Annotated in this window: 70 protein-coding genes and 1 other annotated feature; all 70 genes read left to right on the forward strand. The window is 50.9% G+C overall.

Translation table 11 applies throughout. From position 1 onward, the window contains the following. The first annotated feature begins 169 nt into the window (after window positions 1-169). Window positions 170-574, forward strand: a complete 405-nt coding sequence (locus PEL01S_RS25140; RefSeq protein ID WP_108534892.1) for a lectin — start codon at window positions 170-172, stop codon at window positions 572-574. A 393-nt stretch (window positions 575-967) separates the two neighbouring features. Continuing rightward, window positions 968-1,429, forward strand: a complete 462-nt coding sequence (locus tag PEL01S_RS25145; RefSeq protein ID WP_063187707.1) for a CtsR family transcriptional regulator — start codon at window positions 968-970, stop codon at window positions 1,427-1,429. A gap of 46 nt (window positions 1,430-1,475) precedes the next feature. After that, on the forward strand, window positions 1,476-1,994 hold the full coding sequence (gene mcsA / locus PEL01S_RS25150; protein ID WP_127462203.1) for a protein-arginine kinase activator protein McsA: 519 nt from the start codon (window positions 1,476-1,478) through the stop codon (window positions 1,992-1,994). Window positions 1,995-2,019: 25 nt separating this feature from the next. Beyond that, window positions 2,020-3,087, forward strand: coding sequence for a protein-arginine kinase McsB (gene mcsB, locus PEL01S_RS25155; RefSeq protein ID WP_063187710.1), 1,068 nt, complete (start codon window positions 2,020-2,022; stop codon window positions 3,085-3,087). A 61-nt stretch (window positions 3,088-3,148) separates the two neighbouring features. Continuing rightward, the gene (clpC, locus tag PEL01S_RS25160; protein ID WP_127462204.1) at window positions 3,149-5,593 is read left to right on the forward strand and encodes an ATP-dependent protease ATP-binding subunit ClpC; all 2,445 of its coding nucleotides are present in this window, start codon (window positions 3,149-3,151) and stop codon (window positions 5,591-5,593) included. Window positions 5,594-5,773: 180 nt separating this feature from the next. Beyond that, window positions 5,774-7,141: a DNA repair protein RadA gene (gene radA / locus PEL01S_RS25165; protein ID WP_063187713.1), complete on the forward strand. Its 1,368-nt coding sequence runs from the start codon at window positions 5,774-5,776 to the stop codon at window positions 7,139-7,141. Window positions 7,142-7,333: 192 nt separating this feature from the next. Continuing rightward, window positions 7,334-8,413, forward strand: a complete 1,080-nt coding sequence (disA, locus tag PEL01S_RS25170; RefSeq protein WP_255320160.1) for a DNA integrity scanning diadenylate cyclase DisA — start codon at window positions 7,334-7,336, stop codon at window positions 8,411-8,413. A 74-nt stretch (window positions 8,414-8,487) separates the two neighbouring features. After that, window positions 8,488-9,222 (forward strand): CDP-diacylglycerol--serine O-phosphatidyltransferase, encoded by a 735-nt coding sequence (gene pssA / locus PEL01S_RS25175; RefSeq protein WP_010498914.1) that lies wholly within the window; start codon window positions 8,488-8,490, stop codon window positions 9,220-9,222. A 165-nt stretch (window positions 9,223-9,387) separates the two neighbouring features. Further along, window positions 9,388-10,485: a PIN/TRAM domain-containing protein gene (locus PEL01S_RS25180; protein ID WP_010498913.1), complete on the forward strand. Its 1,098-nt coding sequence runs from the start codon at window positions 9,388-9,390 to the stop codon at window positions 10,483-10,485. A gap of 85 nt (window positions 10,486-10,570) precedes the next feature. Next, complete coding sequence (gene ispD, locus PEL01S_RS25185; RefSeq protein ID WP_082867237.1) at window positions 10,571-11,278, forward strand: 2-C-methyl-D-erythritol 4-phosphate cytidylyltransferase; 708 nt, start codon at window positions 10,571-10,573, stop codon at window positions 11,276-11,278. Further along, window positions 11,275-11,760 (forward strand): 2-C-methyl-D-erythritol 2,4-cyclodiphosphate synthase, encoded by a 486-nt coding sequence (gene ispF / locus PEL01S_RS25190; protein ID WP_063187715.1) that lies wholly within the window; start codon window positions 11,275-11,277, stop codon window positions 11,758-11,760. Before ispD ends, ispF begins: the two co-directional genes overlap by 4 nt. 73 nt (window positions 11,761-11,833) lie before the next feature. Continuing rightward, the gene (gene gltX, locus PEL01S_RS25195; protein ID WP_063187717.1) at window positions 11,834-13,285 is read left to right on the forward strand and encodes a glutamate--tRNA ligase; all 1,452 of its coding nucleotides are present in this window, start codon (window positions 11,834-11,836) and stop codon (window positions 13,283-13,285) included. 433 nt (window positions 13,286-13,718) lie between these two features. After that, a complete protein-coding gene (cysE, locus tag PEL01S_RS25200; RefSeq protein ID WP_063187770.1) occupies window positions 13,719-14,369 on the forward strand; it encodes a serine O-acetyltransferase in 651 nt (216 codons plus the stop codon). After that, window positions 14,359-15,756 (forward strand): cysteine--tRNA ligase, encoded by a 1,398-nt coding sequence (cysS, locus tag PEL01S_RS25205; RefSeq protein ID WP_063187718.1) that lies wholly within the window; start codon window positions 14,359-14,361, stop codon window positions 15,754-15,756. Before cysE ends, cysS begins: the two co-directional genes overlap by 11 nt. Window positions 15,757-15,760: 4 nt before the next feature. After that, the gene (locus PEL01S_RS25210; RefSeq protein ID WP_063187720.1) at window positions 15,761-16,228 is read left to right on the forward strand and encodes a Mini-ribonuclease 3; all 468 of its coding nucleotides are present in this window, start codon (window positions 15,761-15,763) and stop codon (window positions 16,226-16,228) included. Between the two features lies 1 nt (window position 16,229). Next, the gene (rlmB, locus tag PEL01S_RS25215) at window positions 16,230-16,970 is read left to right on the forward strand and encodes a 23S rRNA (guanosine(2251)-2'-O)-methyltransferase RlmB (protein ID WP_063187722.1); all 741 of its coding nucleotides are present in this window, start codon (window positions 16,230-16,232) and stop codon (window positions 16,968-16,970) included. A 24-nt stretch (window positions 16,971-16,994) separates the two neighbouring features. Further along, complete coding sequence (locus tag PEL01S_RS25220) at window positions 16,995-17,510, forward strand: NYN domain-containing protein (protein WP_063187723.1); 516 nt, start codon at window positions 16,995-16,997, stop codon at window positions 17,508-17,510. Window positions 17,511-17,639: 129 nt separating this feature from the next. Then, the gene (sigH, locus tag PEL01S_RS25225) at window positions 17,640-18,284 is read left to right on the forward strand and encodes an RNA polymerase sporulation sigma factor SigH (protein WP_025851016.1); all 645 of its coding nucleotides are present in this window, start codon (window positions 17,640-17,642) and stop codon (window positions 18,282-18,284) included. A gap of 315 nt (window positions 18,285-18,599) precedes the next feature. Beyond that, complete coding sequence (rpmG, locus tag PEL01S_RS25230; protein WP_025851018.1) at window positions 18,600-18,749, forward strand: 50S ribosomal protein L33; 150 nt, start codon at window positions 18,600-18,602, stop codon at window positions 18,747-18,749. A 17-nt stretch (window positions 18,750-18,766) separates the two neighbouring features. Continuing rightward, window positions 18,767-18,979: a preprotein translocase subunit SecE gene (gene secE / locus PEL01S_RS25235; RefSeq protein WP_010498901.1), complete on the forward strand. Its 213-nt coding sequence runs from the start codon at window positions 18,767-18,769 to the stop codon at window positions 18,977-18,979. 23 nt (window positions 18,980-19,002) lie between these two features. Further along, window positions 19,003-19,536, forward strand: coding sequence for a transcription termination/antitermination protein NusG (gene nusG, locus PEL01S_RS25240; protein ID WP_010498900.1), 534 nt, complete (start codon window positions 19,003-19,005; stop codon window positions 19,534-19,536). 41 nt (window positions 19,537-19,577) lie between these two features. After that, window positions 19,578-20,003, forward strand: a complete 426-nt coding sequence (rplK, locus tag PEL01S_RS25245) for a 50S ribosomal protein L11 (RefSeq protein ID WP_010498899.1) — start codon at window positions 19,578-19,580, stop codon at window positions 20,001-20,003. A gap of 57 nt (window positions 20,004-20,060) precedes the next feature. After that, complete coding sequence (gene rplA, locus PEL01S_RS25250) at window positions 20,061-20,753, forward strand: 50S ribosomal protein L1 (protein WP_063187725.1); 693 nt, start codon at window positions 20,061-20,063, stop codon at window positions 20,751-20,753. A 54-nt stretch (window positions 20,754-20,807) separates the two neighbouring features. Next, window positions 20,808-20,955 (forward strand) — a sequence feature (ribosomal protein L10 leader region). A gap of 151 nt (window positions 20,956-21,106) precedes the next feature. Then, window positions 21,107-21,616 carry a 50S ribosomal protein L10 gene (gene rplJ, locus PEL01S_RS25255; protein ID WP_063187727.1) on the forward strand — a complete coding sequence of 170 codons (510 nt, stop codon included), beginning with the start codon at window positions 21,107-21,109 and terminating at the stop codon, window positions 21,614-21,616. A gap of 58 nt (window positions 21,617-21,674) precedes the next feature. Further along, window positions 21,675-22,037 carry a 50S ribosomal protein L7/L12 gene (gene rplL / locus PEL01S_RS25260; RefSeq protein ID WP_063187728.1) on the forward strand — a complete coding sequence of 121 codons (363 nt, stop codon included), beginning with the start codon at window positions 21,675-21,677 and terminating at the stop codon, window positions 22,035-22,037. A gap of 81 nt (window positions 22,038-22,118) precedes the next feature. Further along, complete coding sequence (locus PEL01S_RS25265) at window positions 22,119-22,715, forward strand: class I SAM-dependent methyltransferase (RefSeq protein ID WP_063187729.1); 597 nt, start codon at window positions 22,119-22,121, stop codon at window positions 22,713-22,715. A 519-nt stretch (window positions 22,716-23,234) separates the two neighbouring features. After that, window positions 23,235-26,789, forward strand: coding sequence for a DNA-directed RNA polymerase subunit beta (rpoB, locus tag PEL01S_RS25270; RefSeq protein ID WP_054975992.1), 3,555 nt, complete (start codon window positions 23,235-23,237; stop codon window positions 26,787-26,789). Between the two features lie 89 nt (window positions 26,790-26,878). Next, window positions 26,879-30,499: a DNA-directed RNA polymerase subunit beta' gene (rpoC, locus tag PEL01S_RS25275; protein ID WP_063187731.1), complete on the forward strand. Its 3,621-nt coding sequence runs from the start codon at window positions 26,879-26,881 to the stop codon at window positions 30,497-30,499. Window positions 30,500-30,648: 149 nt separating this feature from the next. Continuing rightward, the gene (locus PEL01S_RS25280; RefSeq protein WP_063187733.1) at window positions 30,649-30,900 is read left to right on the forward strand and encodes a ribosomal L7Ae/L30e/S12e/Gadd45 family protein; all 252 of its coding nucleotides are present in this window, start codon (window positions 30,649-30,651) and stop codon (window positions 30,898-30,900) included. 124 nt (window positions 30,901-31,024) lie between these two features. Continuing rightward, window positions 31,025-31,444: a 30S ribosomal protein S12 gene (gene rpsL / locus PEL01S_RS25285; protein WP_010498884.1), complete on the forward strand. Its 420-nt coding sequence runs from the start codon at window positions 31,025-31,027 to the stop codon at window positions 31,442-31,444. Between the two features lie 42 nt (window positions 31,445-31,486). Next, a complete protein-coding gene (gene rpsG, locus PEL01S_RS25290; protein ID WP_010498883.1) occupies window positions 31,487-31,957 on the forward strand; it encodes a 30S ribosomal protein S7 in 471 nt (156 codons plus the stop codon). A gap of 35 nt (window positions 31,958-31,992) precedes the next feature. Then, entirely contained in the window at window positions 31,993-34,068 is a 2,076-nt protein-coding gene (gene fusA / locus PEL01S_RS25295; protein ID WP_063187735.1) for an elongation factor G, read from the forward strand. A 33-nt stretch (window positions 34,069-34,101) separates the two neighbouring features. After that, window positions 34,102-35,292 (forward strand): elongation factor Tu, encoded by a 1,191-nt coding sequence (tuf, locus tag PEL01S_RS25300; protein ID WP_054975995.1) that lies wholly within the window; start codon window positions 34,102-34,104, stop codon window positions 35,290-35,292. Between the two features lie 243 nt (window positions 35,293-35,535). Continuing rightward, window positions 35,536-35,844 carry a 30S ribosomal protein S10 gene (gene rpsJ / locus PEL01S_RS25305; protein ID WP_006212922.1) on the forward strand — a complete coding sequence of 103 codons (309 nt, stop codon included), beginning with the start codon at window positions 35,536-35,538 and terminating at the stop codon, window positions 35,842-35,844. Window positions 35,845-35,898: 54 nt separating this feature from the next. Then, window positions 35,899-36,525 (forward strand): 50S ribosomal protein L3, encoded by a 627-nt coding sequence (gene rplC, locus PEL01S_RS25310; protein ID WP_036691417.1) that lies wholly within the window; start codon window positions 35,899-35,901, stop codon window positions 36,523-36,525. Between the two features lie 24 nt (window positions 36,526-36,549). Beyond that, complete coding sequence (gene rplD / locus PEL01S_RS25315; RefSeq protein ID WP_036691415.1) at window positions 36,550-37,173, forward strand: 50S ribosomal protein L4; 624 nt, start codon at window positions 36,550-36,552, stop codon at window positions 37,171-37,173. Continuing rightward, the gene (gene rplW / locus PEL01S_RS25320) at window positions 37,173-37,469 is read left to right on the forward strand and encodes a 50S ribosomal protein L23 (protein WP_010498877.1); all 297 of its coding nucleotides are present in this window, start codon (window positions 37,173-37,175) and stop codon (window positions 37,467-37,469) included. The genes rplD and rplW overlap by 1 nt, the downstream gene beginning before the upstream one ends. A gap of 26 nt (window positions 37,470-37,495) precedes the next feature. Then, window positions 37,496-38,326, forward strand: coding sequence for a 50S ribosomal protein L2 (rplB, locus tag PEL01S_RS25325; RefSeq protein WP_010498874.1), 831 nt, complete (start codon window positions 37,496-37,498; stop codon window positions 38,324-38,326). A gap of 39 nt (window positions 38,327-38,365) precedes the next feature. After that, the gene (gene rpsS, locus PEL01S_RS25330) at window positions 38,366-38,647 is read left to right on the forward strand and encodes a 30S ribosomal protein S19 (protein WP_010498873.1); all 282 of its coding nucleotides are present in this window, start codon (window positions 38,366-38,368) and stop codon (window positions 38,645-38,647) included. 45 nt (window positions 38,648-38,692) lie between these two features. Next, entirely contained in the window at window positions 38,693-39,028 is a 336-nt protein-coding gene (rplV, locus tag PEL01S_RS25335; protein WP_010498872.1) for a 50S ribosomal protein L22, read from the forward strand. 13 nt (window positions 39,029-39,041) lie between these two features. Then, on the forward strand, window positions 39,042-39,707 hold the full coding sequence (gene rpsC, locus PEL01S_RS25340; RefSeq protein WP_010498871.1) for a 30S ribosomal protein S3: 666 nt from the start codon (window positions 39,042-39,044) through the stop codon (window positions 39,705-39,707). Between the two features lie 2 nt (window positions 39,708-39,709). Continuing rightward, window positions 39,710-40,144, forward strand: coding sequence for a 50S ribosomal protein L16 (gene rplP, locus PEL01S_RS25345; RefSeq protein ID WP_054976000.1), 435 nt, complete (start codon window positions 39,710-39,712; stop codon window positions 40,142-40,144). Next, window positions 40,134-40,334, forward strand: coding sequence for a 50S ribosomal protein L29 (gene rpmC / locus PEL01S_RS25350; protein ID WP_010498869.1), 201 nt, complete (start codon window positions 40,134-40,136; stop codon window positions 40,332-40,334). The genes rplP and rpmC overlap by 11 nt, the downstream gene beginning before the upstream one ends. Before the next feature lie 24 nt (window positions 40,335-40,358). After that, the gene (gene rpsQ / locus PEL01S_RS25355) at window positions 40,359-40,622 is read left to right on the forward strand and encodes a 30S ribosomal protein S17 (protein WP_013921152.1); all 264 of its coding nucleotides are present in this window, start codon (window positions 40,359-40,361) and stop codon (window positions 40,620-40,622) included. Between the two features lie 41 nt (window positions 40,623-40,663). Further along, window positions 40,664-41,032 (forward strand): 50S ribosomal protein L14, encoded by a 369-nt coding sequence (rplN, locus tag PEL01S_RS25360; RefSeq protein WP_010498867.1) that lies wholly within the window; start codon window positions 40,664-40,666, stop codon window positions 41,030-41,032. A gap of 57 nt (window positions 41,033-41,089) precedes the next feature. Continuing rightward, window positions 41,090-41,443: a 50S ribosomal protein L24 gene (gene rplX / locus PEL01S_RS25365; protein ID WP_081481723.1), complete on the forward strand. Its 354-nt coding sequence runs from the start codon at window positions 41,090-41,092 to the stop codon at window positions 41,441-41,443. A gap of 32 nt (window positions 41,444-41,475) precedes the next feature. Continuing rightward, entirely contained in the window at window positions 41,476-42,018 is a 543-nt protein-coding gene (gene rplE / locus PEL01S_RS25370; protein ID WP_063187736.1) for a 50S ribosomal protein L5, read from the forward strand. Window positions 42,019-42,072: 54 nt separating this feature from the next. Beyond that, window positions 42,073-42,258, forward strand: a complete 186-nt coding sequence (locus PEL01S_RS25375; RefSeq protein ID WP_010498863.1) for a type Z 30S ribosomal protein S14 — start codon at window positions 42,073-42,075, stop codon at window positions 42,256-42,258. A gap of 34 nt (window positions 42,259-42,292) precedes the next feature. Next, window positions 42,293-42,691, forward strand: a complete 399-nt coding sequence (gene rpsH / locus PEL01S_RS25380) for a 30S ribosomal protein S8 (RefSeq protein ID WP_010498862.1) — start codon at window positions 42,293-42,295, stop codon at window positions 42,689-42,691. A gap of 31 nt (window positions 42,692-42,722) precedes the next feature. Continuing rightward, window positions 42,723-43,265 carry a 50S ribosomal protein L6 gene (rplF, locus tag PEL01S_RS25385; protein WP_010498859.1) on the forward strand — a complete coding sequence of 181 codons (543 nt, stop codon included), beginning with the start codon at window positions 42,723-42,725 and terminating at the stop codon, window positions 43,263-43,265. A 65-nt stretch (window positions 43,266-43,330) separates the two neighbouring features. Further along, window positions 43,331-43,699 carry a 50S ribosomal protein L18 gene (gene rplR / locus PEL01S_RS25390; RefSeq protein ID WP_063187738.1) on the forward strand — a complete coding sequence of 123 codons (369 nt, stop codon included), beginning with the start codon at window positions 43,331-43,333 and terminating at the stop codon, window positions 43,697-43,699. Between the two features lie 29 nt (window positions 43,700-43,728). Next, window positions 43,729-44,226, forward strand: a complete 498-nt coding sequence (rpsE, locus tag PEL01S_RS25395; RefSeq protein ID WP_010498854.1) for a 30S ribosomal protein S5 — start codon at window positions 43,729-43,731, stop codon at window positions 44,224-44,226. A 10-nt stretch (window positions 44,227-44,236) separates the two neighbouring features. Next, on the forward strand, window positions 44,237-44,425 hold the full coding sequence (gene rpmD / locus PEL01S_RS25400) for a 50S ribosomal protein L30 (RefSeq protein ID WP_010498853.1): 189 nt from the start codon (window positions 44,237-44,239) through the stop codon (window positions 44,423-44,425). Between the two features lie 33 nt (window positions 44,426-44,458). Beyond that, window positions 44,459-44,899 carry a 50S ribosomal protein L15 gene (gene rplO / locus PEL01S_RS25405; protein ID WP_010498851.1) on the forward strand — a complete coding sequence of 147 codons (441 nt, stop codon included), beginning with the start codon at window positions 44,459-44,461 and terminating at the stop codon, window positions 44,897-44,899. Further along, window positions 44,899-46,200, forward strand: a complete 1,302-nt coding sequence (secY, locus tag PEL01S_RS25410; RefSeq protein WP_063187739.1) for a preprotein translocase subunit SecY — start codon at window positions 44,899-44,901, stop codon at window positions 46,198-46,200. The genes rplO and secY overlap by 1 nt, the downstream gene beginning before the upstream one ends. An 84-nt stretch (window positions 46,201-46,284) precedes the next feature. Further along, window positions 46,285-46,935: an adenylate kinase gene (locus PEL01S_RS25415; RefSeq protein ID WP_127462205.1), complete on the forward strand. Its 651-nt coding sequence runs from the start codon at window positions 46,285-46,287 to the stop codon at window positions 46,933-46,935. Next, complete coding sequence (gene map, locus PEL01S_RS25420; RefSeq protein WP_010498845.1) at window positions 46,935-47,687, forward strand: type I methionyl aminopeptidase; 753 nt, start codon at window positions 46,935-46,937, stop codon at window positions 47,685-47,687. The genes PEL01S_RS25415 and map overlap by 1 nt, the downstream gene beginning before the upstream one ends. 6 nt (window positions 47,688-47,693) lie before the next feature. Further along, on the forward strand, window positions 47,694-48,002 hold the full coding sequence (locus tag PEL01S_RS25425) for a KOW domain-containing RNA-binding protein (protein WP_025851050.1): 309 nt from the start codon (window positions 47,694-47,696) through the stop codon (window positions 48,000-48,002). A gap of 2 nt (window positions 48,003-48,004) precedes the next feature. Further along, complete coding sequence (gene infA / locus PEL01S_RS25430) at window positions 48,005-48,223, forward strand: translation initiation factor IF-1 (RefSeq protein ID WP_009676800.1); 219 nt, start codon at window positions 48,005-48,007, stop codon at window positions 48,221-48,223. Between the two features lie 122 nt (window positions 48,224-48,345). Beyond that, the gene (gene rpmJ, locus PEL01S_RS25435; RefSeq protein ID WP_003333770.1) at window positions 48,346-48,459 is read left to right on the forward strand and encodes a 50S ribosomal protein L36; all 114 of its coding nucleotides are present in this window, start codon (window positions 48,346-48,348) and stop codon (window positions 48,457-48,459) included. Window positions 48,460-48,475: 16 nt separating this feature from the next. Then, window positions 48,476-48,844, forward strand: a complete 369-nt coding sequence (gene rpsM / locus PEL01S_RS25440) for a 30S ribosomal protein S13 (RefSeq protein WP_054976007.1) — start codon at window positions 48,476-48,478, stop codon at window positions 48,842-48,844. A gap of 20 nt (window positions 48,845-48,864) precedes the next feature. Next, on the forward strand, window positions 48,865-49,260 hold the full coding sequence (gene rpsK, locus PEL01S_RS25445) for a 30S ribosomal protein S11 (protein WP_010498836.1): 396 nt from the start codon (window positions 48,865-48,867) through the stop codon (window positions 49,258-49,260). Between the two features lie 127 nt (window positions 49,261-49,387). Further along, window positions 49,388-50,332, forward strand: coding sequence for a DNA-directed RNA polymerase subunit alpha (locus PEL01S_RS25450; RefSeq protein WP_063187743.1), 945 nt, complete (start codon window positions 49,388-49,390; stop codon window positions 50,330-50,332). 49 nt (window positions 50,333-50,381) lie between these two features. Next, window positions 50,382-50,747: a 50S ribosomal protein L17 gene (rplQ, locus tag PEL01S_RS25455; RefSeq protein ID WP_010498832.1), complete on the forward strand. Its 366-nt coding sequence runs from the start codon at window positions 50,382-50,384 to the stop codon at window positions 50,745-50,747. A gap of 101 nt (window positions 50,748-50,848) precedes the next feature. After that, the gene (gene truA / locus PEL01S_RS25460; protein ID WP_063187750.1) at window positions 50,849-51,625 is read left to right on the forward strand and encodes a tRNA pseudouridine(38-40) synthase TruA; all 777 of its coding nucleotides are present in this window, start codon (window positions 50,849-50,851) and stop codon (window positions 51,623-51,625) included. A gap of 157 nt (window positions 51,626-51,782) precedes the next feature. After that, complete coding sequence (gene rplM / locus PEL01S_RS25465; protein ID WP_025851074.1) at window positions 51,783-52,220, forward strand: 50S ribosomal protein L13; 438 nt, start codon at window positions 51,783-51,785, stop codon at window positions 52,218-52,220. Between the two features lie 18 nt (window positions 52,221-52,238). After that, a complete protein-coding gene (gene rpsI / locus PEL01S_RS25470; RefSeq protein WP_010498826.1) occupies window positions 52,239-52,631 on the forward strand; it encodes a 30S ribosomal protein S9 in 393 nt (130 codons plus the stop codon). A 199-nt stretch (window positions 52,632-52,830) separates the two neighbouring features. Further along, window positions 52,831-53,523 (forward strand): phosphoadenylyl-sulfate reductase, encoded by a 693-nt coding sequence (locus PEL01S_RS25475; protein ID WP_127462207.1) that lies wholly within the window; start codon window positions 52,831-52,833, stop codon window positions 53,521-53,523. Window positions 53,524-53,553: 30 nt separating this feature from the next. Next, entirely contained in the window at window positions 53,554-54,729 is a 1,176-nt protein-coding gene (sat, locus tag PEL01S_RS25480) for a sulfate adenylyltransferase (RefSeq protein WP_127462209.1), read from the forward strand. 69 nt (window positions 54,730-54,798) lie between these two features. Further along, complete coding sequence (cwlD, locus tag PEL01S_RS25485) at window positions 54,799-55,554, forward strand: N-acetylmuramoyl-L-alanine amidase CwlD (protein ID WP_127462211.1); 756 nt, start codon at window positions 54,799-54,801, stop codon at window positions 55,552-55,554. Window positions 55,555-55,601 lie beyond the last annotated feature (47 nt).

Genomic DNA, 55,601 nt, shown 5'->3' on the forward strand with positions numbered 1-55,601 from the left:
TGTATTGACTCCTGGAGCGATCCTAGATGATCTGCACGGTCCTTTTCTCTCAAAAGAAGGATGTTTATCCATGTGAAGAAAAAAGCTAAGCATCATATTTACAATAAAGTATATTAATGGTATTATTTGATTGTTATTACTATATTTTAGGAAAAGAGGTTGATAGTTTATGAGAAAGATGTTTGTCTTGTTGTCGGTTGTGTGCATGCTGTTTTTGTTTAGTGTCCCCAGTTTTGCTGCTGCCGGTCAGAACTTTCTTTCAGAAGGTCAATCCTTAGCAAAGGGACAGTGGCTTCAATCAAACAATGGACAGTATACGTTAATTTTGCAAGATGACGGAAATCTGGTGCTGTATGGTCGTGGAAAAGCGCTTTGGGATTCTAAGACGAATGGACTTGCTGCAAAGGAGCTTGTTATGCAATCTGACGGAAACCTGGTGCTATACGGGTATTCAGGTGTTTTATGGAGTTCGAACACGCACGGCTACCCGGGCTCTTCTTTGTTTGTTCAAGACGATGGGAATGTGGTGATCTACATTGGGCGTCTAGCTATCTGGAGTACAGGAACAAACTAACATCTCCGCGCTATACATATTTTTGCATAATATACTATCTTTATGATTTGATTCCGGAGAGCTGCGTAAGCGGCTCTTTTTGTGTAAGAGGTGATTTACACAGCGCCAATATTCTCACCCTCTCGTTTTGAGCGAAGTTAAAATCCTGCACTCATAATAAGCGGATGGTTTTATGTTAATACTTAAAAAAAGGACTGTAAATCAGCTGAATAATTCAACATAAGTTGTAATACGCAAAAAGGTCCGGGTGTTGCAATCTTACGCAAATCTGCTATAATGTAGTTAAAGTCAAAGAAAGTCAAAGTCAATGATTTGCAGCAAGACTTGAATTGGATAGTCTTGGCTTTCTTCACTTTAAGTATGGTTTAACTTCTGTCGCGGGAGGTCGAATAGATGCGCAATGTTTCAGAAATTATTGAGCAATATCTGAAGCAGACTTTGCAGCAGAGCCCCGACGGTGTGATCGAGATCCAACGTAATGAGCTGGCCGATCAATTCAACTGCGTTCCCTCGCAAATCAATTACGTCATTAGTACCCGTTTTACATTGGAAAAAGGGTACATTGTCGAGAGCAAGCGGGGCGGCGGCGGTTACATTCGAATTCAAAGAATCGAGCTGCAATCGCATGGCGCGGTGATGGACCATATTTTCCAAACTATCGGTACGCACATGGATCAGCTTGCATCCGAGGGACTGCTGTATCAGCTGGAAGAAGGGGGCTTCATCACTTCGCGGGAAGCGGCATTGATGAAAGGAGCCATTACCCGGGAGGTTCTGATCTTGAAGCTGCCTCTAAGGGATGAAATCAGGGCAAGAATATTGAAAGCGATGTTGATTTCTTTGCTAAGCAAATGATATTCGTATCCTGCCGTCCCAGGGCAAGATTAAAGGAGGGACCCAGATGATTTGTCAGGAATGTGGCAAGAAGCAAGCAACGCTTCATTTTACGAAAATTTTGAATGGCGAGAAGACGGAGTTTCACATTTGCGAATCGTGCGCCAGAGAAAAAGGGGAGCTTATCCCGGGGACGGCCAATGGGTTCTCCATTCATAATCTGCTCAGCGGACTGCTTGATTTCGAACCGTCGGCGCACAGTACGCTCGCGAACAAAGTACAGCCCAGCCGCTGCGAGCATTGCGGACTAACGTATACGCAGTTCAGCAAAATCGGCCGTTTCGGCTGCAGCGAGTGCTATAAGCATTTTGGGGAGAAGCTGGACCCGCTGTTCAAACGCGTCCATGGCAATATTGTTCATACCGGCAAGGTTCCCAAGCGATCCGGCGGGTTAATTAAACATAAGCGTGAAATTGATCAGTTGAAAAAAGAATTGCTGATCCGTATCGATAACGAGGAATTCGAAGAAGCAGCCCGTCTGCGGGATCAAATCCGCGAGCTTGAAAAAAAGGTTGCCGAAGGCTAAACGGGTGAGGTAAGGAGGAGTGCTTATGACGGAAGCAAGCCGTTTTACAGAGAATGCGCTTAGCGATTGGATGAAGGGGGAAGGGCCGGATTCGGATATCGTCATCAGCAGCCGCATACGCATCGCGCGAAATATGCAGGCGTACCCCTTCCCTATGTTGGCCACGAACCAGCAATCGAAGGAAGTGCTGGAGCAGGTAGCCCAAGTCGTTCATAACGAAGATCTGGAGACGATCAGCCGGTTTTCGATGGTGCCGCTTTCCGAATTGAATGAACTGGAGAGACGGGTGCTGGTCGAAAAGCATCTGATTAGCCCGGCACTGGCTAACGAATCGCGCAACGGAGCCGTCATTCTCAGTGACAACGAGTCCGTTAGCATTATGGTCAATGAAGAAGACCATCTTCGGATTCAGTGCTTGTGTCCTGGTTTTCAGATTAAAGAAGCTTGGGATCTGGCCAACCAGATCGACGATATTTTCGAAACGCATTTGAATTATGCTTTTGATGAAAAACACGGGTACATGACGAGCTGTCCTACGAACGTGGGCACGGGGATTCGCGCTTCGGTGATGATCCATCTTCCTGCGCTAGTTCTGACGCAGCAGATTAACCGCATATTATCGGCTATTACCCAAGTTGGGCTGGCCGTGCGGGGGTTGTATGGCGAAGGCAGCGAAGCGCTCGGCAACCTGTTTCAGATTTCGAACCAGATTACGCTGGGACAATCCGAAGAGGAAATTATCGATAACCTGTACAGCGTCGTACGGCAAATTATCGAGCACGAACGAGCGGCCAGACAGAAGCTAATCTATGAGACAAGAGCTAAAATTTTGGACCGGGTCAGCCGCTCTTACGGCGTTTTGTCGTATGCGGCGATTATGGATTCCAAAGAAGCGGCGCAGCGGCTGTCGGACGTGAGGCTCGGGATTGATCTCGGGTTCATCAAAAACGTCTCTCCGCAAGTGCTCAACGAGCTTTTGGTGATGACCCAGCCCGGTTTTTTACAGCAGACGGCAGGAGAAAAGCTGACACCTGAAGAAAGAGACATTAGACGGGCACAGCTCATCCGGGAAAAAATTGCGGAAACGGGCTAGCCGTCAACATACGAAACCGCATAATAAGCATACGCTATACCAATCTTTGGAGGTGTTACACATGATGTTTGGCAGATTTACGGAACGCGCGCAAAAGGTATTGTCCTTGGCGCAGGAGGAAGCAGTTCGTTTGGGACACAACAATATCGGAACAGAGCACATTCTGCTCGGTCTGATTCGTGAAGGCGAAGGCATTGCCGCGAAGGCGCTCATTGCGCTCGGACTCGGTCTTGAGAAAATTCAAGACGAAGTCGAATCGCTGATCGGACGGGGACAAGAGCAGCCATCGAATATCGCATACACGCCTCGGGCGAAAAAAGTAATCGAGCTGTCGATGGACGAAGCCCGCAAGCTGGGACACACGTACGTCGGAACGGAGCACATTCTGCTCGGCTTGATTCGTGAAGGCGAGGGCGTTGCTGCACGCGTATTGAACAATTTGGGCGTGAGCCTGAACAAGGCCCGTCAGCAAGTACTTCAACTGCTTGGCAGCAGCGAGGTGGTCTCGCCTAACCATGGTAACCCGACGAATGTGAATACACCGACGTTGGACGGTCTGGCTCGCGACCTGACGGCTTATGCCAAGGAAGGCAACCTGGACCCGGTCATCGGCCGCAGCAAAGAGATTGAGCGCGTGATTCAAGTGCTCAGCCGCCGTACGAAAAACAATCCGGTTCTCATTGGGGAGCCCGGCGTAGGTAAGACGGCGATTGCCGAAGGGTTGGCGCAAAAAATCGTCGCAAACGAAATTCCGGAAACGTTGCGCGATAAGCGCGTCATGACCTTGGATATGGGCTCGGTCGTCGCCGGTACGAAATACCGCGGCGAATTCGAAGACCGCTTGAAAAAAATTATGGATGAAATCCGGCAAGCCGGAAATATCGTCCTGTTCATTGACGAGCTGCATACGCTGATCGGTGCTGGCGGGGCGGAAGGCGCGATCGACGCTTCGAATATTTTGAAGCCGGCTCTGGCTCGCGGGGAGCTCCAGTGCATCGGGGCTACGACGCTTGACGAGTACCGCAAATATATCGAAAAGGACGCAGCGCTGGAAAGACGCTTCCAGCCGATTACGGTCGACCAACCGTCGCCGGAAGAAGCGATTCAGATTTTGCATGGACTGCGTGACCGCTATGAAGCGCATCACCGCGTGAAAATTACGGACGAAGCTATCGAGCAAGCCGTGAAGCTGTCCGACCGTTATATTACAGACCGGTTCCTTCCGGATAAAGCGATCGACTTGATCGACGAAGCTAGCTCCAAAGTAAGGCTCCGTTCGTATACGGTACCGCCGGATCTGAAAAAGCTGGAAAGCCATCTTGAAGACATCCGCAAGGAAAAAGACGCTGCCGTGCAAAGTCAGGAATTCGAGAAAGCGGCATCGCTGCGTGATACGGAGCAGAAGCTGCGCGAAGAGCTCGATTCGACGAAAAACGAATGGAAAGAGAAGCAAGGACGCACCGATTCCGAAGTGACGCCGGACGATATTGCTCAGGTCGTAGCAAGCTGGACCGGGATTCCTGTCGTGAAGCTGGCCGAGGAAGAAACTCAGCGCCTTCTGAAAATGGAATCCATCCTGCATAACCGGGTTATCGGCCAAGACGAAGCGGTCAAGGCGGTCAGCCGCGCAATTCGCCGGGCGAGAGCGGGTCTGAAAGATCCGAAACGACCGATGGGCTCGTTCATCTTCCTTGGTCCGACCGGTGTCGGGAAAACCGAGCTGGCCCGTGCGCTTGCCGAGTCTCTCTTCGGTGACGAAAATGCCGTCATTCGGATCGATATGTCGGAGTACATGGAGAAGCATTCTACGTCTCGTTTGGTCGGAGCGCCTCCGGGATACGTCGGATACGAAGAAGGCGGTCAATTGACCGAAAAAGTACGCCGCAAGCCGTATTCCGTTGTCCTGCTGGACGAAATCGAAAAAGCGCATCCTGAAGTATTCAACATTTTGCTGCAGGTACTTGAAGACGGCCGCCTGACGGATTCCAAAGGCCGTACGGTCGATTTCCGAAATACGCTGATCATCATGACATCGAACGTCGGGGCCGACACGATCAAGAGAAACTCGACGCTCGGCTTCACCGCCGCGCATGATGCAGGCAAAGACTATAACAATATGAAAGAAAAAGTAATGGGCGAGCTGAAGAAAAGCTTCCGTCCGGAGTTCTTGAACCGGATCGACGAGATTATCGTGTTCCACTCCTTGGAAGAGCAGCATATCGCCGAAATCGTGACGTTGATGGCCGAAGAGCTTCGCAAACGGTTGAAAGAGCAGGAAGTCGAATTCTTCCTGACCGATTCGGCCAAAGCGTTCCTGGCCAAAGAAGGCTACGATCCGACCTTCGGTGCGAGACCGCTGCGCAGAGCGATTCAGAAGCACATCGAAGACCGGTTGTCCGAAGAATTGCTGCGCGGCAACATTTCCAAAGGCGACTCGCTTACGATCGATGAGAAGGACGGCGAACTGATCGTTCACCGTAACCAAGGCGTCGGTACGCAGGCTTAAGTCAAAAAGGTTTAGGAGCGCAGGCTCCTTCAATAAGCATTCCACGGCTGCAAGTTGGGCCGGAGGGATGCTTTTTTTTCTTTACTGTTAAAGCTTTTTTTCTTTTCAGCGGCGGCAAGGGTTTTCAAGACAGGGTCAAAATGGTAAACTTTGAGTTGGGATCAGAAAGCAGGTTAAATGATGGCGAAAACAAAAACAAAGTTTTTCTGCCAGTCATGCGGCTACGAATCGCCGAAATGGCTCGGCAAATGTCCGGGCTGCGAAGCCTGGAATACATTTGTGGAAGAAGTGGAGACCGTTGTTAAGAGCAAAGGGCTGCACACAAATTTTTTGAACAAGAAAGAAAAAGCGGTTTCTATCATAAACATAGAAAGCAGTCAAGAAGAGCGGATCGTGACGGATAATCGGGAGTTGAACCGCGTGCTTGGTGGCGGCATCGTGCCTGGCTCCTTGATTCTGGTCGGCGGGGACCCGGGAATCGGGAAGTCGACGCTGCTTCTGCAAACGTCGCATTTGCTGACGCAGCTGGACTTGAAGGTGCTGTACATTTCCGGAGAGGAATCCGTCCGCCAGACGAAGCTGAGGGCAGACCGGCTGCAAGCCGTTTCCCCACAGTTGTTCGTGCTGTGCGAAACGAATGTGGAGCATATCGAGGCGGCGATTGACGAGATCGAACCGGATTTCATCGTCATCGACTCGATCCAAACGGTATACCACGGCGCCGTAGCTTCCGCTCCCGGTTCGGTTTCTCAGGTGCGGGAATGCACGGGGCATTTTATGCGGATTGCCAAAATGAAAGGAATCGCAACCGTCCTCGTTGGTCATGTTACTAAAGAGGGCGCCATTGCAGGACCGCGATTACTCGAACATATGGTCGATTGCGTACTTTATTTCGAAGGGGAGCGGCATCATTCGTACCGGGTGCTTCGCGCCGTTAAAAATCGGTTCGGTTCGACCAACGAAATCGGGATTTTCGAGATGCGGGAAAGCGGCCTGGTCGAGGTCAACAACCCATCGGAGCTGTTTTTGTCCGAGCGCCCGCTGGGTGTCGCCGGCTCGACTGTCGTCGCCAGCATGGAGGGAACACGTCCGGTCCTCGTAGAGCTTCAAGCTCTCGTCTCGTCCACGAACTTTCCATCTCCTCGGCGGATGGCGACCGGTTTCGACCATAATCGACTATCCCTCATTATCGCGGTGCTGGAGAAGCGGATGGGCATGTTTTTGCAAAACCAGGACGCTTACCTTAACGTTGCGGGCGGCGTGAAGCTGGATGAGCCAGCCGTCGATCTTGCGGTTGCAGTCAGCATCGCCTCAAGCTTCCGCGAACAGCCGACGCAGCCGTTCGACGTCGTCTTCGGTGAAGTCGGCTTAACGGGCGAGGTGCGCGGCGTCTCGCGTGTCGACCAGCGGGTGCGGGAAGCGGAGAAGCTCGGCTTTCGCCGCGTCATTCTCCCGCAAAAAAGCCTGAAAGGCTGGACGCCCCCGGCAGGCATTCAAATTATCGGCGTCAACACCGTAGCCGAGGCGCTATCGGCTGCTTTAGTATAATATATTTTTTGAATCAAAGGTTTTGATGGAGCGCAGGGGAACTGCCGGAGAGTTTACGTGCCGCCTTTGAACTCGGAAAGCTACCTTAAATTATAATTCGAACTTTCCGAGTTCAAGAGCGGCCGGAGGCAGTTCTCCCTGCTGCGCAATCAACCTCCCTTTGCTTCAAAAAATTCGTCAGGAGGGACACCATTGAGCAAGGAAGAAGCAAAACGCGACGTCATGAGCCAGCTGCTGCAGCTCGTTGCGCCAGGCACGCCGTTCCGGGAAGGGCTGGAGAACGTGCTGCGCGCCAAAACGGGCGGCTTAATCGTCGTCGGCTACAGCCCGGAAGTGATGGAGATTGTAGACGGCGGCTTTTCGATCAACTGCGACTTTTCCCCGAACTACTTATATGAGCTGGCCAAAATGGACGGCGCGATCATCCTCAGTGAGGATTTGAAGCGTATCCTGTATGCGAATACGCAGCTGATTCCGGACTCTTCGATTACGTCTACCGAAACGGGCATTCGGCACCGGACGGCGGAACGCGTCGCGAAGCAGACCTCCAAGCTTGTGGTGTCCATCTCGCAGCGGCGCAATGTCATTACCTTGTATCAAGGCAGCTTGCGCTATTCGTTGAAAGATATCGGCGTCATTTTGACGAAAGCGAATCAGGCGATTCAAACGCTGGAGAAATACAAGTCTGTATTGGACCAGGATATGACCAATCTGGGTGCTTCCGAATTTGAGGAGCTGGTCACTTTGCACGATGTGACCGGTGTCATGCAACGTATTGAGATGGTTTTACGTATTAAAGCAGAGATCAAGCGTTACATTAACGAGCTCGGCAACGAAGGCCGGTTGATCAGCATGCAGTTGGAGGAATTGGTTGGCAACACCGAGAATGAGGCTTACCTGCTGATTAAGGATTACGTCAAAGAACTGTCCGAAGAGAAGGTAAAAGAAGTCCAAGCGACGCTCAAGAAGCATTCGACCGACGAGATGCTCGATCATTCGCACATTGCACGGGCGCTTGGCTACCCGCCTACGCCTGGCAGCGCGGAGGAGACGATCTCGCCGAGAGGTTACCGGGTACTGAACAAAATACCGCGTCTTCCTTCCGTCATTATACATAATTTGGTGGAACGGTTTTGTCAGCTCCCGCATCTAATGATGGCGACGATTGAAGAATTGGATGAAGTGGACGGCATCGGGGAAGTGCGCGCACGTACGATTAAAGAAGGATTAAAGAGGATCCAAGATCAGGTGCTCATTGACAGACATATTTAAGTTGCATACAATCAGAGGATAGCCAAATATTATTACGATATTAGGGCACAGTAAAACCAGAGGTGGACTAAACAATGATAACAAAATCCCTTCCGAACTTGTTTACGATTGGGAACTTGTTCTTAGGTATTATTGCAATTATTTCCGTGTTTAATAGTAAGCCCGAGCTTGCCGCGATCATGGTCATCGTCGCAATGCTTCTGGATGGATTGGACGGGCGCGTTGCCCGTGCGCTCAATGCGCAGAGCGAATTCGGCAAAGAGCTGGACTCGCTGTCCGATGTCATCTCGTTCGGTGTAGCACCGGCGTTCATCATGTACGTGGTGGCTTTCACCGAGATGAATGCAGCGGCAGCCTGGATCGTCACAGCGATCTTCCCGATCTGCGGCGCGCTTCGTCTGGCCCGCTTCAATGTCGTTGCCGGGACACCGGGATATTTTATCGGCTTGCCGATTCCTGCAGCCGGCGGCGTATTGTGTACGCTCGCGCTGTTCCATAAAGAATTGAACACCGTCGTACTCGTCTTGTCGACGCTTCTGTTGTCCTACTTGATGGTCAGCACCGTCAAATACCCGAACTTCAAAAAGGTCGGCATCCCGAAAGCCGCCATCTGGATTACGCCCGTTGTCGTCGTGGCTGCCGTTGTACTGGCTGTCATGTATCCGGGGCTGTTGTCCAAGCTCATCTTCGTACCGCTGCTTCTTTACGCGCTGTACGGCTTAAAAAAAAACGTTGATCGGCTGTTCTTCTGGAAACGAAGAAAACGTCCGTCCGTAGAAGAGCCGGAGTCCAAAACAACGAGCCTCTAAAACCGCATAACTGCACTAGGCTATGAAAATGAAAAGCATTTGTTTTCCGCAAGGAAAATGAATGCTTTTTTTCATTTTCTTCAACTGATACGATTAGGCTGGAGTAATTTGGTTCATAATTGTAACGGAAGGCAGAATTTGTTATTTTTATGGAGGTGAAAGTCTATGATGAAAAAATGGTTCCAGCTTCTGTTTGCAGTTATCGGCGGTGCGCTTGGTGTACGGTGGACTGATACGGTAGGGAAACCATGTTTTGAATTCATAGCATCGGTTTTGGGACGGGAAGAAATTCAAGGACAAGCCCTCTGGATGCTGGGGGCCGGCGCGCTGCTCTTCTACTCGATCAGTTCTTGGGCATTAACGTATTTGCTGAAAGTGGTGCAGCGGGGAGAGGAACGCATTGCCAACGTACCGGTGACCGATCTGCTCGCGGGCTCGATCGGAATGGTCGTCGGCTTGCTCTTTTCGTCGGTGCTGCTCCATCCGTTCAGCCAGGCAGGCGTATTCAGCCCCCTGCTGCATATGCTGCTGATCGCGGCATTTTCGTACGCGGGCTATCGGCTTGGCGCAGTGAAGCAGGAGGAGCTGTTCACCGTGCTGGATGCACGACGTTCGGATCGCGGGAAGGGAGCGTCCGGGGAGCCCAAAGGGTTCGAGGAGCATAAAATTCTCGATACGAGCGTAATTATCGACGGGCGGATTGCGGATATTTGCAAAACCGGATTTATTGAGGGAACCCTCGTCATTCCCGAATTTGTGCTGGAGGAGCTGCAGCATATTGCCGATTCGTCGGACTTGCTCAAGCGCAACCGCGGCCGTCGGGGGCTGGATATTTTGAACAAAATCCAGAAGGAGCTTGATGTCAAAGTGCTGATCTACGAAGGGGATTTTGAAGAAATTTCCGAGGTAGACAGCAAGCTGGTGCGTCTGGCCAAAGCTTTGCAGGGGAAAGTAATTACGAACGATTTCAATCTCAACAAAGTATGCGAGCTGCAGGGCGTATCGGTGCTGAACATCAACGATCTGGCGAATGCGGTGAAGCCGGTCGTACTGCCCGGAGAGGAAATCTTGGTGCAAGTCATCAAGGACGGCAAGGAGCACGGGCAGGGCGTCGCCTATTTGGATGACGGCACGATGATTGTCGTGGAAGGCGGCCGGGACTTTATCGGCATGACGCTCGATGTGCTGGTGACGAGCGTTCTTCAAACGTCAGCCGGTCGAATGATATTTGCCAAGCCGAAGCTATTGGAAAAAGCGCTCTAACACGGTATGATAAGAGAGATGCGCTTAGAATAAGGCAAACGGGTTTGCTTCATTCGGTGCCGAACCATAGTGGCAGGTGGACAAGTTGACGGATAAACTGGGGGTCGTAATCGTAGCGGCGGGCCGAGGCTCACGTATGCGGACGCAAGAAAGCAAGCAATATTTGCTGCTGGACGGCAAACCGATTCTGGTACATACGCTGGAACTGTTTGATCGGCTCGAAGCCGTGAGCGACGTGGTGTTGGTTACGGGGGCGGACGATGTAGAGCGGTGTCAGGGCTATATCGAGGCTTACGGGCTAAGAAAGGTGAAGCGAGTCATTCCCGGGGGGAAGGAACGTCAAGACTCCGTGTACCAAGGGCTGTTGGCCTTAGATGGCACCGTCCGTTGGGTGATGGTACACGACGGCGTCCGGCCGTTTGCCGCCCGGGAGCATATCGCGGCATGCCTGGATAAAGCGATAGAGACAGAAGCGGCTGTTCTGGCCGTACCCGTAAAAGATACGATTAAAATCGTGGACGGCGAAGGGTTGATCCAAGCGACTCCGGACCGACGCAGCTTGTGGGCGATTCAGACCCCGCAGGCTTTTCGTTTTTCTTTGCTGCGCGAAGCGCACGAGCGGGCACGGGAGGAAGGCTTCGTCGGGACGGACGACGCCATGCTGGTCGAGCGGCTCGGCGTACGGGTCGCCGTCGTCGAAGCCGACTATTACAATATCAAAATCACGACGCCCGAGGACTTGCCTTGGGCCGAGTGGATCATTCGACATGTCAGGGGAGAGCGAGAGTCATGATACGAGTGGGGCAAGGGTTCGACGTGCATCAACTGGTGGAAGGACGCAAGTGCATTATCGGCGGCGTGGACATTCCTTTTGAAAAAGGGCTGCTCGGGCATTCCGACGCGGACGTGCTGCTGCACGCGCTGACCGATGCGATTCTTGGCGCACTGGGGCTTGGGGATATCGGAAAGCATTTTCCCGACACGGATGCCGCGTATAAGGATGCGGACAGCTATAAGCTGCTTGTGCAGGTATGGGAGAGCGCCAAGCAAGCGGGATACCGTCTGGGCAATGCGGACTGCACGATCATCGCGCAGAAGCCGAAGATGGCGCCGTACATTCCCGCAATGATCGAGCGGATCGCAACCGCGCTTGAAGCGGAGCCGTCGCAGATTAATGTGAAAGCGACGACGACAGAGCAGCTCGGCTTCACCGGGCGGGGCGAAGGAATTGCCGCACAGGCGGTTGTTTGTCTTGTGAAAGATGTGCTATCATAACAAATAATCTTTTTACGGATCGAAATGGCTTCCGGCGAGCGGTTGGCCCGGGAGTACGGGAGGAGAGGGCATTATGGCAGAGTTTCGCGTAAGATACGCGCCGAGTCCGACGGGACATTTGCACATCGGCGGAGCACGGACGGCATTGTTCGATTATTTGATTGCCCGCAAGCAGAGCGGGAAATTCGTTGTCCGTTTCGAGGATACGGATCAGACGAGACATGTGGAATCGGGCGTCGACAGCCAGCTTAACGGTCTCAAGTGGCTCGGCGTGGATTGGGACGAGAGCGTGGACATCGGCGGACCGTACGGGCCGTACCGGCAAACGGAGCGGCTGCACTTGTATCAGCCGTTTGTCGATCAGCTGCTGGAGAGCGGCGCTGCGTACCGTTGCTACTGCTCGGAGGCGGATCTGGAGAAGGAACGCGGAGAGCAGGAAGCGGCAGGACAGATGCCGATGTACTCCGGCAGATGCCGTCATTTGACGCCGGAGCAAGTCGAAGCGTTTGTGGCCGAGGGCCGCAAGCCGTCGATTCGTTTTCGCGTACCGGAGAACCGGGTAATCGCCTTCGAGGACCGCATCCGCGAGCATGTCGAATTTGAGAGCAATGGGATCGGCGACTTTATCATCGTGCGTCCGGACGGGATTCCGACGTATAATTTTGCCGTTATTTTGGACGACCATCTGATGAAAATTTCGTTGGTTATCCGTGGCGAAGAGCATCTGACCAATACGCCGCGGCAAATTATGATGTACGAGGCGCTTGGGCTGCCTGTGCCGGAGTTTGCTCACTTGGCGCTTATTTTGAACCCGGACCGCAAGAAGATGAGCAAGCGGGACGAGTCCATCATCCAATTCATCGAGCAGTACAAAGAGCTCGGGTATTTGCCGGAAGCGGTCATGAACTTTATCGCTCTGCTCGGCTGGTCGCCTAAAGGCGAGGAAGAAATTTTCACCAGAGAAGAGCTGATCGAGCAGTTCGATCTGGACCGGGTGTCCAAAAGTCCGGCCGTATTCGACATGGATAAGCTCAATTGGATGAATAATGTATATATTAAAAAAGCCGATACCGCGCGGATTACAAAGCTGGCGCTGCCTCATTTGCAGAAAGCAGGGAAGCTGCCGGAGACGCTCAGTCCCGAGCAGGAGCAGTGGGCTCACGAGCTCGTCGGGCTCTATCAGGAGCAGCTGCGCTACGCCGCGGAAATCGTGACGTTGTCCGAGTTGTTCTTCCGTGAGGACGTCAACTACGACGACGAGGCCAAAGCGATGCTTGCCGAAGAGCATGCGCCGGTCGTCCTTGGCAGCTTCTTGAAGCAGGTTGAGGCCGCAGCCGAGTTTACCGTGGATGCGCTGAAAGCGATGATCAAGGCGGTGCAGACGGAGACCGGCTATAAAGGAAAGCAGCTGTTCATGACGATCCGCGTAGCCCTGACGGGACAAATGCACGGGCCCGACCTGAACATGGCGCTGCATTTGCTGGGAAAAGAAACGGTATCCGCACGCATTAAGAAGTTATTGTAATACCTACGGTTTTCTTATATACTTAGAAAAAAATAAGATCAACCATCGATAACATACATCTACGGCGACGAACGGGAAAGTACGGAAAAGTGTCGGGATTCCCAGAGAGGACGATCGGTTCGGCAACGAACCGGCTGCGAGTCGTCCAATTCCCCTTTTGCGGAAGTGCACCCGGGAGCCGTAAAGACGATCTGACGCGAGCGCTCCGGTGCAGCGGCAGGGTAGTCTTTACCGTGACGTTCACGATACGAACGATTGAGACGGATAGACGTCGGGCCATGTGCTGCCCCTTGTACGTTTATCCAAGCAGAGTGGAACCGCGAAAGAAGACGCCTCTGCAGCCGGAACGGCTGTGGAAGGCGTTTTTTTGCGTGATGCGTAGAGTAGACGAAGGCGTCGCACAGGAACGGGGGGATGATACGTGTTTGCCAGAATGAAAGAAGACATCGAAACGATCTTTGAGAACGATCCGGCGGCGAGAAGCTGGTTTGAGGTCGTGTTCACCTATTCCGGTCTGCACGCCCTCTGGGCGCATCGCGTGGCGCACTGGTTTTATAAAAAAAGCTGGTTCACCGTCGCGCGCATCATTTCGCAAGCGAGCCGCTTTATGACCGGGATCGAAATTCATCCCGGCGCTGAGATCGGGAGGCGTTTCTTCATCGACCATGGCATGGGCGTCGTCATTGGAGAAACGTGCGAGATCGGCGACGACGTGCTGCTCTATCACGGCGTAACGCTCGGGGGCACCGGCAAGGAGCGGGGGAAGCGGCATCCGACCATCGGTAACAACGTGGTCATCTCGGCCGGGGCGAAGGTGCTCGGGTCCTTCACGGTCGGGGCTAACTCGCGGATCGGGTCGAACTCTGTCGTATTAAGCGAAGTTCCGGCCAACAGCACCGTCGTCGGAATCCCGGGAAAAATCGTCAAGCGGGACGGCGTGCGCGTCGGACGGCTGGAGCATGATAAGCTTTCGGACCCTGTTCTCGATATGATTCGCCAAATGCAGCAGCAAATCGACGAGCTGAAGGTTGAGGCTCATAAAGAAAAGACCAGAATTGGAGGAGCCGTGAAACATGAGTCTTAAGATTTATAATACGTTGACTCGGACAAAAGAAGAGTTCAAGCCTCTGGAGCCGGGTAAAGTGAAAATGTACGTCTGCGGTCCCACCGTGTACGGCTACATTCACATTGGAAACGCGCGTCCGGTCATCTTTTTCGACGTCGTGCGACGTTATTTGGAATCGGTCGGCTACGAAGTGACGTATGCCGTCAACTTTACGGATGTGGACGACAAGCTGATTAAAAAAGCGGCCGAAATGGGCGTAACCGTGCCGGAGGTTGCCGACCTGTTCGTGCAAAAATATTACGAAGATACCAAAGGGCTGGGGGTGCGGGAAGCAACGCTTCATCCGCGCGTCACCCAGAACATGACCGAGATCATCGATTTCATCTCCGGACTGGTGGAGAAGGATTATGCCTACGAGGCGGGCGGGGACGTCTTCTTCCGGACGGCCAAATTTCCGGAGTACGGTAAGTTGTCCCACCAAAACTTGGAAGAGCTGCAATACGGCATTCGCGTAGATGTCGATGAGCGGAAGGAAAGCCCGCAAGATTTCGTGCTCTGGAAGGCGGCGAAGCCGGGCGAAATCAGCTGGTCAAGTCCGTGGGGCGAAGGCCGTCCGGGCTGGCACATCGAATGCTCGGCGATGATCCGCAAATATTTGGGCGATTCCATCGACATTCACGGAGGCGGACTGGACCTGACCTTCCCGCACCATGAATGCGAAATTGCCCAATCCGAAGGCTTGACGGGACAGCGGATGACGAACTACTGGATGCATAACGGATTCGTGAACGTCAATGATGAGAAGATGTCGAAATCGCTCGGCAATGGAATCAATGTACATGAGCTGCTGAAGTCGATTCCGGGCGAGGTGATCCGGTATTTCATGTTGTCAGGTCACTACCGCAATCCGCTCAATTTCAGCGACGAAGCTGTGGAGCAGGCGAGAGGAAGCTTGGCCCGGATTGAGAACTGCCTTTCCGCGCTGAAGCACCGTCTCAAGACGGCGGAAGCAGGGGAAGTCGATCCTGAAATCGCGGCGGCGGTGCGTAACGCTCAGCAGCAGTTCGAAAGCAAGATGAACGATGATTTCAATACGCCGGACGCAATCACGGCAGTATTCGAGCTTGTCAATGCGGCGAATCCGTACATCAACCGCGAGCAAGTGACGGCACCCACCTTGGAGCTGCTGCTGAAGCAGTTTGAAGCGATGGATCAAGTGCTGGGCATACTAGCACCTGAAGCCGAGGACCTGCTGGATGAAGAAATCGAACAATTGATCGTCGAGCGGACGGAAGCCCGCAAAGCGAAAAATTGGGCGCGTGCCGACGAAATCCGTAATCTGTTGACCGAGCGCGGCATCGTGCTTGAGGATACGGCCCAAGGCATTCGTTGGCGGCGGAGCTAGAGCGATGGAACGAGATGAACAGGCACTGCCTTATTTGCAAGCGAATTTGTTTTCTTTTCCGCCTTCGCGCGAGCCGAGGCTGTTGAACCCCCTCGTGCTGGCCTATGTGGGCGATGCCGTCTATGAGGTCTTTATCCGGCAATATGTCGTCTCACAGACGAATCATAGGCCGAACCATCTTCACCGGCTGTCTACCCGGTACGTCTCGGCCAAGGCACAGGCGAAGGCGCTGCAGCGCTGGCTGCCGATCCTGACCGAAGAGGAGACGGATATCGTCAAGCGGGGAAGAAACGCCAAATCGGGCACAACGGCCAAAAATGCCGATGTGCTCGAATACCGCCACAGCACGGCGTTCGAGTGCCTGATCGGCTACTTGTATTATACGCAGCGATGGGAGAGGCTTCAGCAGCTGCTGATGCTCTCCTTGGAGCGGGACGAAACATCAACGACAACAGGAAAGGGGGACGCCTGACGTGGAAGAATTTATCGGAGGCAAGCATTCCGTACTCGAAGCGCTGCGTTCCGGGCGGACCATTAATAAGATTTGGATCGCCGAGCAGGCTCAAAAACAACTTACTCAACCCATCCTCGCGGAAGCGAAGCAGAACGGCGTCATCGTGCAATTTGCGGACAAGCGCAAGCTGGATCAAATGGCTGGGGGCGTGCAGCATCAAGGCGTCGTTGCCCAAGTAGCGGCGTATGCGTATGTCGAAGTGGAGGATCTGCTGGCTCTAGCCGCGGAACGCAACGAAATGCCGTTCCTGCTCATTCTCGACGAAATCGAGGACCCGCATAACTTGGGATCCATCCTGCGGACGGCGGACTGTACCGGCGTCCACGGGGTCATCATTCCGAAGCGGCGTTCCGTAGGACTGACCGCAACGGTATCCAAAACTTCCGCAGGCGCGGTTGAATACGTGCCCGTGGCCCGCGTCACCAACCTCGCCCAGACGATCGAACAGCTTAAGGAGCAGGGCGTTTGGATCGCCGGAGCTGATGTCGGGGCGCAGCAGCCGGTCTATCAGACGAACCTGAATCTGCCTCTGGCTATCGTGATCGGCAATGAGAACAAAGGCATCGGACGGCTCATTCGCGAAAAATGCGACTTTTTGTTGAAGCTGCCGATGTTCGGTCAAATCAACTCGCTTAATGCCTCGGTCGCGGCGTCGGTATTCATGTATGAAGTCGTCCGGCAGCGAATGGCTGCGGAATAACGTCATGCTGCGGGGCGATGCGGCATGATTCAGGAGATCCTCATCGTAGACGGTTACAACATCATCGGATCATGGCCGGAATTGCAAAGGCTGAAGGAGATCCGGCTGGAGGAAGCACGCGACCGGCTGATCGAAACGATGGCCGAGTACCAGTCGTTCTCCGGGATGAAGGTTATCGTGGTGTTTGACGCTTACTACGTTCCGGGGCTTGGCGGCAAATATTTGCAAAGCAAGCTCCCGGTTTATTACACCAAGGAAAAGGAAACGGCGGACGAGCTGATCGAAAGGCTCGTCACCACCCATATCGGACGGCGCAAGCAGGTATACGTCGCGACCTCCGATATGACGGAGCAGCATGTAATTTTCGGCAAAGGGGCTTTCCGGATTCCGGCAAGCGAGCTTTTGGTTAAAGTGAGGCAGGTCCGCCAGGAAATCCGCCGGACGATCGACACTGAAGCATCGCCGAAGCGCAATTCGTTTGACAGCAGACTTAGCGGAGATATACGGGATCAGCTGGAGAAATGGCGCAGGGGGAATTAGGGGCTGTGAAGGTAAAGCCTGCGAATCCGGCAACAATCTAGCTTTTTGTAGCGGGAATCCGGTTGACGGCGCTAGATTACATAATGTATACTAGTCCTATCTTTCAAGCGTTGGGCCGGAGGGATTGTAGTGAGTGTCGACCTCAAAGAGTTGAGAATGTACGAATACGACCTCAAGGCAGACGAAGATGTGGTCGAAGCCGTCCGTGAAGGGGACAGCGACGCCTTGGAGTACTTGATCAACAAGTACAAGAACTTCGTTCGCGCCAAAGCGCGCTCTTATTTTCTTATCGGCGCTGATAGAGAGGATATCGTACAAGAGGGAATGATCGGCCTGTATAAATCGATCCGCGACTTCCGCGGCGATAAGCTAGCCTCCTTCAAAGCGTTTGCCGAGCTTTGCATTACCCGCCAAATCATTACGGCCATCAAAACCGCCACTCGCCAGAAGCATATCCCCCTAAATTCCTACGTTTCGTTGGACAAGCCCATCTATGATGAAGATTCCGACAGGACGCTGCTTGATGTCATTTGTGGCTCCCGCGTATCCGATCCCGAGGAATTGATCATTAATCAAGAGGAGTTCAGCGGGCTGGAAGATAAAATGGGAGAGATATTAAGCGACCTGGAACGCAGGGTGCTGATGCTGTATTTGGACGGGCGGTCCTATCAGGAAATCGCCGTCGATTTGGACAGGCATGTAAAGTCGATTGACAATGCATTGCAGCGCGTGAAGCGCAAGCTGGAGAGGTATCTGGAAGTACGCGACGCATAAAACGTAGATAAGCGCCTTTATTGCTGCGAAGCAAGGTGCTTTTTTTGTTTTATATAGGTTTAGAGATTATTATAGAACGAATGTTCGCGCGTGACAAGATGTCCTTTTGTAAAAAAATGATCAAGTTTTCGTTTAGAGGCGAGCCGTCTGGTCAATAATGGATGGGACGAGACAAGCGTTATGTTAATCCTTTTTCCTTGACAGAAGATAGGCCGTATGCTAAAGTATATCGGGTAGCCTTAGACGAAAAGGCGTTTTTTTTGCTGGTCGTGTAAGGTTGTAAATTTCGAGGCTGGTCCGTAGGAGGTGTACATCATGCGGGTGATCATCACGTTAGCGTGCACAAACTGCAAGCAAAGAAACTATACATCCACCAAAAATAAGCGCAACCATCCTGACCGCATGGAGCTCAAGAAATATTGCAAGTTTTGCAATGAACAAACTGCTCATCGCGAGACTCGCTAGTTTTTGGAGGTGTAGTTGTGTCCTTTTTGGCTAAAATGAAGCAGGGATTCGGCAACACATTTTCCTTTTTCGGCGACAGCTGGTCTGAGCTGAAAAAAGTGAAATGGCCTACCCGTAAAGAGCTGATTAGCTATACGCTAGTCGTGTTGTTTACGGTTGCCTTCGTGACGGTGTACTTCTACGTTCTGGACTTAGGAATTTCTGAGCTGCTTCGACTCGTGTTTAAATAAAGCTGACGGGTGGCGCTATGGAAATGGAAAAAAGATGGTACGTCGTTCATACCTACTCCGGGTATGAAAACAAGGTAAAGGCCAATTTGGAGAAACGCGTCGAATCCATGGATATGAAGGACAAGATCTTTCGTGTGCTCGTTCCCATGGAGGAGGAGCTTGTGAATAAGGATGGCAAGAAAAAAACGGTTATGCGCAAAGTGTATCCGGGGTACGTTCTTGTGGAGATGATCCAAACGGACGACTCTTGGTACGTGGTGCGCAACACGCCCGGCGTTACCGGGTTCGTGGGTTCAACCGGTTCGGGGTCGAAGCCGACGGCTTTGCTTCCGGAGGAAGTCGATTCTATTCTCAAGCATATGGGTATCGAAGAGCCGAAGCCGAAAATCGACTTCGAACTCAAAGAGACCGTGCGCGTAAAAGTCGGACCGTTCGCTAACTTCGTCGGTTCCGTGGAAGAAATTCTGCTCGACAAAAGCAAGCTGAAGGTCCATGTCAACATGTTCGGCAGAGAAACACCGCTTGAGCTCGACTACCACCAGGTGGAAAAGCTGTAGCGTGAAACACTGCCATACTACGGGCGAGGAGGTGTCACACAATGGCAAAAAAGGTTATTAAAGTTGTGAAACTGCAGGTTCCTGCAGGGAAAGCGAATCCGGCTCCGCCGATCGGTCCGGCTCTCGGTCAAGCAGGCGTGAACATCATGGCATTCTGCAAAGAGTTCAACGCTCGTACTGCCGATCAAGCAGGTCTTATCATTCCGGTTGAGATCTCCGTATTCGAGGACCGTTCTTTCACGTTCATCACGAAAACTCCGCCGGCTGCCGTATTGCTGCGCGTAGCTGCTGGGATCGAAAAAGGATCCGGCGAACCGAACAAGAAGAAGGTTGCAACTGTAAAACGCGCGAAAGTGCGTGAAATCGCCGAGCAAAAAATGCCTGACCTGAACGCTGCATCCGTTGAGGCTGCTATGCGCATGGTCGAAGGTACGGCTCGCAGCATGGGCGTAGTCATCGAAGACTAATCGCTTGTTGCATCGGTGGGAGGATATTCCGCTAATACCACGTAGGAGGACATAAAAGTGGCTAAACACGGTAAGAAATACCTTGAAGTTGCTAAGCAAATCGATGCTGAGACGTTCTACGAACCGCTCGAAGCCATCGAACTCGTTAAGAAAACGGCACGCGCTAAATTCGACGAAACCGTTGAAGTAGCTGTGCGTCTGGGCGTAGACCCGAGAAAACAAGACCAAGCCGTTCGCGGTGTGGTTGTACTGCCTCACGGCACAGGTAAAACGAAACGCGTTCTTGTATTTGCCAAAGGCGATAAAGCCAAAGAAGCGGAAGCGGCAGGCGCTGATTTCGTAGGCGATCAAGACATGATCAACAAAATTCAGCAAGGCTGGTTCGACTTCGATGTCTGCGTAGCTACGCCGGACATGATGAGCGAAGTGGGTAAACTCGGTCGTATCTTGGGTGGTAAAGGTTTGATGCCGAACCCGAAAGCGGGCACTGTTACGTTCGACGTAGCAAAAGCCGTTCAGGAGATTAAGGCAGGTAAAATCGAATACCGTCTGGATAAAGCCGGACAAATCCATGCGCCGATCGGTAAAGTATCCTTCGACGCCGATAAGCTTGCTGAGAACTTCAAAGCTTTGATCGATGCGCTCAACAGAGCAAAACCGGCTGCAGCCAAAGGGGTATACCTGAAAAACATCGCGGTATCCTCGACGATGGGGCCAAGCGCTCGTGTCAATGCAACAGCCCTGAGATAAGGTAAAGCTTGGTAGTTGACTTTTGAAGTCATCCATGCTAACCTGTTTTAGGTTGACAAACGAATATGCTTACCGTAGACAGCAGGTGCTCGTTCGAGCTTAATTTCCTGCCGAGGTGTTGTGATATAAATTCGATATTCTGTACGGAATATATGAATCGTCATGCCTTCGCCGTGTCTGCGAAGGCATTTTCGCTTTTAGCGGGAATGTCGGCGGAGAGTGGCGGCGAAGAAAGGGAACGACCTCGAGAACGTGTTTACGAAGTAAGTTTTCGGACGCTTAAGAAGCAGTTTTCTCATGAGAGCTGATGCTTACGAAATAGTTTTCTCACGAAAACTTGTAGGAGGTGCAGAATGGCAAACGTAAAAATTATCGAGCAAAAAGCTCAGCAGGTAACGGAAGTATCTGATAAGCTGAAAGAGAACTCTTGCTCCATCGTAGCTGACTACCGCGGTTTGAACGTGAAGCAAGTAACCGAGCTTCGCAAACAACTGCGTGAAGCGGGCGTAGAATTCCAAGTGTTGAAAAACACGCTGATTCGTCGTGCGACAGCTACTGCGGAATTGTCTGATCTGGATGAGTACTTGACCGGTCCTACCGCGATTGCATTCAGCAAAGACGACATTATAACTCCGGCCAAAATTTTGACCGAGTTCGCCAAGAAAAACGACCAGCTCAGCGTAAAAGCGGGTGTCGTTGAAGGTAAAGTGGTTGATTTCAACCAAATCAAAGCGCTGGCGGAACTGCCTTCCAGAGAAGGTCTTCTGTCCATGTTGCTCAGCGTGCTTCAAGCTCCGGTTCGCAACTTCGCCCTTGCGGTTAAAGCTGTGTCCGATAAGCAAGAAGGCGGCGCGCAAGCGTAATTGTGCCGTTTGAAATGATTACAAAACATTCTTAATTGAAGATAATGGAGGTTTAACCATGAGCAAAGAGCAAATCTTGGAAGCCATTAAAGGCATGACTGTTTTGGAACTGAACGATCTGGTTAAAGCAATCGAAGAAGAGTTCGGCGTAACCGCAGCAGCTCCGGTAGCTGTTGTAGCAGGCGGCGCTGCGGCAGAAGCTGCAGAGCAAACAGAATTCGACGTAATTCTGACCAACGCTGGCGCGTCCAAAATCAACGTTATCAAAGTTGTTCGCGAAATCACGGGTCTCGGCCTGAAAGAAGCAAAAGATCTCGTAGACAACGCACCGAAGCCGCTTAAAGAGAAAGTATCCAAAGAAGATGCTGAATCCGTTAAAGCAAAATTGGAAGAAGCTGGCGCTTCCGTAGAAGTGAAGTAATTCTAGCTACAGCACCCCTTGCAGAGGCGATCCTCTTCAAGGGGTTTTCCTTTTTAATTCGAACCGGGAGGCGGTGGATACGTGTCCGAGCATTACTATACCCCGAGACCCAGCGTAGAGCACGATTTGCATACGATCGAGGAAACGCTGCGCGGCCGCAGCTTTGTTTTTTGGACGGATGCCGGGGTCTTCTCCAAAAAGGGGGTTGATTACGGATCGAAGCTGCTTGTGCAGACTATGGAATTGTCGAAGCAAGCCAAGGTGCTGGATGTAGGCTGCGGGTACGGCCCGATTGGATTGGCGGCCGCGGTGGCAGCGGAGCAGGGAAGCGTCACGATGGTGGACATTAACGAGCGTGCCATTGAACTCGCGAAACGAAACGCCGAGCGCAACCGGATCGCAAACGTCCGGATTTTGCAAAGCGATTTGCTGGCAGAGGTGATGGACCAGACTTTTGATGCGGTGCTGACCAATCCGCCCATTCGCGCCGGCAAAGAGACGGTACACCGCGTGTTTGAGCAGGCTCACCATGTATTAGCTCCCGGCGGAGCGCTTTGGGTAGTCATCCAGAAAAAGCAGGGGGCGCCTTCCGCTTACGCCAAGCTTGAGTCTCTCTACTCCCAAGTAGAAGAGGTCGAGCGCAACAAGGGCTATTGGATTATTAAGGCCGTGAAGTGATATTCCCCGGAGAGACGTGAATAGACCTGTGCTAGCGGAGGAATATATCGGTCGGCGGCGAGTTTGATTTAGTGGGACGGAGGAGTATGGCCATTTACCGCGAGTTTTTTTGCAAGCTTCCAGACCTATTGGTGTAATTAAAAAGGAAGCTTGCAAAACGTGTTTGAGGTTAGGTAAATGGTTATACTCTGGAGTTGGAAATATGTTGACTTGACTTTCGCTTTGTGATATTATTATAAAATGTCAGCATTAAGATAGGGTGAAATCTCTTTAGTCGACTAAAATGTCAAGATTTTTTTATACAGGTATGAATAAAATTTTTCCATTTGACGTATAATGTTAAAATTTTAGGTAAACCATACAAGGTATAAGGAAATATATGGCAAGTCGAAAGGGTAGCGCCCATATTACTATTTGTATTTAGTCATTTAGAAGCTTCCTGAAGAAGTGACACTTCGCGCAGTTATTTACTCGAGAAGGCTTCCCAAAGAGGCTTTTATTTTGTTCTATTGAGTAGACATGAGGGGTGAATCTAAGTTGGCGGGACATCTTGTTCAATTAGGTAGACGTAAACGCAGGTCATACGCTCGGATTCATGAGGTTTTGGAGGTTCCGAACCTGATTGAAATCCAACAAAAATCATATCAATGGTTTTTGGATGAGGGATTGCGTGAAATGTTTCAAGATATTTCCCCGATCCAAGACTTTACGGGGAATTTGGTGTTGGAATTTATCGACTACAGCTTGGGAGAGCCTAAGTATTCGGTCGACGAATCCAAGGAACGCGACGTCACCTTTGCTGCACCGCTTCGTGTGAAAGTACGCTTGATCAATAAAGAAACCGGCGAGGTTAAAGAGCAGGAAGTGTTTATGGGCGACTTCCCTTTAATGACCGAGACGGGCACCTTTATTATCAACGGCGCTGAACGGGTTATCGTCAGCCAGCTGGTTCGTTCCCCTAGCGTTTATTTTAGCACGAAAGTCGATAAGAACGGAAAGAAAACATATACCGCAACCGTTATCCCGAACCGCGGAGCTTGGCTGGAGCTGGAGACCGACGCGAAGGACATTATCTACGTGCGGATCGACCGTACGCGGAAAATTCCGGTGACGGTGCTGCTTCGCGCCCTTGGTTTCGGTACCGATGCAGAAATCATAGATTTGCTCGGCGATAACGAGTATATCCGCAACACGCTGGACAAGGACAATACCGATTCGACGGACAAGGCCTTGATCGAGATCTACGAGCGTCTGCGTCCGGGCGAGCCGCCTACGCTGGATAATGCGAGAAGCTTGCTTGTTGCGCGCTTTTTCGATCCGAAACGGTACGATCTGGCGAACGTCGGCCGGTACAAAATCAACAAGAAGCTGCATATCAAAAACCGTCTGTTCAATCAGCGGCTGGCAGAGACGCTTGTCGATACGAATACCGGAGAAATCGTCGCCGAGGCCGGTCAATTGCTCGACCGCCGTCTGCTTGACACGATCATTCCATATCTGGAAGAAAGCGTCGGCTTCACGGAATACAATGTAGTTAATGGTGTGACCGAGTCGGATAAAATTCCGCTGCAATGCGTCAGCGTATATTCTCCGCTTGAGGATGGGAAGGTCGTTAAGGTTATTGCCAACGGCAAGATCGATAAAACGGTCAAAAACATTACCCCGGCCGATATTATCTCATCCATTAACTATTTCATTAACCTGCTGCACGGTATCGGCAGCACGGACGACATTGACCACTTGGGGAACCGTCGTTTGCGCTCCGTCGGCGAGCTTCTGCAGAACCAGTTCCGGATCGGTTTGTCCCGGATGGAACGCGTTGTGCGCGAGCGGATGTCGATTCAAGACGTGAATACCATCACTCCGCAGCAGCTGATCAATATTCGTCCGGTCATTGCGTCCATCAAGGAGTTTTTCGGAAGCTCCCAGCTTTCGCAGTTTATGGACCAAACGAACCCGCTTGCCGAGCTTACGCACAAACGTCGTTTGTCTGCACTAGGACCCGGCGGTTTGACGCGGGAGCGCGCCGGCTTCGAAGTCCGGGACGTTCACCACTCTCACTATGGACGGATGTGTCCGATTGAGACGCCGGAGGGACCGAACATCGGGTTGATCAACTCCCTGTCGACCTTTGCGCGTGTCAATGAGTTCGGCTTTATCGAAGCTCCGTATCGGCGCGTCGATCCGCACACGGACGTTGTGACGGATGAAATCTCCTACCTGACGGCCGATGAAGAGGATAATTACGTGGTCGCTCAGGCGAACGCCGAACTGACCGAGGAAGGCAAGTTCGCGAACGACTCCGTCATCGTGCGTTACAAAGACGACATTTTGACGCTTCCGAAAGAGCGAGTCGACTACATGGACGTCTCCCCGAAACAGGTTGTGTCCGTGGCGACCGCTTTGATTCCGTTCCTTGAAAATGACGACTCCAACCGCGCCCTGATGGGTTCGAACATGCAGCGTCAGGCGGTACCGCTTCTTATTCCGAAGTCGCCGCTTGTCGGTACCGGGATGGAGCATAAATCGGCCAAAGATTCCGGCGTATGTATCGTTTCCAAAGTGAACGGTGTCGTCGAACGGGTTTCGGCTAACGAAATCTGGGTGCGCCGTCAAGAGATGGTGGACGGCCGTCTGGTTAATGGAGATATTATCAAGCATAAGCTGCACAAGTTTTTGCGCTCCAACCAAGGAACTTGCATCAACCAGCGTCCGATTTGCCATAAAGGCGAACAGGTTCGCGTCGGTGACATTTTGGCCGACGGTCCTTCGACCGAGCAGGGAGAGCTTGCACTTGGCCGCAACGTCGTCGTTGCCTTCATGACTTGGGAAGGCTACAACTACGAGGATGCCATTCTGCTTAGTGAAAAATTAGTGAAGGAAGACGTCTATACTTCCATTCACATTGAAGAATATGAATCCGAAGCGCGCGACACGAAGCTCGGACCGGAAGAAATCACCCGTGATATTCCGAACGTGGGCGAAGACGCGCTGAAGAACTTGGACGAACGCGGCATTATCCGCGTTGGCGCCGAGATTGCCGCCGGTGATATCCTGGTCGGTAAAGTAACACCTAAAGGGGTAACCGAACTGACTGCGGAAGAACGTCTTCTGCATGCGATCTTCGGTGAGAAAGCCCGCGAAGTCCGCGACACTTCGCTTCGCGTGCCTCATGGTACGGACGGAATCGTAGTCGACGTGAAGGTGTTCACCCGCGAGAATGGCGACGAGCTTCCTCCAGGCGTTAATCAATTGGTACGCGTCTATATCGCCCAAAAACGGAAAATTTCCGAAGGCGACAAAATGGCGGGACGCCATGGTAACAAAGGGGTTATCGCACGCATTTTGCCGGAAGAGGACATGCCGTTCCTGCCGGACGGGACGCCGGTTGAAGTCGTACTGAACCCGCTGGGTGTTCCTTCCCGGATGAACATCGGACAGGTGTTGGAAGTCCACTTGGGGATGGCCGCGAAATATCTCGGCATTCACACAGCTACACCAGTATTCGATGGTGCTCGTGAATACGACGTTTTCGATACAATGGAAGAAGCCGGAATGCAGCGCAACGGTAAAACGATGCTGTATGACGGCCGGACCGGAGAAGCATTTGAACGCGAAGTTACCGTTGGCGTCATGTACATGATCAAATTGGCGCACATGGTCGACGATAAAATCCACGCCCGTTCCACTGGGCCATACTCTCTCGTTACGCAGCAGCCGCTCGGCGGTAAAGCGCAGTTCGGCGGCCAGCGCTTCGGGGAGATGGAGGTTTGGGCACTTGAGGCGTACGGCGCAGCTTATACGCTGCAGGAAATCTTGACGGTCAAGTCTGACGATGTCGTCGGCCGCGTGAAGACGTACGAGTCGATCGTCAAGGGCGAGAACGTTCCGGAGCCGGGCGTTCCGGAATCCTTCAAAGTATTGATCAAAGAGCTTCAAAGCTTGGGTATGGATGTCAAAATCTTGTCCGAGAACGAAGAAGAGATCGAAATGAAGGAAATGGACGACGAAGATGAGGTAACCAGCGACAAGCTGAACCTGAATCTCGAAGGCGCGGAGCTTGGTGTAGAGTAAGGCTGTGATGGAATGCTTTACAGACGTAAGTCATGGGCCTATGCCCGCACACAGATTTTGCTGCACAAAACATGGAGGAGGGTTGCTCCTTGATCGACGTCAACAATTTTGAGTACATGAAAATCGGATTGGCTTCCCCCGACAAAATACGTTCGTGGTCCAGAGGCGAAGTGAAGAAGCCAGAAACGATCAACTACCGAACGTTGAAGCCGGAAAAGGAAGGCTTGTTCTGCGAGAAAATCTTCGGGCCAACCAAAGACTGGGAATGTCATTGCGGTAAATATAAACGCGTCCGTTACAAAGGCGTCGTCTGTGACCGATGCGGTGTAGAAGTTACTCGCCAAAAAGTGCGCCGCGAGCGTATGGGCCATATCGAATTGGCTGCACCGGTTTCACATATTTGGTACTTCAAAGGCATTCCGAGCCGTATGGGGCTTGCGCTTGATATGTCTCCCCGTTCGCTGGAGGAGATCATCTATTTCGCATCCTATGTCGTAACGGATCCGGGAGACACGCCGCTGGAGAAAAAACAGCTGCTCTCCGAGAAAGAATACCGCAGCTATCGCGAAAAGTACGGCTACGCGTTCCAAGCTGGTATGGGCGCCGAAGCGGTGAAGAAGCTTCTGCAGGACATCGACATCGAGAAAGAAGTCGATATGCTGAAGGAAGAGCTGAAAACCGCACAAGGTCAACGCCGCAACCGCGCAATTAAGCGGTTGGAAGTCATGGAAGCTTTCCGTAACTCGAAAAATATGCCGGAGTGGATGGTGCTGGACGTGCTGCCGGTCATTCCTCCGGAGCTCCGTCCGATGGTACAGCTGGACGGCGGTCGTTTCGCGACCTCCGACTTGAACGACCTGTACCGCCGGGTCATTAACCGGAACAACCGTCTGAAAAGACTGCTCGACTTGGGCGCTCCCGATATCATTGTGCAGAACGAGAAACGGATGCTGCAGGAAGCCGTTGACGCCTTGATCGACAACGGCCGCCGCGGCCGTCCGGTAACGGGCCCGGGCAACCGTCCGCTCAAATCGCTCAGCCATATGCTGAAAGGGAAGCAAGGCCGTTTCCGTCAAAACCTGCTCGGTAAGCGGGTTGACTATTCCGGCCGTTCCGTTATCGTCGTAGGACCGAGCCTGAAGATGTACCAATGCGGGCTCCCGAAAGAAATGGCGCTTGAGCTGTTTAAGCCTTTCGTCATGAAGGAGCTTGTCAATAAAGGTCTTGCACATAACATCAAGAGTGCGAAGCGCAAAGTAGAACGCGTCAGCCCGGAAGTATGGGACGTGCTCGAAGAAGTAATCAAAGAGCATCCGGTACTGCTTAACCGCGCCCCCACGCTTCACCGTCTCGGGATTCAGGCGTTCGAGCCAATCCTGGTCGAAGGGCGCGCGATCAAGCTGCATCCGCTCGTATGTACGGCTTATAACGCCGACTTCGACGGTGACCAGATGGCTGTTCACGTTCCGCTGTCCGCAGAAGCGCAAGCGGAAGCTCGCGTCTTGATGCTGGCTTCGGGGAACATTTTGAACCCGAAAGACGGTAAACCTGTCGTTACGCCTTCGCAGGATATGGTTCTCGGCAGCTTCTACTTGACGACCGAGAATAAACACGCAAAGGGTTCGATGACGATTCTTCGTACCGTTGCTGAAGCCGTATCCCTGTATCATCGCGGAGACGCTTCGCTTCATGCCCGCGTAGCCATTCCGGCTAAGGCGCTCGGGAAAACGAGCTTTACGCCGGAGCAGCAAGAAGCGATGCTTATTACGACGATCGGAAAAATCATCTTTAACGAGATTTATCCCGTTGACTTCCCGTTCATTAACGAAGCGACAAAAGCGAACTTATTGAATGGTGCGTCGGATAACTATTTCGTATTCGAGAAAGGCGGAGACATCCGCAAAAAGATGGAAGAGCTGCCGGAGACGAAGGCTGTAGGTAAAGACTACCTCGGTACGATCATCGCCGAATGCTTCCGCCGTTACCATACGACGCAAACGTCGGTTACGCTGGATAACATTAAGCAGCTTGGCTTTACCTACTCCACGCGGGCAGGGATCACGATCGCGGTGGCGGACGTTACCGTTCCGCAGGAGAAGGATGAAATTCTTCTAGAGTCCGACGAGAAAGTCAAGGTCGTGACAAACCAATACCGCCGTGGTCTGATTACGGACGACGAGCGGTATGAACGTGTCATTGCGATCTGGAGTAAGGCCAAGGACGAAATCACCGACATTTTGATGAAGTCGCTTGATAAATACAACTCGATCAACATGATGGTCGAGTCCAAGGCGCGCGGTAACAAATCGCAGATCACCCAGCTGGGCGGGATGCGCGGTCTGATGGCGACGCCGACAGGCCGGATCTACGAATTGCCGATTAAATCGAACTTCCGCGAAGGCCTGACGGTCTTGGAGTACTTCATCTCCACGCACGGCGCGCGGAAAGGTTTGGCCGATACGGCGCTTCGTACCGCCGACTCCGGTTACTTGACCCGTCGTCTTGTCGACGTGGCGCAGGACGTCATCGTACGCGATGAGGATTGCGGCACGGACAAAGGGTTCCTGGTTAGCCGTATTCAAGACGGTAAAGAGGTTATTGAGGATCTGTACGACCGGATCGAAGGCCGTTATTCCTTCGAAACGATCCGCGATCCGAAGACCGGTGAAGTTATTGTTTCCCGCAACGATCTCATTGAAGCTGGGAAAGCCGACCGGATTATTGAAGCCGGCATTGAAAAAATACAGATTCGTTCCGTCCTTAGCTGCCGCTCCAGACACGGCGTATGTAAGAAATGTTACGGACGTAACTTGGCAACAGGCCAACACGTCGAGATCGGTGAAGCCGTAGGTATTATCGCGGCGCAATCCATCGGGGAACCGGGAACGCAGCTGACGATGCGTACGTTCCATACCGGGGGCGTTGCGGGCGACGATATTACCCAAGGTTTGCCGCGGATTCAGGAGCTTTTCGAAGCGCGGAATCCGAAAGGGCAAGCGACGATTTCCGAGATCGACGGCGTGGTAAAAGAAATTCGCGAAGCCAAAGACCGCCGGGAGATCGAGGTTCAAGGCGAAGCGGAATCCAAGGTGTACTCCATCTCTTACGGTTCCCGTATCCGGGTCTCCGTCAACCAGACCGTAGAGGCTGGCGACGAGCTGACCGAGGGTTCGATCGACCCGAAAGAAATGCTGCGCATCAAAGGGATCCGCGGCGTGCAGAACTATATTCTGCAAGAGGTTCAGCGCGTATACCGGAACCAAGGGGTAGAAATCAACGACAAGCACGTTGAGGTTATGATCCGCCAGATGCTGCGTAAAATCCGTATCGTCGATGCGGGTAATACGACGCTGCTTCCGGGTTCGTTCGTGGATATCCACGAATACGAGGAAGCGAACAAAGTGGCTCTCTTCGCGGGCGAAGAGCCTGCGGTTGCGAAGCCGGTGCTCCTCGGGATCACCAAAGCGTCGCTGGAGACCGACTCGTTCCTGTCTGCGGCATCGTTCCAAGAAACCACCCGGGTTCTTACCGATGCGGCGATCAAAGGCAAAGTCGACCAATTGCTCGGCTTAAAAGAGAATGTCATCATCGGGAAGCTGATTCCGGCCGGTACGGGGATGTCGAGATACCGCAACATCCGTATCACCGACCCGAACGCCGTTCCGCTGGATGAAGAAATGACCGAGGCGGAAGCCGTAACGGTAGAATAGAGCATGTCATAGACTTGCCTTTAAAATTTGGATTGAAAAATCTTGTTTAAAGGCAAGTCTTTATTCTTGACAGGGTATAATTGAAGTGCTAATATATCAAAGTGTGCCATTTTAGAGGCTCGTCACCTGTCCCTTGGAGGGGTTGTCACATGTCTTATGATAGAGTGAAGCAGGCTGCGAAACTGACTATCGGCACGAAGCAAGCGATGAAGACGGTGGAGCAATGCCAAGCCACGGAAGTATTCATTGCAAAAGATGCAGATCCGCGAATTACGATAAAAATAGTTAACCTCTGCAAAAAATGCGGGGTTAAAGTGACATACGTGGACTCCATGAAAATGTTAGGTAAAGCGTGTGGAATCGATGTAGGCGCAGCTGTGGCTGCGGTGGTGAATGAATAGACGTTTTTGTCTGAGAAACAGTGATGGATCGAAGGCAAAAACTTTTCCTTTGTTCATTTACGACTCGCCTGGATCTGTGGGCTTGAAAATTGCAACATCAATTATGATGAAGGAGGTGGCCAATATGCCAACAATTAACCAGCTCGTTCGTAAAGGACGTCAAGCTAAAGTTGTAAAATCCAAATCCCCTGCTCTTCAAAGAGGCTTCAACGCTCTGAAAAGAGAAGCGACGGATCTGAGCTCCCCTCAAAAACGCGGTGTGTGTACTCGTGTAGGTACGATGACGCCGAAGAAACCGAACTCCGCACTTCGTAAATATGCGCGTGTTCGTTTGACTAACCGTGTCGAGGTTACAGCTTACATCCCGGGTATCGGACACAACCTGCAAGAGCACAGCGTGGTACTGATCCGCGGAGGCCGGGTAAAAGACCTTCCGGGGGTACGTTACCATATCGTTCGCGGTGCGCTTGATACTGCAGGCGTGAACAACCGTAAACAAGCTCGTTCCAAGTACGGCGCGAAACGCCCGAAAGTGAAGAAATAATGAGTAGGAATCTAATGAACTTTCAGAGAAAGGGGGATAACTATGCCTCGTAAAGGTCCAGTTACTCGCAGAGACGTATTGCCAGATCCGGTGTATAACAGCAAGCTTGTTACCCGTTTGATCAACCGCATCATGATTGATGGTAAAAGAGGAGTAGCTCAACAGCTGCTTTACAATGCTTTCAATCTGATCCAAGAGCGTACAGGCAAAGAGCCGATGGAAGTTTTCGAACAAGCCATCAAAAATATCATGCCTGTTCTCGAAGTCAAAGCCCGCCGTGTGGGGGGAGCTAACTACCAAGTACCGATTGAAGTTAGACCTGAACGCCGCACGACGCTCGGACTTCGTTGGCTCGTCAACTACTCCCGCCTGCGCGGTGAGAAGACGATGGAAGAAAGATTGGCGCAAGAGATCATCGATGCAAGCAACAACACGGGCGCTTCCGTTAAAAAACGTGAAGACACGCACAAAATGGCTGAAGCCAACAGAGCGTTCGCTCACTATCGTTGGTAAAATTTTATTCCTATCAATAGGAAGGAGACAACCTGATGGCAAGAGAGTTCTCCTTAAAAGATACGCGTAACATCGGGATCATGGCGCATATCGATGCCGGTAAGACGACCACGACCGAGCGTATTCTGTTCTACACAGGCCGTTTGCACAAAATCGGTGAAGTTCACGAAGGTGGCGCAACGATGGACTGGATGGAGCAGGAACAGGAGCGCGGAATCACGATCACGTCCGCCGCTACGACCGCTCAATGGAAAGGTCACCGCATCAATATTATCGACACCCCGGGTCACGTTGACTTCACCGTTGAAGTTGAACGTTCCCTGCGCGTATTGGATGGAGCAGTTGGCGTATTCAGTGCCAAGGAAGGCGTTGAGCCTCAGTCGGAAACCGTTTGGCGTCAAGCGGACCGTTACGGCGTTCCTCGGATTGCTTACGTTAACAAGATGGATATCATTGGTGCAGATTTCCTGGGTGCCGTACAGCAAATGCGCGACAAATTGGGCGCAAATGCCGTTGCCATTCAACTGCCGATCGGTGCTGAAAGTGATTTCAGAGGCATTATCGATCTGGTTGAACAAGTCGCCTATATTTATAAAGACGACCTTGGCAAAGACGTTGAGCAAAGCGAAATCCCGGAAGAATATAAGGGAAAAGTCGAGGAGCTCCGTACAGAGCTGATCGAGAAAGTTGCCGAGCTGGACGAAGAGCTCACAATGAAATACCTCGAAGGCGAAGAGCTTACCGTTGATGAAATCAAAGCCGCACTCCGCAAAGGCGTGTGCGAAGTGAAAATCTTCCCGGTTATCTGCGGATCTTCGTACAGAAACAAAGGCGTACAGCCTATGTTGGATGCCGTTGTTGCTTACCTTCCATCCCCACTCGACGTACCGGATATCAAAGGTACGCTGGAAGACGGATCGGAAGTTGTACGCAAATCGTCTGATGAAGAGCCGTTCGCGGCGCTTGCGTTCAAAATCATGACAGACCCGTTTGTCGGTAAGTTGACATTCTTCCGCGTATACTCCGGTATCCTGAACTCCGGTTCCTATGTGGTCAATGCAACGAAAGGCAAGCGTGAACGGATCGGCCGTATTCTTCAAATGCACGCGAACAGCCGTCAAGAAATCAGCGTCGTTTACGCTGGTGACATTGCAGCTGCCGTAGGCTTGAAAGATACGACGACAGGCGATACGCTTTGCGACGAGAAAAATCCGGTTATTCTGGAGTCGATGAACTTCCCTGAGCCGGTTATCGAACTCGCGGTTGAGCCGAAAACGAAAGCCGACCAAGACAAAATGGGTATTGCTTTGGCGAAACTGGCCGAAGAAGACCCGACGTTCCGTGCAAAAACGAACGAAGAAACAGGTCAAACGATCATCGCCGGTATGGGTGAGCTTCACCTGGAGATCCTCGTTGACCGTATGCTTCGCGAGTTCAAGGTAGAAACCAATGTGGGTAAACCGCAGGTTGCTTACCGCGAAACGTTCCGTCAAGCGGCTAAAGTTGAAGGTAAATTCGTTCGCCAATCCGGTGGCCGTGGTCAATACGGACACTGTTGGGTGGAGTTCCAACCGCTTGAGCCGGGAACAGGCTTCCAATTCGAAAGCAAGATCGTCGGCGGTGCGATTCCGAGAGAATACATTGCTCCGATCCAAGCTGGTATCGAAGAGTCGATGAAAAACGGCGTGTATGCAGGATTCCCGCTTGTAGACATCAAAGCTACTGTAGTCGACGGATCTTACCATGATGTTGACTCCTCCGAGATGGCGTTTAAAATCGCAGGTTCCATGGCCCTCAAAGCCGCTGCTGACAAATGCCGCCCGGTTCTGCTTGAGCCAATCATGAAAGTGGAAGTTACCGTACCGGAAGAGTACATGGGCGACGTTATGGGCGACCTGAACTCCCGCCGCGGACGGATCGAGGGTATGGACACTCGTCACGGAGCTCAAGTTATTCGTGCGAAAGTGCCTCTCTCCGAAATGTTCGGTTACTCCACGACACTGCGTTCTCGTACGCAAGGTCGCGGCGTATACTCGATGGAAATTTCCCATTATGAAGAAGTGCCTAAGTCCATTGCTGACGAAATCGTCGCAAAGAACAAAGGCGCCTAATATATTTAGATTATTTAAGGAGGCAATCTACTCATGGCAAAAGCGAAATTTGAGCGTAATAAACCGCACGTTAACATTGGTACCATCGGTCACGTTGACCATGGTAAAACAACTTTGACGGCGGCAATCACGACTGTATTGTCCAAAAAATACGGCGGTGCTGCTGTAGCATTCGATCAAATCGACAAAGCTCCAGAAGAGCGCGAGCGCGGTATCACGATCTCCACTGCGCACGTTGAATATGAAACTCCTAACCGTCACTACGCACACGTTGACTGCCCAGGCCACGCCGACTACGTTAAAAACATGATCACTGGCGCAGCTCAAATGGACGGCGCGATCCTGGTTGTATCCGCAGCTGACGGCCCAATGCCGCAAACTCGCGAACACATCCTGCTCTCCCGTCAGGTAGGCGTACCTTACATCGTCGTATTCCTCAACAAATGCGACATGGTTGAAGACGAAGAGCTTCTTGAACTGGTTGAAATGGAAGTTCGCGACCTGCTCAACGAGTACGAGTTCCCGGGCGACGACACTCCGATCGTTCGCGGCGCAGCTCGTGAAGCACTGCAAAACCCAGACGGTCCTTGGGCTGACAAAATCGTTGAGCTGTTCGAGCACATCGATTCCTACATCCCGACGCCTGAGCGCGACACTGACAAGCCTTTCTTGATGCCGGTAGAGGACGTGTTCACGATCACTGGTCGTGGTACCGTTGCTACAGGTCGTGTAGAGCGCGGTGTAGTTAAAGTCGGCGACGAGATCGAAATCATCGGTCTGGTTGAAGAAACTCGCAAATCCGTTGTTACGGGCGTAGAAATGTTCCGTAAGCTTCTGGATTCCGCTCAAGCGGGCGACAACATCGGCGCACTGCTTCGCGGTGTAGACCGTAAAGACATCGAGCGTGGACAAGTTTTGGCTAAACCGGGTTCGGTTAAACCGCACACGAACTTCTCCGCTCAAATCTACGTTTTGACTAAAGAAGAAGGTGGACGTCATAAGCCGTTCTTTACTGGCTACCGTCCGCAATTCTACTTCCGTACAACGGACGTTACGGGTATCATCAACCTGCCGGAAGGCACAGAGATGGTTATGCCTGGCGACAACATCACGGTAACGGTTGAGCTGATCGCTCCGATCGCTATCGAAGAAGGTACTCGCTTCGCTATCCGCGAAGGCGGCCGTACCGTTGGTGCCGGTGCCGTTGCTTCCATCACGAAGTAATTTTAGTCTCCGGACTTTGCCCTTCATCTATCAGATGAAGGGCTTTTAATTTTTTTAGGCAAATGTCGATTTTCTTCTTGCTTTTTGGTTCTGTATTTAATATAATAGTGAACGTTGGTCTGTGACGTTGCGATGATGTGAGAGGTTGCTGACACACCCGGCCCCTTTGCCATAGGGACGGCGTCAGGAGATTTTCACGGAGTATGTCCGATACTAAATTGGGCGATAAAAGGAGGGAATACTATGGCAAAGCAAAAGATTCGTATTCGTTTGAAGGCTTATGATCACAGAGTGCTGGATCAATCCGCAGAGAAGATTGTGGAAACAGCCAAACGTTCCGGTGCAGGAGTGTCTGGTCCGATTCCGCTTCCGACTGAGAAGCAAATCATCACGATTCTGCGTGCGGTTCACAAGTACAAAGATTCGCGTGAGCAATTCGAAATGCGCACACATAAGCGTTTGATCGATATCGTTAATCCGACGCCGCAAACCGTTGATGCGCTGATGCGTCTGGATCTGCCGTCCGGTGTGGATATCGAAATCAAACTGTAATATACGATTGTGGATAAATAAGCGACAAGCAAGAGAGGAAAAGAGGTGTCAACGATGACAAAAGGTATCTTAGGTAAAAAGCTTGGGATGACTCAAGTATTTACACCAGAAGGACTGGTTGTACCGGTAACTGTAATTCAAGCGGGTCCTTGCACAGTGCTGCAGAAGAAGGATTCGGAGAACGACGGTTACGAAGCCATCCAAATCGGTTTTGCCGATAAGAAAGAAAAGAACGCGAACAAACCTGAGTTGGGCCATGCGAAAAAAGCAGGCGCAACACCTAAGCGCTACGTTAAGGAGTTTCGCGGCGTTCAGATTTCCGAGTATGAAGTTGGCCAAGAAATCAAAGCTGACGTATTCTCCGAAGGTGAATTCGTTGATGTAACAGGAACGTCCAAGGGTAAAGGATTCCAAGGCGTTATCAAAAGACATAACCAATCCACTGGTCCGATGGCTCACGGTTCCCGTTACCACCGCGGTCCTGGTTCGATGGGTTCCATCCAAGCTAACCGTGTTCCTAAAGGTAAGAAATTGCCGGGTCACATGGGTACGGAAACCGTTACGATTCAAAAGCTCGAAGTTGTGAAAGTAGACGTTGAGCGCAACGTTCTTCTGATCAAAGGCTCCATTCCGGGTCCTAAAAACAGCTTCGTTTCGATAAAGTCTTCGGTGAAGAAGTAAGAAAGTAGGAAAGGAGGATAACAAATGCCAAAAGTAGCAGTGTTTAACGTTAGTGGTGCCCAAGTAGGCGAAGTGGAACTCGCGGATAGCGTGTTCGGAATCGAGCCGCATGTTCATGTGTTGAATGAAGCGGTATTGATGCAGCGTGCTTCCCTTCGTGCAGGTACGCATAAAACGAAAGGTCGTTCCGAAGTTCGCGGCGGTGGCCGTAAACCGTGGAAACAAAAAGGCACAGGCCGTGCTCGTCAAGGTAGCATTCGCTCTCCGCAATGGAAAGGCGGCGGTACCGTCTTTGGTCCGACACCTCGCAGCTATGCCTACAAACTGCCTAAGAAAGTTCGTCGTCTGGCGATCAAATCCGCGTTGTCTTCCAAGGTGAAGGCGAGCGAAATTATCGTGCTTGACCAATTGCAATTGGCTCAACCGAAAACAAAAGAATTTGCAGCGATTTTGAATAACCTCAAAGTGGATCGTAAAGCTTTGGTTGTGACGGCTGCGTATGACGAGAACGTAGCATTGTCTGCGCGTAACATCCCTGGCGTGAAGTTTGTTGCTGCCGAAGGAATCAACGTCCTTGATGTTATGGTTTACGACAAGCTGATCATTACGAAGGATGCCGTGCAAAAGGTAGAGGAGGTGTTTGCGTAATGAAAAACCCTCGCGATATTATTAAGCGCCCGGTCATTACCGAACGTTCCAGCGAAATGATGGCGGAAAAGAAATATGTGTTCGAAGTGGACATCCGTTCGAATAAAACGGAAGTCAAGCAAGCGATCGAGCAAATCTTCAAAGTAAAAGTAACGAACGTGAATACGCTCAGAATGCCGGCGAAGCCGAAGCGTTATGGCCGCTATTCCGGATATACGTCCGAATGGAAAAAAGCGATCGTCACTTTAAGCGCAGACAGCAAAGAACTGGAGTTCTTTGAAAACTCGCAAGTTTAATTTTTTGAAGTAAGGAGGGAATCCACGTGCCAATTAAAAAATATAAACCAACCTCTCCTGCAAGACGTGCGATGTCGGTTTCTACTTTTGAAGAAATCACAACATCCACACCGGAGAAATCGCTTTTGGCTCCTTTGAGCAAAAAAGCGGGTCGGAACAACCAAGGTAAAATTACGGTTCGTCATCAAGGCGGCGGACACAAACGTAAATACCGCATCATCGATTTTAAACGGAACAAAGATGGAATACCAGGTCGCGTTGCTACAATCGAGTACGACCCGAACCGTTCCGCTAACATCGCACTGATCCACTACGTGGATGGCGAGAAGCGCTATATCATCGCTCCGAAAGGCTTGAAAGTGGGCGATCAAATCGTATCCGGTCCGAATGCCGACATCAAAATCGGTAACGCACTTCCTCTGGAAAACATTCCGGTAGGTACGGTTATCCACAACATCGAGCTGAAGCCTGGCAAAGGCGGACAATTGGTTCGCGCAGCCGGTACGGAAGCTCAATTGCTCGGTAAAGAAGAGCAATATGTAACGGTTCGTTTGTCTTCCGGCGAAATGAGAAAAATCCTCAAAGTTTGCCGCGCGACAATCGGTTCCGTAGGTAACGAAGATTACGAACTCGTGAAGATCGGTAAAGCCGGCCGTTCCCGTTGGCTGGGTCAAAGACCGGAAGTTCGCGGTTCCGTAATGAACCCGAACGATCACCCGCACGGTGGTGGTGAAGGTCGCTCCCCGATCGGACGCAAATCCCCGATGTCTCCTTGGGGCAAACCGACGCTCGGATACAAAACGCGGAAGAAGAACAAAGCTTCCAATCAATATATTGTACGTCGCCGCACGAAGTAATTACTTTTTCGGTTCGGTTAAAGAAGGGAGGAACGAAACATGGGTCGCAGTTTGAAAAAAGGGCCTTTCGTAGATGGCTACCTTTTGAAGAAAGTCGAAGGCATGAACGTTGAGGGCGCGAAGAGGCAAGTGATCAAAACTTGGTCTCGCCGCTCCACGATTTTCCCGCAATTCATCGGTCACACGTTCGGTGTGTATGACGGCAGAAAGCATGTTCCGGTATACGTAACGGAAGATATGGTCGGACATAAACTCGGTGAGTTTGCACCAACCCGTACTTACAAAGGACACGACGACGACAAGAAGACGGGTAAACGCTAGGTTCGGAACCTACAGATCAGTTTGTGAATGAGAGGAGGTACATCCATGCAACAAGCTAAAGCTATTGTAAGATACGTTCGCATTGCTCCGCGCAAAGCTCAACTCGTTGTTGACTTGATCCGCGGCAAGCAAGTGGGCGAAGCGATCGCAATCCTGCGTCACACGCCGAAAGCAGCTTCCCCGATCGTTGAGAAATTGCTCAACTCGGCTATTGCCAACGCGGAGCATAACTACTCCATGGATCCTAACAGTCTGGTGGTTTCGCAAGTATTTGTGGACCAAGGCCCGACTTTGAAAAGATTCCGCCCTCGTGCGATGGGTCGTGCGAGCCGCATCAATAAACGTACCAGCCACATTACATTAGTGGTATCTGAGAAATAAGGAGGGACAACGTGTGGGTCAAAAAGTAAACCCGGTAGGACTTCGCATCGGTATTATCCGTGATTGGGAATCCAAATGGTACGCCGGCAAAGATTTCGGCGACTTGCTGATGGAAGACGTAAAAATCCGTGAATATTTGAAACAAAAGTTGAAAGAGTCTGCCGTTTCCCGCATTGAAATCGAACGTGCCGCTAATCGCGTGAACGTGACGATTCATACGGCGAAGCCAGGCATGGTTATCGGTAAAGGCGGTTCCGAGGTTGAAGTGATTCGCGGTTACCTGACTAAGCTGACGAACGGCAAAAAAGTACACATCAACATCTCTGAAGTAAAACATCCAGAGCTGGACGCAATCTTGGTTGCAGAAAGCATTGCACAACAATTGGAGCGTCGCGTATCGTTCCGTCGTGCATTGAAACAATCGATTCAAAGAACGATGAGATCCGGTGCAAAAGGGATTAAAACATCGGTTAGCGGTCGTTTGGGCGGAGCGGAAATCGCCAGAACGGAAGGTTACAGCGAGGGTACGGTTCCTCTTCATACATTGCGTGCGGACATCGACTATGGTACGGCAGAAGCTCACACCACTTACGGTCGGATCGGCGTAAAAGTATGGATCTATCGTGGCGAAGTTCTTCCAACGGCTAAGAAAAAGGCTGCTACGGAAGGAGGCAACTAATCATGTTAGTTCCTAAACGTGTGAAACACCGCAAAGAGCACCGCGGCAATATGCGCGGTCGCGCTAAAGGCGGCACGGAAGTTCATTTCGGTGAATACGGCTTGCAAGCGATGGAGCCGGCTTGGGTAACCAACCGTCAAATCGAAGCTGCCCGTATTGCGATGACTCGTTACATCAAGCGGGGCGGTAAAGTTTGGATCAAGATTTTCCCTTCCAAGCCGATCACCCAAAAGCCGCTTGAAGTTCGGATGGGTAGCGGTAAAGGTAACGTAGAAAAATGGGTTGCTGTCGTTAAGCCAGGCAAAGTTATGTTCGAACTGGCCGGCGTAAGCGAAGAAATCGCCCGTGAAGCTATGCGTCTCGCCTCTCACAAGCTGCCGATCAAGACGAAGTTTGTGAAAAGAGAAGAAGTAGGTGGTGAAGCAAATGAAAGCTAGTGAATTTCGCAACTTAACCACTGCTGAGATCGAACAAAAGATTTCCGGATTTAAAGAGCAGCTCTTTAACCTCCGTTTTCAACTGGCTACAGGTCAACTGGATAATCCCGTACAAATTCAAAAAGTCCGCAAAGAGATTGCCCGGGCAAAGACTGTTTTGCGTGAAAGAGAATTGGGAATCACTAGTTAATGAATGAGAGAGGAGGATCTCAGAATGGCTGAACGCAACGAGCGTAAAACGCAGCTGGGTAAAGTCGTAAGCGACAAAATGGACAAAACCATCGTTGTGGCTGTAGAAACCTACAAAAAACACGACTTGTACCACAAACGCATTAAATATACGAAAAAATTCAAAGCTCATGACGAAAACAACGAAGCGAAAATCGGCGATGTTGTTAAAATCATGGAAACTCGTCCGCTTTCCAAAGACAAGCGTTGGAGACTGGTCGAAGTCGTAGAAAAAGCGGTTATCGTTTAATATAAGCATCGGGCATCAATTCCGGAAGGAGGGAATACACAATGATTCAACCATTTACTCGTTTGAACGTAGCTGACAACTCTGGTGCGAAGCAACTGATGTGTATCCGCGTGTTGGGTGGTACGGGTCGTCGTACGGCTAACATCGGTGATCTGATCATCTGCTCCGTGAAAGAAGCAACACCAGGTGGCGTTGTCAAAAAGGGCGACGTTGTTAAAGCGGTAGTCGTACGTACGAGACGTGGTGCTCGCCGTAAGGACGGTTCCTACATCAGCTTTGACGAGAACGCAGCCGTAGTTGTAAAAGAAGATAAGAGCCCGCGCGGCACACGTATCTTCGGACCAGTTGCTCGCGAACTTCGCGACAGAGACTTCATGAAGATCGTTTCTCTGGCTCCGGAAGTTATCTAATAAACCAGCTGCTAACGAAGTCGGCTTTCATAGGAAAGTTTGTAGGAGGTGTACACAGTGCCAAAACAACCGAAGAAACTCGAGTCTCACAACAATAAATTGCACGTGAAAAAAGACGATACGGTTTTTGTTATCACGGGTAAAGACAAAGGGAAAAAAGGCCGCGTTATCGCTGCATTCCCTCGTGAAAACCGTGTGCTGGTCGAAGGCGTGAACATGATCAAGAAGCATTCGAAGCCTTCCCAACAAAATCCGCAAGGCGGCATTATCACGCAAGAAGCTCCGATCCACGCATCCAACGTGATGCTGGTTGATCCGAAGAGCGGCCAACCTACTCGCGTAGGTTACAAAGTGCTGGACAATGGTAAAAAAGTTCGCGTTGCGAAAAAATCCGGCGAAGTTATCGACTAATCGTATAAGTAAGAAAGGAGGTACACGGATTCATGGCTGCAAGAATGAAAGATCGTTTTTTGAACGAAATTACGCCTGGCCTGATGCAGAAATTCAACTACACCACGGTGATGCAGGTTCCGAAAATTGAAAAAGTGGTTATCAACATGGGTGTTGGTGAAGCAGTTGCTAACTCCAAAGTGCTCGATACCGCTGTTTCCGATCTGCAGTTGATCTCCGGACAAAAGCCGGTTATCACCAGAGCGAAAAAATCGATCGCAGGCTTCAAGCTGCGTGAAAATATGCCGATCGGTGTGAAAGTTACACTTCGCGGCGAGCGTATGTATCACTTCTTGGATAAATTGTTCAACGTTGCTCTTCCTCGCGTACGCGACTTCCGCGGCGTTTCCACCAAGGCTTTTGACGGCCGCGGTAACTACACGCTCGGTTTGAAAGAACAACTCATCTTCCCAGAGGTTGAGTACGATAAAGTGGATAAAGTGCGCGGTATGGATATCGTTATCGTCACAACGGCTAAAACGGACGAAGAGTCCCGCGAATTGTTGGCTCAATTGGGCATGCCGTTTTCCAAATAATAACATGCTTACGAAGCAAGTTTCCTAATGGAGACTTTGGAGGTGTAAACTGAAGTGGCAAAAACTTCGATGAAGATTAAGCAGCAGCGTCCTCCGAAATTCAAGGTGCAGGCTTACACACGCTGCGAACGCTGCGGTCGCCCGCATTCCGTACTACGGAAATTCAAAATTTGCAGAATTTGCTTCCGCGAATTGGCATACAAAGGCCAGATTCCTGGCGTGAAGAAAGCAAGCTGGTAAACTTTAAGCTCTCGGGAAGGAGGTTCATTACACAATGGTTATGTCCGATCCAATTGCAGATATGCTTACACGCATCCGCAACGCTAACGTCGTTCGTCATGAAACTGTCGAAATTCCGGCTTCGAAGGTCAAAAGAGAAATCGCTGAGATCCTCAAGAAGGAAGGCTTCATTCGTGACGCTGAATATATCGAAGACAGCAAGCAAGGCATCATCCGCTTGTTCCTGAAATACGGCCCTAACAATGAGCGCGTTATTACAGGACTCAAAAGAATCAGCAAACCGGGACTTCGCGTTTACGCGAAAAGCCAAGAAGTGCCTCGCGTACTTGGCGGTTTGGGAATCGCAATTCTGTCCACGTCCAAAGGCGTGATGACGGATAAAGAAGCTCGTCAATCCAAAGCTGGCGGAGAGGTAATCTGCTACGTTTGGTAATCTAGATTTTGAATGAACGGAGGTGCACAACATGTCCCGTATTGGTCGCAAACCGATCACGATCCCAAGCGGAGTAAACGTGACTATTGACAATACACTCATTACGGTAAAAGGTCCGAAAGGCACTTTGAGCCGTGAATTGCATAGAGATATGAAGATCAGCGTTGAGGACAATGTTCTGACTGTAGAACGTCCTTCCGACAATAAATTGCACCGCTCTCTGCATGGTACGACCCGCAGTGTCGTACAAAACATGGTTAGCGGAGTAACTGATGGTTTTGCAAAATCTCTCGATCTCGTCGGCGTAGGTTACCGTGCGAACAAATCCGGCAACAAGCTGGTTCTGAACGTAGGTTACTCCCACCCGGTTGAAATCGAGCCGGAGAACGGTATCGAGTTCGAAGTTCCTTCCAACACGAAGATCATCGTTAAAGGGATCGACAAAGAGTTGGTTGGAGCTACAGCAGCAAAAGTTCGTTCCGTTCGTGAGCCTGAGCCGTACAAAGGTAAAGGTATCAAGTACGAAGGCGAGCGTATCCTTCGCAAAGAAGGTAAAGCCGGTAAGAAGAAATAAGGCTGCTTAAGCTGATCGCATAATCCGAACATCGGATGATCCAACTCGAAAGGAGTGAACCTCGAATGATTACTAAAGGCGATAAAAACAAAGCGCGTTTGAAAAGACATCTTCGCGTTCGTAAGAAAATTCAAGGAACGACGGAACGTCCTCGTCTGAACATTTTCCGTTCCTCTAAGCATATGTACGCACAACTGATCGACGACGTTAAAGGCGTAACGATCGCAGCGGCTTCTACGCAGGACAAAGAGCTCAGAGAAGGGCTCGGAAACGGCGGGAACGCAGAAGCAGCTTCGAAAGTCGGCGCTCTGATCGCTGAGCGTGCAAAAAAAGCAGGAATCGAGAAAGTCGTTTTCGACCGCGGCGGTTACCTGTACCATGGACGTGTTAAAGCACTTGCAGACGCTGCTCGTGAAGCAGGTCTTGAATTCTAATCCAAATCATCAATAAGGAGGTAAAGGACTTGCGTATTGATCCCAATACATTAGAACTGACTGAAAAAGTCGTTCATATTAACCGCGTAGCTAAAGTCGTAAAGGGCGGTCGCCGTTTCAGCTTTAGCGCACTCGTGGTTGTGGGCGACGGCAAAGGTTGGGTAGGCGCGGGAATCGGTAAAGCTTCCGAGGTACCAGATGCGATTCGCAAAGGTATCGAAGATGCGAAGAAAAACCTGATTCACGTTCCTATCGTCGGAACGACAATTCCTCACATGGTGATCGGACATTTCGGCGCAGGACGCGTATTGCTTAAGCCTGCTTCGAAAGGTACCGGAGTTATCGCCGGCGGCCCGGTTCGTGCGGTTCTTGAACTGGCAGGCGTAGGCGACATTCTGACGAAGTCCCTCGGGTCTTCGAACTCCATCAACATGGTTAACGCTACTCTGGAAGGCTTACAGCGCCTGAAGCGTGCGGAAGAGGTTGCTAAGCTTCGCGGTAAAACCGTAGAAGAACTCTTAGGTTAGGAGGGATACCATGGCTAAGCAACTGCAAATTACCCTCAAGCGCAGCCTGATCGGTCGTCCTGAAACTCAGCGTCGTACGGTTACGGCTCTCGGACTTCGCAAATTGCATCAATCCGTTACACAACAAGACAATGCTGCAATCCGCGGCATGGTTAACCAAGTAAGCCACTTGGTCGAAGTTAAAGAAATTGAAGCTTAAGGTTTTAACATATAGCTAGAGGAGGTGCAAACGATGAAATTGCATGAGCTTTCTTCCGCTCCAGGTTCCCGCGATACGCGCAAGCGTGTAGGTCGTGGTATCGGTAGTGGGATGGGTAAAACAGCTACTCGCGGTCACAAAGGTCAAAACGCCCGTTCCGGCGGCGGTGTCCGTCCGGGCTTCGAAGGCGGTCAGAACCCGCTTTATCGTCGCTTGCCAAAACGTGGATTTAACAACAGATTCCGTACGGAATATGCGGTTATCAACGTAGAGGATTTGAACAAGTTTGCAGCAGGTACGGAAGTAACTCCTGAAGTTCTTTTGGAATCCGGCATCGTGAAAAACCCTAAAGATGGCATCAAAATCTTGGGTAACGGTGAAATCACGGTTCAGTTGAACGTTAAGGCTAGCAAGTTCTCCCAATCTGCGGTAGAGAAAATCCAGGCTGCCGGCGGTAAAACCGAGGTGATTTAATGTTTCGTACCATATCCAATATTATGAAAGTAGACGATCTGAGGAGACGGATCCTTTTCACCCTTCTGGTGCTGATCGTCTACAGAATTGGTGCTTTTATTCCGGTACCTAACATCAACACAGACATTCTCAAGCTTCAAGACCAAGCTAACGCAGGTGGTGTATTCGGCTTGCTGAATACATTCTCCGGCGGCGCGTTGTTCCAATTCTCCATCTTCGCGATGGGGATTATGCCGTATATCACGGCATCCATCATCGTGCAGCTTCTTTCCATGGATGTCATTCCGACATTCACGCAATGGGCTAAAGAAGGAGAAGTCGGCAGAAAGAAGTTAAGCCAGATTACCCGTTACGGGACCATTGTGCTGGGAATTGTGCAAGCCTTTGGTCTGGCGATCGGATTTAACCGTCTATATGCCGGTCTTGTGATCAATCCGAACTTTACGACGTATGCGTTGATCGCGATCGTGCTTACGGCTGGGACTGCTTTTCTGATGTGGTTAGGGGAACAAATCACCGAAAATGGCATTGGAAATGGTATTTCCATTATCATCTTCGCAGGGATTGTCGCGGCAATCCCGACTGGCATCAGACAAATATACCAAACGCAATTTGCAGATGCAGGCGGCGCGCTCTTCCTTAACATCTTGAAGATCGTTATTATTGCCGTCGTGGTCATTGCTTTGATCGCCGGTGTGATTTTCGTCCAGCAGGGCGTTCGTAAAATTCCGGTGCAGTATGCAAAACGGGTGGTAGGCCGTAAAATGTTCGGAGGACAGTCGACGCACATTCCGCTTAAAGTGAATGCGGCGGGCGTCATTCCGGTCATCTTCTCGCTTTCGTTGTTGATGTTTCCTCCGACGATCGCTAGCTTCTGGAGAGGCAACGCGGTGGCGGAATGGATTATCACCAACTTGAACTACACGCATCCGCTCGGTATGGTGCTGTACGTTTTGTTGATCATCGGCTTTACGTATTTCTACACGTTTGTACAGATGAATCCTGTGCAAATGGCGGATCAGATGAAGAAAAACGGTGGATATGTTCCAGGCATCCGTCCCGGCAAAACGACTTCGGTCTACCTGACGCGAGTCATGAGCCGAATTACATTGTCCGGTGCGTTCTTCCTGGCTGCCATCTCGATCCTTCCTATGATTATCGGTTCTGTAGCTGGACTGCCGAACTCGGTTACCATTGGCGGAACGTCTTTGCTGATCGTTATCGGTGTAGGACTTGAGACGATGAAACAAATCGAGAGCCAACTGATCAAACGCCACTACAAAGGCTTCATTAATAAATAGCAAATAGGTACTGATAGTGAGCTTTTTGCTATCGGCACCTATTGTGCTGTTAGTATCGATAGATGCCAGTGGGGAGGAAGTCTGATGAACGTCATCTTTATGGGGCCCCCGGGTGCAGGAAAAGGTACTCAGGCGGAACGAATCGTTGATGAGTTTCAAATTCCGCATATTTCTACGGGAGACGCCTTTCGGCTGGCGATGAAGCAGGAAACGCCGCTCGGGCTCGAAGCGAAGAAGTATGTGGATCAAGGTTTGCTCGTACCGGATGAAATTACGATCGGGATCGTTCGCGAACGCCTTCAGCAGCCGGACTGCAGCAAAGGCTTTTTGCTGGACGGTTTTCCAAGAACCATTTCCCAAGCCGAAGCTTTGGATGAGATTGCGGCAACGCTGGGTAAAACCATCGAGCACGTGATCAATCTGAAAGTGGATCGGGACTTGCTGCTTGCCCGTTTGACAGGTCGCCGGATCTGTAAATCCTGCGGTGCTACGTATCATGTCTTGTTTAACCCTCCTGCACGTGAGCATGTTTGCGACAAATGTTCTGGTGAGTTGTATCAACGTTCGGATGACACCGAAGAAAAGGTAGGGACTCGTTTGGACGAGTATACCAATAAAACCGCTCCGCTTTTGGAGTATTATCGTAACAAGGGAATATTGCGTGAGGTTAACGGTGAGCAAGAGATTAATACGGTTACTGCACAAATCAGTTCACAATTGCGGGGGCTTGCGTAATGATCATCTGTAAGTCAGCTGCTGAATTGGAATTGATGCGGGAGGCGGGACGGATTGTCGCCGAAACGCATCGGGTGCTGCGGCAAGCCATTCAGCCCGATATTACAACGAAACAGCTCGACCAGATCGCAGAAGATTTTATTCGCAGTCAGGGCGCAATTCCGTCTTTTAAAGGCTACAATGGTTTTCCTGGCAGTATTTGCGCTTCGGTCAACGACGAACTGGTTCACGGCATACCCAGTCAACGAAAGCTTAAAGACGGTGACATCATCAGTATCGACATCGGTGCAGAGTACAAAGGATATCATGGAGATTCCGCATGGACCTACGGTGTTGGCGAGATTTCCGATACGGCCCGCAAGCTGCTCGAAGTAACCGAAAGGTCGCTTTATGCAGGACTTGCCGAAGCCAAGCCGGACGCCAGACTGTACACGATATCCCACGCCATTCAAAAAGTGATTGAAGATGAAGGTTTTTCGGTTGTTCGTGAATACGTAGGACATGGCATCGGAACGAAGCTCCACGAGGAGCCGCAGATTCCGAACTACGGGATTCCAGGGCGCGGTCCGCGGCTGAAGCCCGGTATGGTACTTGCAATCGAACCGATGGTCAACGTGGGCGAACGTTACGTGAAGACCCTCGCAGACAATTGGACGGTTGTGACGGTGGATGGCACACTGTGCGCGCATTTTGAGCATACCATAGCGATTACGCCGGACGGCTACGAGATTTTTACGCTGCCCGGTAAGTAAAGCACGATGGCAACATCGAACATGCCCCAGATCGGACAAATCGTAAGGGTGAATCGGGGACGGGAATCCGGATCGTACGCTGTCATAATCGGCGTCGTAGACCAACGGTACGTGTGGATTGCAGACGGCGGAAAACGGAAATCAGACGCACCCAAAAAGAAAAACGTGATTCATCTTGAGCTTCTGCCGGCGATCAGCAGCGAAGTGGCTGATAGTATTATGACTACCGGTCGAGTCACCAACGGAAAGCTGCGGTTTGCATTGACGAAGTATGCGGACCATGAATCAGCGAAAGCGCAAGAGAAAGGAGAATGACTGTGGCCAAAGAAGATGTGATTGAAGTTGAAGGTACAGTGATTGAACCTCTTCCGAATGCAATGTTTAAGGTTGAACTGGAGAACGGTCATAAGATACTTGCTCACGTATCCGGTAAAATCAGAATGCACTTTATCCGGATCCTGCCCGGCGATAAAGTGACGGTCGAGCTCTCGCCCTATGATTTAACCAGAGGCCGTATAACCTATCGTTTTAAATAAATGTAATAAGTCAGTTTTCTCACAAAGCTCAGCTAACTCTTACGATGTAAGTTTTCTCACGAAAACTAAGCAACGCTTACGAAGTAAGTTTTCTATACGAAAACTCTTAGGAGGTTAACACCATGAAGGTTAGACCGTCGGTCAAGCCGATTTGCGAAAAATGCAAAGTCATTCGCCGCAAAGGGAACGTTATGGTAATCTGCGAAAATCCGAAACACAAACAAAAACAAGGTTAAGGAGGTGCTGTGTTAAATGGCACGTATTGCTGGTGTAGACTTGCCTCGTGACAAACGGGTAGTAATCGCGCTGACCTACATTTTCGGGATCGGTAACACGACTGCTCAGAAAATTGTCGCTCAAACCGGTATCAATGCCGATACTCGCGTTCGCGATTTGACAGAAGACGAAGTAAGCAAAATCCGCGACGTCATCGACAAAACGCTGAAAGTAGAAGGCGACCTGCGTCGTGAAATCGCACTGAACATTAAGCGCCTGATCGAGATCGGCTGCTATCGTGGTGTTCGTCACCGCCGCGGCCTGCCTGTTCGCGGTCAACGTACTAAAACAAATGCTCGTACGCGCAAAGGTCCTCGTCGTACGGTAGCTAATAAGAAAAAATAGTAAAGGGGGGTAACCTTTAAATGGCTAAACCTAAAAAAGTCGTTCGTACAAAACGTCGTGATCGGAAAAATATCGACTCCGGAGTGGCTCATATCCGCTCTACGTTCAACAACACTATCGTAACCATCACCGACCCGCACGGGAATGCAATCTCCTGGGCAAGCGCCGGTAACCTCGGGTTCAAAGGCTCGCGTAAAAGCACTCCGTTTGCTGCGCAAATGGCTGCCGAATCTGCGGCAAAAGCTGCAATGGAGCATGGCATGAGAGCAGTTGAGGTTATGGTTAAAGGACCGGGTGCAGGTCGCGAAGCTGCGATTCGTTCGCTGCAAGCTGCAGGTTTGGAAGTTAACCTGATTAAAGACGTTACACCGATTCCTCATAACGGTTGCCGTCCTCCGAAACGTCGTCGTGTCTAATTAGGATTCCTAAGTCATGCGGTATATTTTTCCAAAAGTTGTGAATACTATTTGGATAGGCATACTGCGCGTTTATACGTCTTAAGTTATCCAAAAGGGAAACGACGTTTTGAAGGAGGGTGTAACCATGATCGAAATCGAAAAGCCGAAAATAGAAACCGTATCATTGAGCGAAGACGGCACCTACGGCAAGTTTGTCGTAGAGCCATTGGAACGAGGCTACGGAACGACTCTTGGGAACTCGCTTCGCAGAATTTTGCTTTCGTCTTTGCCGGGCGCCGCTGTGACGTCCGTGCAAATCGACGGCGTGCTGCATGAGTTCTCCACGGTTCCTGGCATCATGGAAGATGTTACGGAGATTATCCTGAACCTGAAAGGGCTGTCGCTCAAGATTCACTCCGACGAGGAGAAAGTGCTTGAGATCGATGCTGAAGGCGAAGGGGCTGTTGTGGCTGGCGATATTCGCGGCGATAGCGATGTGGAGATCTTAAACCCGGATTTGCACATTGCTACGCTGTCCTCCGATGCAAGGCTGCATATGAGAATTCATGCGAGCCGCGGCCGGGGATACGTATCGGCAGATAAGAACAAAAAAGAGGATCAGCCGATCGGCGTGATTCCGATCGATTCGATCTACACTCCGATTACTCGTGTCAATTACAGCGTAGAAAACACTCGCGTCGGTCAAGTTACCAACTATGATAAGTTGACCCTTGAAGTTTGGACGGATGGAAGCATCCGCCCGGAAGAAGCCGTAAGCTTGGGCGCCAAAATTTTGACGGAGCATCTGATGCTGTTCGTCGGTCTGACCGACGAAGCCAAGGACGCCGAGATTATGGTGGAGAAGGAAGAGGACAAGAAGGAGAAAGTTCTGGAGATGACTATCGAAGAACTCGATCTCTCGGTTCGTTCCTACAACTGCCTGAAGCGCGCCGGCATCAATACGGTGCAGGAATTGATTACGAAAACGGAAGAAGACATGATGAAGGTCCGCAACTTGGGACGCAAATCTCTGGAGGAAGTTCAAGAGAAGCTCGAAGAGCTTGGTCTTGGCCTGAGAATGGAAGATTAAGTCTTAAGTCGCGCACCTCTGACCAATCAAGCAGAAGGAGGTTGCTCACATGGCATACCAAAAGTTGGGTCGTGACTCCAGCGCGCGTAAAGCTTTGTTTCGCGATCTGGTAACCGACTTGTTCATACATGAGCGCATTCAAACGACGGAAGCGAAAGCCAAAGAACTTCGTTCCATCGCAGAAAAATTGATCACCTTGGCAAAACGTGGTGACTTGCATGCACGTCGGCAAGTGGCTTCCTTCGTTCGTCGCGAAGCGGCAAACGAAAACCAAGATGCGATTCAAAAGCTTTTCTCCGATCTGGCTCCTCGCTACGCTGAGCGTCAAGGCGGCTATACCCGCATTTTGAAGCTTGGACCTCGTCGCGGCGATGCTGCTCCTATGGTTTACTTGGAGCTTGTAGACCGGGCTTAAGAGAAAAAGGATGGGAAAGGGTGGACGGGATCTTACGATTCTGATGAAACCCTTTTTTTTGTAGGATCGAAAATTCGTTTTTCCAAGCACGGAGGACTGCCGTGAGAAACATCTGCATGACGGTATCCTACAACGGGGCGAGCTATCATGGCTTCCAAACGCAGCCTCAGAAGATTACGATTCAGCAGCAGCTGGAGCAAGCTTTGTATCAGCTCACCTTTGAGGAGATCAAAGTGACGGCTTCAGGGCGGACTGATGCGGGGGTTCATGCGCGAGGACAGGTCTTTAATTTTCAAACCGGTTCTCAAATCCCGATTGAACGCTGGTGTATGGCGATGAACTCGCGATTGCCGGATGATATTGTGGTATGGGAAGCCAGGGTGGTGCCGGATGATTTTCATGCCCGAAGGTCTGCCAAGCGCAAGACGTACCGATATACGATGCGATGCGGGAAATATCCGGACCTGTTTAAGCAGAACACGGAGTTTCACCATCCGACTCCCCTTGATATAACGGCCATGCAGGACGCGCTGAGCTGCTTTGTCGGCGAGCACGACTTCACTTCGTTTTGTTCGAGCCGATCTTCGGCGGAAAGCCATGTTCGTACGATCTTCGAAGCTCGTTTAGAGTGCGAACCGATGGAGCCGCACTTGCAGTCGTACGCTATCCACATTTATTTGACCGGCAGCGGTTTTTTATATAATATGGTGCGGATCATTGTAGGTACCTTGATTGAGGTTGGCGAAGGGAAGCGGAGCCCCTCTAGTATTCGTGACGTATTGTCGGCAAAAGACAGGGCTTTGGCAGGGCCAACGGCGATGGCGCACGGGCTGATGTTGTGGGAAGTTTTTTATGGAAAAGTTGCGCCAAATGCTTGATTACTACATGCCGATGTAGTAAAATAACAGATGGTGTTTCTTATGACTGGCTACCCCACGGCCCCGGGTCAATGAAACGGCCAACCAACTTGTTTTAAACCTATAACCATGACTATGAATGACCTGTGATGAAGATAGATTTAGGAGGAACATTAACATGCGTACCACATATATGGCGAAGCCTAATGAAGTTGAACGCAAATGGTACATCATCGATGCTACCGACAAGACGCTTGGACGTCTGGCCAGCGAAGCGGCAAGCATTCTGCGCGGCAAACATAAGCCTCAATTTACTCCGCATGTAGACACTGGCGATTTCGTCGTTGTCATCAATGCTGAGAAAATCGTTTTGACAGGTAAAAAACTGCAAAACAAAATGTACTATCGTCACTCCCTGCATCCGGGCGGTCTGAAAGTAACTTCGGCTCAAGATATGCTGAACAACAAGCCTGAGCGTATGTTGGAACTGGCGATTCACGGTATGCTTCCGAAAAACCGTTTGGGCAACCGTCTGAAAACGAAGCTGAAAGTGTATGCAGGTTCGGAACATCCGCATCAAGCACAACAACCTGAAGTTTGGGAACTTCGCGGTTAATAAAGGGAGGACTGTCTTGTGGCACAAGTACAATATTATGGCACCGGTCGTCGTAAGCATTCGGTAGCGCGTGTACGTTTGGTACCGGGCGAAGGCCGTATCGTTATTAATAAGCGCGAGCTGGACGAATACTTTGGTCTGGAAACGCTGAAATTGATCGTAAAACAACCGCTGAACCTGACTGAAACATTGTCCAAGTACGATGTATTGGTTTTGGCTCATGGCGGCGGGATCTCCGGACAAGCCGGCGCGATCCGTCACGGAATTTCCCGTGCTCTGCTCAAAGCAGATCCGGAATTCCGCGGCGCCCTGAAAAAAGCGGGCTTCCTGACTCGTGACCCGCGGATGAAAGAGCGTAAAAAGTACGGCTTGAAAGCTGCTCGTCGCGCTCCTCAATTCTCCAAACGTTAATATCGACTCAACGAACCTTTCCGATTCATTTCGGAAAGGTTTTTTTATTTTCACCGAACAAGCCTAAGAGCAATAAAATAAGGAAGAAGCCTAGACAAAATTTTAAATTGACAAAAAGGGTCCTTCGTTTATAATAAAATTAAATAAAACAAAACACATAATCATACTCGGAATTAAATTAACGGAGGTGCGAAAATCTATGAATTTGTTTGAGAAAGAAGAGTTAATCCGCCAAGCAGCAGAGGATTTTGAATTCCAGGGCCCGGAGGTACTTTTATCCTGGGCGGTAGAAAGATTCCCCAATATCACTTTAGCCTGTAGTTTCGGAGCAGAGGACGTCGTATTGGTCGATATGCTCCAGAAGATCAGCCCCAAGACCGATATCTTTTACCTCGATACAAACGTGCATTTTCAGGAAACCTACGAAACCCGCGACCGCCTGCAGCAGCACTATGGAGTCGAGTTCGTTCAAGTGCTTCCGAAGCTTACGCTGGAGGAGCAGGCGCAGCAGTTTGGTGAAGAACTGTGGAAGAACGCTCCGAACCAATGCTGTAACATCCGCAAAGTCGATCCCTTAACGGATATCCTCAAAAACTACGATGCCTGGATCACAGGAATTCGCCGTGATCAGGCGCCGACACGTGCCAACTCCAAGAAGGTGGAGTACGACGTCAAGTTCGGACTTGTCAAATTCAATCCGCTCGCCGGCTGGACATCTGAAGACGTTTGGAATTATATTCGAAGCAACAACATTATTTACAATCCCCTTCATGATCGGAACTACCCTAGTATCGGCTGCGAGCACTGTACTCGTCCGGTAGCGGTGGGTGAGGACCCGAGAGCGGGCCGTTGGGCCGGCTTCGAGAAGACGGAATGCGGACTTCATAAATAAGCAGAGAGGGTACTAGGAGGGGCAATAGTGATGAGAGAAACCATTCGACCGCATGGCGGGACGCTCATTAATCGGGTGATTGAGGGCGAGAAAAGAACGAGTCTGCTGGAGCATGCCGCAACGTTATATTCGCTTAAGATCGACGCCTGGACGATCTCCGATCTCGATTTGATCGGTGTCGGCGCATTTTCACCGCTTACTGGCTTTTTGGGCGAACAGGATTATCATTCGGTCGTGGAACGTATGCGCTTGGAAGACGGAACGGTCTGGAGCATTCCGATTACGTTAGCCGTCGAGCCGCAAATCGCCAGTGGCCTCGCCATCGGGCAGGAAGTAGCGCTTGTAGGGGCGCAAGACGGCATCATTTACGGCATTATTGAAGTCCGAAGCATTTATCATGTCGACCAGCGCAAAGAAGCGCTGAGCGTGTTTAAAACCGACGACGAAGCGCATCCCGGCGTCCAGAAGCTATTCTCCAGACCATCGACTTATGTCGGCGGGCCGATCCAAGTATTGAACCGTCCGAAGCCGGATAAATTCGAAGAATTTTACTACGATCCGGCTGAGACGCGGCGGCTTTTCTCCGGAAAGGGCTGGAAGAGCGTAGTCGGCTTTCAAACCCGGAATCCAGTTCATCGGGCGCACGAGTATATTCAAAAAAGCGCGATGGAAATCGTCGATGCCCTCTTTTTGAACCCGCTTGTGGGCGAGACCAAATCTGACGATATATCGGCCGACGTCCGAATGCGCAGCTATTTGGTCCTGCTGGAAAATTACTATCCGAAGGACCGCGTATTTTTGGGCGTATTCCCTGCAGCAATGCGCTATGCCGGGCCGCGCGAAGCGATTTTCCATGCGATGGTCCGGAAAAACTACGGTTGCACGCATTTTATTGTAGGCCGCGATCATGCGGGCGTAGGCGACTATTACGGAACGTATGAAGCGCAGGAAATCTTCAGCAACTTCACTCCCGAGGAGTTGGGCATCACGCCGCTGTTCTTCGAGCACAGCTTCTTTTGTACGAAATGCGGCAACATGGCTTCCAGCAAGACGTGTCCGCACGGCAAAGAAGACCATTTGCATCTCTCAGGAACAAAGGTTCGTGCGCTGCTGCGTGACGGCCAATGCCCGCCGCCACAGTTTACGCGGCCGGAAGTGGCGAAAGTGTTGATCGAAGGTATGAAAGAACCAGAATATCAGGTGTAAGCAAGGTATAATTGTCCACCTCGTCCCATAAGATGAAAGAGAGTCTAGGGATGTGAGGTGGATTTTTTCATGTTCGGAAAAAGAAAGAGGGTCGTCGTTTGGCTGACCATGCATAGCGGGATCAAAATCGTGATGTCAGCCTTGTTGGTGGCGCTCATGCTGTTCATGTTCACCTACGAGCTCCCATCCACCAAAACATGGACGTATTGGACGATGCCGCTGTCCGGCAAAATCATCGCATTGGATGCCGGGCATGGCGGGCCGGATGGAGGCGCTCGAAGTAAGGACGGGCTGGAGGAGAAGGATGTCAATTTGGCCATTGCCTTGCACCTTCGGGATTATTTGCAGCAGTCGGGAGCATTGGTGGTCATGACCCGGGAGGACGATCGGGACCTGGCCTCTCCAAGTACGAAGGGGTACAGTAAGCGCAAAACCGAAGATTTGCTGAAACGAGCTGAATTTGTTTCCAAGCAAAAGTCCAATCTATTCGTCAGCATCCATCTGAACAGCATCCCGTCCCCCCGCTGGTCGGGTGCACAGACATTCTTTTATCCGAATCATGCGGACAATGCGACCTTAGCAACGTTGATTCAGGAAGAAATGAAAAGGAATTTGAAAAATACGGATCGGGTCGCGAAGCAGGCCGACAAAGAAATCTATTTGCTTAAAGCGATGACCATTCCAAGCGCTCTTGTCGAAGTCGGATTTTTATCCAATCCGGGAGAGGCTCAGCTCCTTCGGGACCCGACGTACCAGAAAAAGATCGCGACCTCCATTTACCAAGGCATTCTTCGGTACTACTCGGGTGAAAAAGTGGGTTCCTGATGAATTTGTGGTATAATATACCGCAGTACAACTTAAACAATGGATCG

The organism is Paenibacillus elgii NBRC 100335 (assembly GCF_004000865.1).
In the GTDB taxonomy this organism is placed as follows: domain Bacteria; phylum Bacillota; class Bacilli; order Paenibacillales; family NBRC-103111; genus Paenibacillus_G; species Paenibacillus_G elgii.

Coding starts and splice junctions, on each gene's coding strand:
- PEL01S_RS25140 (WP_108534892.1), top strand. CDS start 170: ATGAGAAAGATGTTTGTCTTGTTGTCGGTTGTGTGCATGCTGTTTTTG.
- PEL01S_RS25145 (WP_063187707.1), top strand. CDS start 968: ATGCGCAATGTTTCAGAAATTATTGAGCAATATCTGAAGCAGACTTTG.
- mcsA (WP_127462203.1), top strand. CDS start 1,476: ATGATTTGTCAGGAATGTGGCAAGAAGCAAGCAACGCTTCATTTTACG.
- mcsB (WP_063187710.1), top strand. CDS start 2,020: ATGACGGAAGCAAGCCGTTTTACAGAGAATGCGCTTAGCGATTGGATG.
- clpC (WP_127462204.1), top strand. CDS start 3,149: ATGATGTTTGGCAGATTTACGGAACGCGCGCAAAAGGTATTGTCCTTG.
- radA (WP_063187713.1), top strand. CDS start 5,774: ATGGCGAAAACAAAAACAAAGTTTTTCTGCCAGTCATGCGGCTACGAA.
- pssA (WP_010498914.1), top strand. CDS start 8,488: ATGATAACAAAATCCCTTCCGAACTTGTTTACGATTGGGAACTTGTTC.
- PEL01S_RS25180 (WP_010498913.1), top strand. CDS start 9,388: ATGATGAAAAAATGGTTCCAGCTTCTGTTTGCAGTTATCGGCGGTGCG.
- ispF (WP_063187715.1), top strand. CDS start 11,275: ATGATACGAGTGGGGCAAGGGTTCGACGTGCATCAACTGGTGGAAGGA.
- gltX (WP_063187717.1), top strand. CDS start 11,834: ATGGCAGAGTTTCGCGTAAGATACGCGCCGAGTCCGACGGGACATTTG.
- cysE (WP_063187770.1), top strand. CDS start 13,719: ATGAAAGAAGACATCGAAACGATCTTTGAGAACGATCCGGCGGCGAGA.
- cysS (WP_063187718.1), top strand. CDS start 14,359: ATGAGTCTTAAGATTTATAATACGTTGACTCGGACAAAAGAAGAGTTC.
- PEL01S_RS25210 (WP_063187720.1), top strand. CDS start 15,761: ATGGAACGAGATGAACAGGCACTGCCTTATTTGCAAGCGAATTTGTTT.
- PEL01S_RS25220 (WP_063187723.1), top strand. CDS start 16,995: ATGATTCAGGAGATCCTCATCGTAGACGGTTACAACATCATCGGATCA.
- rpmG (WP_025851018.1), top strand. CDS start 18,600: ATGCGGGTGATCATCACGTTAGCGTGCACAAACTGCAAGCAAAGAAAC.
- nusG (WP_010498900.1), top strand. CDS start 19,003: ATGGAAAAAAGATGGTACGTCGTTCATACCTACTCCGGGTATGAAAAC.
- rplK (WP_010498899.1), top strand. CDS start 19,578: ATGGCAAAAAAGGTTATTAAAGTTGTGAAACTGCAGGTTCCTGCAGGG.
- rplJ (WP_063187727.1), top strand. CDS start 21,107: ATGGCAAACGTAAAAATTATCGAGCAAAAAGCTCAGCAGGTAACGGAA.
- rplL (WP_063187728.1), top strand. CDS start 21,675: ATGAGCAAAGAGCAAATCTTGGAAGCCATTAAAGGCATGACTGTTTTG.
- rpoB (WP_054975992.1), top strand. CDS start 23,235: ATGAGGGGTGAATCTAAGTTGGCGGGACATCTTGTTCAATTAGGTAGA.
- PEL01S_RS25280 (WP_063187733.1), top strand. CDS start 30,649: ATGTCTTATGATAGAGTGAAGCAGGCTGCGAAACTGACTATCGGCACG.
- rpsL (WP_010498884.1), top strand. CDS start 31,025: ATGCCAACAATTAACCAGCTCGTTCGTAAAGGACGTCAAGCTAAAGTT.
- rpsG (WP_010498883.1), top strand. CDS start 31,487: ATGCCTCGTAAAGGTCCAGTTACTCGCAGAGACGTATTGCCAGATCCG.
- fusA (WP_063187735.1), top strand. CDS start 31,993: ATGGCAAGAGAGTTCTCCTTAAAAGATACGCGTAACATCGGGATCATG.
- tuf (WP_054975995.1), top strand. CDS start 34,102: ATGGCAAAAGCGAAATTTGAGCGTAATAAACCGCACGTTAACATTGGT.
- rpsJ (WP_006212922.1), top strand. CDS start 35,536: ATGGCAAAGCAAAAGATTCGTATTCGTTTGAAGGCTTATGATCACAGA.
- rplC (WP_036691417.1), top strand. CDS start 35,899: ATGACAAAAGGTATCTTAGGTAAAAAGCTTGGGATGACTCAAGTATTT.
- rplD (WP_036691415.1), top strand. CDS start 36,550: ATGCCAAAAGTAGCAGTGTTTAACGTTAGTGGTGCCCAAGTAGGCGAA.
- rplW (WP_010498877.1), top strand. CDS start 37,173: ATGAAAAACCCTCGCGATATTATTAAGCGCCCGGTCATTACCGAACGT.
- rpsS (WP_010498873.1), top strand. CDS start 38,366: ATGGGTCGCAGTTTGAAAAAAGGGCCTTTCGTAGATGGCTACCTTTTG.
- rplV (WP_010498872.1), top strand. CDS start 38,693: ATGCAACAAGCTAAAGCTATTGTAAGATACGTTCGCATTGCTCCGCGC.
- rplP (WP_054976000.1), top strand. CDS start 39,710: ATGTTAGTTCCTAAACGTGTGAAACACCGCAAAGAGCACCGCGGCAAT.
- rpmC (WP_010498869.1), top strand. CDS start 40,134: ATGAAAGCTAGTGAATTTCGCAACTTAACCACTGCTGAGATCGAACAA.
- rpsQ (WP_013921152.1), top strand. CDS start 40,359: ATGGCTGAACGCAACGAGCGTAAAACGCAGCTGGGTAAAGTCGTAAGC.
- rplN (WP_010498867.1), top strand. CDS start 40,664: ATGATTCAACCATTTACTCGTTTGAACGTAGCTGACAACTCTGGTGCG.
- rplE (WP_063187736.1), top strand. CDS start 41,476: ATGGCTGCAAGAATGAAAGATCGTTTTTTGAACGAAATTACGCCTGGC.
- rpsH (WP_010498862.1), top strand. CDS start 42,293: ATGGTTATGTCCGATCCAATTGCAGATATGCTTACACGCATCCGCAAC.
- rplF (WP_010498859.1), top strand. CDS start 42,723: ATGTCCCGTATTGGTCGCAAACCGATCACGATCCCAAGCGGAGTAAAC.
- rplR (WP_063187738.1), top strand. CDS start 43,331: ATGATTACTAAAGGCGATAAAAACAAAGCGCGTTTGAAAAGACATCTT.
- rpmD (WP_010498853.1), top strand. CDS start 44,237: ATGGCTAAGCAACTGCAAATTACCCTCAAGCGCAGCCTGATCGGTCGT.
- rplO (WP_010498851.1), top strand. CDS start 44,459: ATGAAATTGCATGAGCTTTCTTCCGCTCCAGGTTCCCGCGATACGCGC.
- secY (WP_063187739.1), top strand. CDS start 44,899: ATGTTTCGTACCATATCCAATATTATGAAAGTAGACGATCTGAGGAGA.
- PEL01S_RS25415 (WP_127462205.1), top strand. CDS start 46,285: ATGAACGTCATCTTTATGGGGCCCCCGGGTGCAGGAAAAGGTACTCAG.
- map (WP_010498845.1), top strand. CDS start 46,935: ATGATCATCTGTAAGTCAGCTGCTGAATTGGAATTGATGCGGGAGGCG.
- PEL01S_RS25425 (WP_025851050.1), top strand. CDS start 47,694: ATGGCAACATCGAACATGCCCCAGATCGGACAAATCGTAAGGGTGAAT.
- rpmJ (WP_003333770.1), top strand. CDS start 48,346: ATGAAGGTTAGACCGTCGGTCAAGCCGATTTGCGAAAAATGCAAAGTC.
- rpsM (WP_054976007.1), top strand. CDS start 48,476: ATGGCACGTATTGCTGGTGTAGACTTGCCTCGTGACAAACGGGTAGTA.
- rpsK (WP_010498836.1), top strand. CDS start 48,865: ATGGCTAAACCTAAAAAAGTCGTTCGTACAAAACGTCGTGATCGGAAA.
- PEL01S_RS25450 (WP_063187743.1), top strand. CDS start 49,388: ATGATCGAAATCGAAAAGCCGAAAATAGAAACCGTATCATTGAGCGAA.
- rplQ (WP_010498832.1), top strand. CDS start 50,382: ATGGCATACCAAAAGTTGGGTCGTGACTCCAGCGCGCGTAAAGCTTTG.
- rplM (WP_025851074.1), top strand. CDS start 51,783: ATGCGTACCACATATATGGCGAAGCCTAATGAAGTTGAACGCAAATGG.
- PEL01S_RS25475 (WP_127462207.1), top strand. CDS start 52,831: ATGAATTTGTTTGAGAAAGAAGAGTTAATCCGCCAAGCAGCAGAGGAT.
- sat (WP_127462209.1), top strand. CDS start 53,554: ATGAGAGAAACCATTCGACCGCATGGCGGGACGCTCATTAATCGGGTG.
- cwlD (WP_127462211.1), top strand. CDS start 54,799: ATGTTCGGAAAAAGAAAGAGGGTCGTCGTTTGGCTGACCATGCATAGC.